At 72.3% G+C, this 54,677-nt stretch carries 54 protein-coding genes, 1 pseudogene and 1 riboswitch (1 of these 56 running past the window's edge); of the genes and pseudogenes, 25 read left to right on the plus strand and 30 right to left on the minus strand.

The window, feature by feature from the left end; translation table 11 throughout:
- Nucleotides 1-163 precede the first annotated feature (163 nt).
- The 3 genes and pseudogenes from dhaL to ABD269_RS30410 all read left to right on the plus strand — a co-directional run.
- A pseudogene (gene dhaL / locus ABD269_RS30400) lies at nt 164-784 on the plus strand (dihydroxyacetone kinase subunit DhaL); the annotation flags it as partial.
- 84 nt (nt 785-868) lie between these two features.
- A complete protein-coding gene (locus ABD269_RS30405) occupies nt 869-1,255 on the plus strand; it encodes a PTS-dependent dihydroxyacetone kinase phosphotransferase subunit DhaM (RefSeq protein WP_344123252.1) in 387 nt (128 codons plus the stop codon).
- A 126-nt stretch (nt 1,256-1,381) separates the two neighbouring features.
- On the plus strand, nt 1,382-2,536 hold the full coding sequence (locus tag ABD269_RS30410; RefSeq protein ID WP_344123132.1) for a PP2C family protein-serine/threonine phosphatase: 1,155 nt from the start codon (nt 1,382-1,384) through the stop codon (nt 2,534-2,536).
- On the opposite strand, the gene ABD269_RS30415 is transcribed toward ABD269_RS30410, so the two are convergent.
- Nucleotides 2,526-3,236: a PIG-L deacetylase family protein gene (locus ABD269_RS30415; protein ID WP_344123254.1), complete on the minus strand. Its 711-nt coding sequence runs from the start codon at nt 3,234-3,236 to the stop codon at nt 2,526-2,528. The two genes, ABD269_RS30410 and ABD269_RS30415, sit on opposite strands and share 11 nt — an antisense overlap.
- Nucleotides 3,237-3,409: 173 nt before the next feature.
- Between ABD269_RS30415 and ABD269_RS30420 the strand changes: the two genes are divergently transcribed.
- Genes ABD269_RS30420 through ABD269_RS30430 form a run of 3 tightly spaced genes read left to right on the plus strand, consistent with a single transcriptional unit; the run spans nt 3,410 to nt 6,332 of the window.
- Nucleotides 3,410-4,483, plus strand: a complete 1,074-nt coding sequence (locus tag ABD269_RS30420; protein WP_301889205.1) for an ABC transporter substrate-binding protein — start codon at nt 3,410-3,412, stop codon at nt 4,481-4,483.
- Nucleotides 4,484-5,557 (plus strand): FecCD family ABC transporter permease, encoded by a 1,074-nt coding sequence (locus ABD269_RS30425; RefSeq protein ID WP_344123134.1) that lies wholly within the window; start codon nt 4,484-4,486, stop codon nt 5,555-5,557.
- Between the two features lie 4 nt (nt 5,558-5,561).
- On the plus strand, nt 5,562-6,332 hold the full coding sequence (locus ABD269_RS30430; RefSeq protein ID WP_344123136.1) for an ABC transporter ATP-binding protein: 771 nt from the start codon (nt 5,562-5,564) through the stop codon (nt 6,330-6,332).
- 87 nt (nt 6,333-6,419) lie between these two features.
- Here the strand turns inward: ABD269_RS30430 and ABD269_RS30435 are convergent, their stop codons facing one another.
- Entirely contained in the window at nt 6,420-7,352 is a 933-nt protein-coding gene (locus ABD269_RS30435; RefSeq protein ID WP_344123138.1) for an L-tyrosine/L-tryptophan isonitrile synthase family protein, read from the minus strand.
- Nucleotides 7,353-7,359: 7 nt separating this feature from the next.
- Nucleotides 7,360-8,604 (minus strand): cytochrome P450 family protein, encoded by a 1,245-nt coding sequence (locus ABD269_RS30440; RefSeq protein WP_344123140.1) that lies wholly within the window; start codon nt 8,602-8,604, stop codon nt 7,360-7,362.
- A gap of 221 nt (nt 8,605-8,825) precedes the next feature.
- Here ABD269_RS30440 and ABD269_RS30445 point away from each other — a divergent pair, with 221 nt between their 5' ends.
- Genes ABD269_RS30445 through ABD269_RS30455 form a run of 3 tightly spaced genes read left to right on the plus strand, consistent with a single transcriptional unit; the run spans nt 8,826 to nt 11,949 of the window.
- Complete coding sequence (locus ABD269_RS30445; RefSeq protein WP_301889200.1) at nt 8,826-9,065, plus strand: hypothetical protein; 240 nt, start codon at nt 8,826-8,828, stop codon at nt 9,063-9,065.
- Nucleotides 9,062-11,446 carry a heavy metal translocating P-type ATPase gene (locus ABD269_RS30450; RefSeq protein ID WP_344123143.1) on the plus strand — a complete coding sequence of 795 codons (2,385 nt, stop codon included), beginning with the start codon at nt 9,062-9,064 and terminating at the stop codon, nt 11,444-11,446. Before ABD269_RS30445 ends, ABD269_RS30450 begins: the two co-directional genes overlap by 4 nt.
- The gene (locus ABD269_RS30455; RefSeq protein ID WP_344123145.1) at nt 11,443-11,949 is read left to right on the plus strand and encodes a copper chaperone PCu(A)C; all 507 of its coding nucleotides are present in this window, start codon (nt 11,443-11,445) and stop codon (nt 11,947-11,949) included. The genes ABD269_RS30450 and ABD269_RS30455 overlap by 4 nt, the downstream gene beginning before the upstream one ends.
- Nucleotides 11,950-12,022: 73 nt before the next feature.
- Here the strand turns inward: ABD269_RS30455 and ABD269_RS30460 are convergent, their stop codons facing one another.
- Nucleotides 12,023-12,598, minus strand: a complete 576-nt coding sequence (locus ABD269_RS30460; protein WP_301889196.1) for a sigma-70 family RNA polymerase sigma factor — start codon at nt 12,596-12,598, stop codon at nt 12,023-12,025.
- A 61-nt stretch (nt 12,599-12,659) separates the two neighbouring features.
- Here ABD269_RS30460 and ABD269_RS30465 point away from each other — a divergent pair, with 61 nt between their 5' ends.
- Nucleotides 12,660-12,845, plus strand: a complete 186-nt coding sequence (locus tag ABD269_RS30465) for a zf-HC2 domain-containing protein (RefSeq protein ID WP_344123146.1) — start codon at nt 12,660-12,662, stop codon at nt 12,843-12,845.
- A 164-nt stretch (nt 12,846-13,009) separates the two neighbouring features.
- Here the strand turns inward: ABD269_RS30465 and ABD269_RS30470 are convergent, their stop codons facing one another.
- The gene (locus ABD269_RS30470) at nt 13,010-13,777 is read right to left on the minus strand and encodes a hypothetical protein (protein WP_344123148.1); all 768 of its coding nucleotides are present in this window, start codon (nt 13,775-13,777) and stop codon (nt 13,010-13,012) included.
- Nucleotides 13,778-14,048: 271 nt separating this feature from the next.
- Nucleotides 14,049-14,330, minus strand: a complete 282-nt coding sequence (locus tag ABD269_RS30475; protein ID WP_301889192.1) for a holin — start codon at nt 14,328-14,330, stop codon at nt 14,049-14,051.
- A 229-nt stretch (nt 14,331-14,559) separates the two neighbouring features.
- Between ABD269_RS30475 and ABD269_RS30480 the strand changes: the two genes are divergently transcribed.
- From ABD269_RS30480 to ABD269_RS30490, 3 genes are all read left to right on the plus strand, one after another.
- Nucleotides 14,560-15,927 (plus strand): helix-turn-helix domain-containing protein, encoded by a 1,368-nt coding sequence (locus tag ABD269_RS30480; protein WP_344123151.1) that lies wholly within the window; start codon nt 14,560-14,562, stop codon nt 15,925-15,927.
- 75 nt (nt 15,928-16,002) lie between these two features.
- Nucleotides 16,003-17,526 carry an aldehyde dehydrogenase gene (gene adh, locus ABD269_RS30485; protein ID WP_344123153.1) on the plus strand — a complete coding sequence of 508 codons (1,524 nt, stop codon included), beginning with the start codon at nt 16,003-16,005 and terminating at the stop codon, nt 17,524-17,526.
- Nucleotides 17,527-17,776: 250 nt separating this feature from the next.
- Nucleotides 17,777-18,127 carry a hypothetical protein gene (locus ABD269_RS30490; RefSeq protein ID WP_301889189.1) on the plus strand — a complete coding sequence of 117 codons (351 nt, stop codon included), beginning with the start codon at nt 17,777-17,779 and terminating at the stop codon, nt 18,125-18,127.
- Nucleotides 18,128-18,206: 79 nt separating this feature from the next.
- Here ABD269_RS30490 and ABD269_RS30495 read toward each other — a convergent pair whose 3' ends face one another.
- A complete protein-coding gene (locus tag ABD269_RS30495; RefSeq protein WP_344123156.1) occupies nt 18,207-18,980 on the minus strand; it encodes a helix-turn-helix domain-containing protein in 774 nt (257 codons plus the stop codon).
- A 231-nt stretch (nt 18,981-19,211) separates the two neighbouring features.
- Here ABD269_RS30495 and ABD269_RS30500 point away from each other — a divergent pair, with 231 nt between their 5' ends.
- The 3 genes from ABD269_RS30500 to ABD269_RS30510 all read left to right on the plus strand — a co-directional run bounded on the left by ABD269_RS30500 (nt 19,212) and on the right by ABD269_RS30510 (nt 22,314).
- Nucleotides 19,212-19,733, plus strand: a complete 522-nt coding sequence (locus ABD269_RS30500; RefSeq protein WP_344123158.1) for a DUF4232 domain-containing protein — start codon at nt 19,212-19,214, stop codon at nt 19,731-19,733.
- 62 nt (nt 19,734-19,795) lie between these two features.
- Nucleotides 19,796-20,983 carry a GDSL-type esterase/lipase family protein gene (locus ABD269_RS30505; RefSeq protein ID WP_344123160.1) on the plus strand — a complete coding sequence of 396 codons (1,188 nt, stop codon included), beginning with the start codon at nt 19,796-19,798 and terminating at the stop codon, nt 20,981-20,983.
- A gap of 191 nt (nt 20,984-21,174) precedes the next feature.
- Nucleotides 21,175-22,314 (plus strand): serine hydrolase domain-containing protein, encoded by a 1,140-nt coding sequence (locus ABD269_RS30510; RefSeq protein ID WP_344123162.1) that lies wholly within the window; start codon nt 21,175-21,177, stop codon nt 22,312-22,314.
- A gap of 11 nt (nt 22,315-22,325) precedes the next feature.
- Here ABD269_RS30510 and ABD269_RS30515 read toward each other — a convergent pair whose 3' ends face one another.
- The 7 genes from ABD269_RS30515 to ABD269_RS30545 are packed head-to-tail and all read right to left on the minus strand — an operon-like array spanning nt 22,326 to nt 29,632.
- Nucleotides 22,326-23,063: an enoyl-CoA hydratase/isomerase family protein gene (locus ABD269_RS30515; RefSeq protein WP_344123164.1), complete on the minus strand. Its 738-nt coding sequence runs from the start codon at nt 23,061-23,063 to the stop codon at nt 22,326-22,328.
- An 11-nt stretch (nt 23,064-23,074) separates the two neighbouring features.
- A complete protein-coding gene (locus ABD269_RS30520; protein WP_344123166.1) occupies nt 23,075-23,518 on the minus strand; it encodes a PaaI family thioesterase in 444 nt (147 codons plus the stop codon).
- Between the two features lie 31 nt (nt 23,519-23,549).
- Entirely contained in the window at nt 23,550-24,797 is a 1,248-nt protein-coding gene (locus tag ABD269_RS30525) for a beta-ketoacyl-[acyl-carrier-protein] synthase family protein (protein ID WP_344123168.1), read from the minus strand.
- Nucleotides 24,798-24,831: 34 nt separating this feature from the next.
- Nucleotides 24,832-25,107, minus strand: coding sequence for an acyl carrier protein (locus ABD269_RS30530; RefSeq protein ID WP_301889178.1), 276 nt, complete (start codon nt 25,105-25,107; stop codon nt 24,832-24,834).
- A gap of 12 nt (nt 25,108-25,119) precedes the next feature.
- Nucleotides 25,120-26,820, minus strand: coding sequence for an AMP-binding protein (locus ABD269_RS30535; protein ID WP_344123171.1), 1,701 nt, complete (start codon nt 26,818-26,820; stop codon nt 25,120-25,122).
- Nucleotides 26,817-28,343, minus strand: coding sequence for a B12-binding domain-containing radical SAM protein (locus ABD269_RS30540; protein ID WP_344123173.1), 1,527 nt, complete (start codon nt 28,341-28,343; stop codon nt 26,817-26,819). Before ABD269_RS30540 ends, ABD269_RS30535 begins: the two co-directional genes overlap by 4 nt.
- On the minus strand, nt 28,340-29,632 hold the full coding sequence (locus ABD269_RS30545) for a B12-binding domain-containing radical SAM protein (protein ID WP_344123175.1): 1,293 nt from the start codon (nt 29,630-29,632) through the stop codon (nt 28,340-28,342). The genes ABD269_RS30540 and ABD269_RS30545 overlap by 4 nt, the downstream gene beginning before the upstream one ends.
- Before the next feature lie 169 nt (nt 29,633-29,801).
- On the opposite strand from ABD269_RS30545, the gene ABD269_RS30550 reads away from it, so the two are divergent.
- From ABD269_RS30550 to ABD269_RS30560, 3 genes are all read left to right on the plus strand, one after another.
- Nucleotides 29,802-30,068, plus strand: a complete 267-nt coding sequence (locus ABD269_RS30550; RefSeq protein ID WP_344123177.1) for a hypothetical protein — start codon at nt 29,802-29,804, stop codon at nt 30,066-30,068.
- 453 nt (nt 30,069-30,521) lie between these two features.
- On the plus strand, nt 30,522-30,722 hold the full coding sequence (locus ABD269_RS30555; RefSeq protein WP_116210676.1) for a hypothetical protein: 201 nt from the start codon (nt 30,522-30,524) through the stop codon (nt 30,720-30,722).
- Nucleotides 30,723-30,745: 23 nt separating this feature from the next.
- Entirely contained in the window at nt 30,746-31,528 is a 783-nt protein-coding gene (locus ABD269_RS30560; RefSeq protein WP_301889171.1) for a Crp/Fnr family transcriptional regulator, read from the plus strand.
- Nucleotides 31,529-31,585: 57 nt separating this feature from the next.
- Here ABD269_RS30560 and ABD269_RS30565 read toward each other — a convergent pair whose 3' ends face one another.
- Entirely contained in the window at nt 31,586-32,248 is a 663-nt protein-coding gene (locus ABD269_RS30565; protein WP_344123180.1) for a GGDEF domain-containing protein, read from the minus strand.
- A gap of 197 nt (nt 32,249-32,445) precedes the next feature.
- On the opposite strand from ABD269_RS30565, the gene ABD269_RS30570 reads away from it, so the two are divergent.
- On the plus strand, nt 32,446-32,832 hold the full coding sequence (locus ABD269_RS30570; protein WP_301889169.1) for a DUF779 domain-containing protein: 387 nt from the start codon (nt 32,446-32,448) through the stop codon (nt 32,830-32,832).
- A 65-nt stretch (nt 32,833-32,897) separates the two neighbouring features.
- On the opposite strand, the gene ABD269_RS30575 is transcribed toward ABD269_RS30570, so the two are convergent.
- From ABD269_RS30575 to ABD269_RS30590, 4 genes are all read right to left on the minus strand, one after another.
- Nucleotides 32,898-35,066, minus strand: a complete 2,169-nt coding sequence (locus ABD269_RS30575; protein WP_344123255.1) for a putative bifunctional diguanylate cyclase/phosphodiesterase — start codon at nt 35,064-35,066, stop codon at nt 32,898-32,900.
- Between the two features lie 404 nt (nt 35,067-35,470).
- Nucleotides 35,471-36,310 (minus strand): SAM-dependent methyltransferase, encoded by an 840-nt coding sequence (locus tag ABD269_RS30580; protein ID WP_301889168.1) that lies wholly within the window; start codon nt 36,308-36,310, stop codon nt 35,471-35,473.
- Between the two features lie 279 nt (nt 36,311-36,589).
- The gene (locus tag ABD269_RS30585) at nt 36,590-37,204 is read right to left on the minus strand and encodes a GNAT family N-acetyltransferase (RefSeq protein ID WP_344123257.1); all 615 of its coding nucleotides are present in this window, start codon (nt 37,202-37,204) and stop codon (nt 36,590-36,592) included.
- Between the two features lie 155 nt (nt 37,205-37,359).
- A complete protein-coding gene (locus tag ABD269_RS30590; RefSeq protein WP_344123184.1) occupies nt 37,360-38,700 on the minus strand; it encodes a peptidase C39 family protein in 1,341 nt (446 codons plus the stop codon).
- A 145-nt stretch (nt 38,701-38,845) separates the two neighbouring features.
- Between ABD269_RS30590 and ABD269_RS30595 the strand changes: the two genes are divergently transcribed.
- Together ABD269_RS30595 and ABD269_RS30600 are read left to right on the plus strand one after the other, a co-directional pair.
- Entirely contained in the window at nt 38,846-39,433 is a 588-nt protein-coding gene (locus tag ABD269_RS30595; RefSeq protein WP_344123186.1) for a uridine kinase family protein, read from the plus strand.
- 480 nt (nt 39,434-39,913) lie between these two features.
- The gene (locus ABD269_RS30600) at nt 39,914-41,833 is read left to right on the plus strand and encodes an AAA family ATPase (protein ID WP_344123188.1); all 1,920 of its coding nucleotides are present in this window, start codon (nt 39,914-39,916) and stop codon (nt 41,831-41,833) included.
- An 84-nt stretch (nt 41,834-41,917) separates the two neighbouring features.
- Here the strand turns inward: ABD269_RS30600 and ABD269_RS30605 are convergent, their stop codons facing one another.
- From ABD269_RS30605 to ribD, 10 genes are all read right to left on the minus strand, one after another.
- On the minus strand, nt 41,918-43,030 hold the full coding sequence (locus ABD269_RS30605; protein ID WP_301889162.1) for a hemolysin family protein: 1,113 nt from the start codon (nt 43,028-43,030) through the stop codon (nt 41,918-41,920).
- Entirely contained in the window at nt 43,027-44,364 is a 1,338-nt protein-coding gene (locus ABD269_RS30610) for a hemolysin family protein (RefSeq protein ID WP_344123191.1), read from the minus strand. The genes ABD269_RS30605 and ABD269_RS30610 overlap by 4 nt, the downstream gene beginning before the upstream one ends.
- Nucleotides 44,365-44,565: 201 nt before the next feature.
- Nucleotides 44,566-45,021 carry a PH domain-containing protein gene (locus ABD269_RS30615; protein WP_344123193.1) on the minus strand — a complete coding sequence of 152 codons (456 nt, stop codon included), beginning with the start codon at nt 45,019-45,021 and terminating at the stop codon, nt 44,566-44,568.
- Nucleotides 45,022-45,072: 51 nt separating this feature from the next.
- A complete protein-coding gene (hisG, locus tag ABD269_RS30620) occupies nt 45,073-45,921 on the minus strand; it encodes an ATP phosphoribosyltransferase (protein ID WP_301889158.1) in 849 nt (282 codons plus the stop codon).
- Between the two features lie 60 nt (nt 45,922-45,981).
- Nucleotides 45,982-46,254, minus strand: coding sequence for a phosphoribosyl-ATP diphosphatase (locus tag ABD269_RS30625; RefSeq protein ID WP_116210688.1), 273 nt, complete (start codon nt 46,252-46,254; stop codon nt 45,982-45,984).
- A gap of 33 nt (nt 46,255-46,287) precedes the next feature.
- Nucleotides 46,288-46,773, minus strand: coding sequence for a 6,7-dimethyl-8-ribityllumazine synthase (gene ribH, locus ABD269_RS30630; protein WP_301889156.1), 486 nt, complete (start codon nt 46,771-46,773; stop codon nt 46,288-46,290).
- A 55-nt stretch (nt 46,774-46,828) separates the two neighbouring features.
- On the minus strand, nt 46,829-48,109 hold the full coding sequence (locus ABD269_RS30635; protein ID WP_344123197.1) for a bifunctional 3,4-dihydroxy-2-butanone-4-phosphate synthase/GTP cyclohydrolase II: 1,281 nt from the start codon (nt 48,107-48,109) through the stop codon (nt 46,829-46,831).
- Nucleotides 48,110-48,126: 17 nt separating this feature from the next.
- Nucleotides 48,127-48,792, minus strand: a complete 666-nt coding sequence (locus ABD269_RS30640; RefSeq protein WP_344123199.1) for a nicotinamide mononucleotide transporter family protein — start codon at nt 48,790-48,792, stop codon at nt 48,127-48,129.
- 73 nt (nt 48,793-48,865) lie between these two features.
- Entirely contained in the window at nt 48,866-49,486 is a 621-nt protein-coding gene (locus tag ABD269_RS30645) for a riboflavin synthase (RefSeq protein ID WP_344123201.1), read from the minus strand.
- 2 nt (nt 49,487-49,488) lie between these two features.
- Nucleotides 49,489-50,565, minus strand: coding sequence for a bifunctional diaminohydroxyphosphoribosylaminopyrimidine deaminase/5-amino-6-(5-phosphoribosylamino)uracil reductase RibD (ribD, locus tag ABD269_RS30650; protein WP_344123259.1), 1,077 nt, complete (start codon nt 50,563-50,565; stop codon nt 49,489-49,491).
- A gap of 187 nt (nt 50,566-50,752) precedes the next feature.
- Nucleotides 50,753-50,883, minus strand: a riboswitch (FMN riboswitch).
- A 168-nt stretch (nt 50,884-51,051) separates the two neighbouring features.
- Between ribD and ABD269_RS30655 the strand changes: the two genes are divergently transcribed.
- Nucleotides 51,052-52,299: an MFS transporter gene (locus ABD269_RS30655; RefSeq protein ID WP_344123203.1), complete on the plus strand. Its 1,248-nt coding sequence runs from the start codon at nt 51,052-51,054 to the stop codon at nt 52,297-52,299.
- Nucleotides 52,300-52,370: 71 nt separating this feature from the next.
- On the opposite strand, the gene ABD269_RS30660 is transcribed toward ABD269_RS30655, so the two are convergent.
- Nucleotides 52,371-52,817, minus strand: coding sequence for a hypothetical protein (locus tag ABD269_RS30660; protein ID WP_344123205.1), 447 nt, complete (start codon nt 52,815-52,817; stop codon nt 52,371-52,373).
- 216 nt (nt 52,818-53,033) lie between these two features.
- On the opposite strand from ABD269_RS30660, the gene ABD269_RS30665 reads away from it, so the two are divergent.
- Both ABD269_RS30665 and ABD269_RS30670 read left to right on the plus strand, forming a co-directional pair.
- On the plus strand, nt 53,034-54,437 hold the full coding sequence (locus tag ABD269_RS30665; protein ID WP_344123207.1) for a uracil-xanthine permease family protein: 1,404 nt from the start codon (nt 53,034-53,036) through the stop codon (nt 54,435-54,437).
- A 72-nt stretch (nt 54,438-54,509) separates the two neighbouring features.
- Nucleotides 54,510-54,677 carry the 5' end (the start) of a DUF5995 family protein gene (locus ABD269_RS30670; protein ID WP_344123209.1) on the plus strand. It continues 516 nt past the right edge of the window, so 168 of the gene's 684 nt are visible here — the first part of the coding sequence; its start codon is at nt 54,510-54,512; the stop codon falls past the right edge of the window.

Here is a 54,677-nt window from a genome sequence, read left to right on the forward strand (position 1 = left end):
CCAGCCCGTCCGGCGTTTGAGGACACCGCGCGAAGCGCGGTCCGGGGTCCGGGGCGGAGCCCCGGTCGCCGCAGGCGGAAACGGACCCGCACCCGAAAAGGCCCGCACCGTACGCTGGGCCGAGCCCAGAGATCATGCCGCAGCGACGAGGAGAACCGCCCCCATGACAGCCCTCGACCTGGCCTTCTTCCGCCGGTTCCTCGACCGCGCCACGCGCGTGATCGTCGCGGAGGCCCCGTATCTGACCGACCTCGACGCCGCCATCGGCGACGCCGACCACGGCGCGAACCTCAAGCGCGGCTTCACCTCCGCCACGGACGCCCTCGCCGCCGAACCGCCCGCGACTCCGGGCGCCCTGCTCACCGCCGTCGGCGTGCACCTCACCAATACCGTCGGCGGCGCGTCCGGCCCGCTCTACGGAACGGTCCTGCGCCGGATGGGCAAGATCCTCGGCGACGAGCCCGTCGTCGAGCCGGAGGCTCTGGGGCGGGCGCTGGCCGCGGCCGTGGCGAGCGTGCGGCGGCTCGGTGACGCGGCGCCCGGTGACAAGACGATGGTCGACGCGTTGCAGCCGGCCGCGGACGCGTACGCCGAGGCCCTGGCGCGCGGCGGGGTGACGGCGGCGCTGGACGCGGCGGCGCGGGCGGCCCGCGCGGGTGCGGAGGCGACCATTCCGATGCGGGCGCGGCGCGGCCGGGCCAGCTATCTGGGCGACCGCAGCATCGGCCACCAGGACCCGGGCGCCACGTCGTCGGCGCTGCTTGTGACGGCGCTGTACGAGGCCACCGACCCGGAGCTGTGCGCGGCACCCGTCGAGGCCACGGAGGTCTCCGCGCCGGAGCCCGAGCGCGCCCCTGGCCGGGTCGGCATGGTGCTGGTCTCGCACAGCCGTGACGTGGCCGCCGCCACCGCCGCGCTCGCGCGGGCGCTGACCGGCACGGGCTCCCCCGCGCCGGTCGCGGCGGCGGGCGGCCTGCCGGACGGCTCCGTCGGCACCAGCGCGGAGCTGGTCCGCGCGGCGGTCGCGAAGGCCGACGAGGGCGCGGGCGTGGTGGTGCTGTGCGACATGGGCAGCGCGGTGCTGACGGTCAAGGCGCTGCTGGCGGACGGCTCGCTGGGCACCGCCGACACGCGCATCGCGGACGCCCCCTTCGTGGAGGGCGCGGTCACCGCCCTGGTGACGGCGTCGGCCGGTGGCGACCTGGCCGCGGTGCTCGCGGCGACGGACGACGCGCGGACCTACCGCAAACTCTGAGGCAACCCGAAGTCAAGATCGCACCGGGTGGCCGAGGCGCGGCGGCCATGGAAGGCTGGAACTGGCGAAATACCCTATGCAGCCCATTTCCGGCGTGGAGGTCCCGCCACGGTGTCGTCGCGCAGCATGCCTTTCGCGCTCGTCCTCGTCTATCTCATGGTCATCGTGGCCGTCGATCTGATGACCCCGTCCGAACTGCGACTGGATGTCTTCGCGGCGCTCGCGCCGATGACGGCGGCCGCGCTGTGCACCTACCGGCAGACGGTCTTCGTCGGCCTCCTCGACTTCTGTGTGATGGTGGCGCACCACGGGGTGCTGACGAGCGACGTGGCGGTCAACCGCGTCGGGTCCTTCGTGGGCAACGCCCTGATGGTGGGCGCGAGCATCGCGGTGGCCCGGCTGCGGCGCGACGGGGACGACCTGCTGGAGCGGGTGCGGGCCACCGGGGAGGCCGCGCAGCGGGCGCTGTTGCGGCCCCTGCCGCTGCGTACGCACAGCGTGGTCGTGGACGGCTTCTATGTGTCCTCGCAGCGGGAGGCGCTGATCGGCGGGGACCTCTACGAGGTCGTCGACACCCCGTACGGGACGCGGGTGCTGATCGGTGACGTGCGGGGCAAGGGCCTGGGCACGCTGGGCGCGGGGGCCGCGGTGCTGACGGCGTTCCGGGAGGCGGCGTACCACCGGCGCGACCTGGAGAGCGGGGTGGAGGCGATGGAGCAGGGGCTCTACCGCTACCACCGGTCGGCGGCGTACGAGGCGGCGGACGGCGGGCGGCCGGGGGCGGGCGTGGAGGACGTGGTGCTGCGCGCGTCGGAGGAGTTCGTGACGGCGCTGGTGTTCGGGACCGAGGAGAGCCCCGGGCAGGAGGGCCGGGAGGAAGGGGAGGGCGACGGCGCGGTGCCCGTGGTCTTCGTCGACTGCGGTCACCTGGCGCCGTTCTTGATCGGGCCGGAGGGCCGGGTGCGGGAGCTGGAGGCGCCGGACCCCGGGCTGCCGTTGGGGCTGGGCGATCTGTCCACGGCGACGCGCACCGCCCAGCGGGTCGAGCTGCCCGCGGGCAGCCGGGTGCTGGCCTGCACCGACGGGGTGACGGAGGCGCGCGCCCCGGACGGCGGCTTCTACCCGCTGGCCGAACGGCTGGACGCGTGGGCCACGCTGCCGACGCCCGAGCTGCTGGGGCGGCTGCGCGCGGACCTCGACGCCCACACGGGCGGGCGGCTGCAGGACGACGTGGCGGTGTTGGTGATGGAGCGCGCGGCCCCGGGGTCGGTCAGCGACTGAACAGCTCGAAGGCCACGCCCGGCCGCCCGCCGAACCGCTCCGCGACGGCCTTCATGTTGCCCTCCAGGAAGCCGCGGCTGTACGCCTCCGGGTCGTCCTTCGTCAGCGCCTCGATATAGGTGCGGTGACAGAGCAGGGACGCGACGGCCCGCTCGAACCCGGCGCTCGCGTCGACGGCGTGGGTGGGCTGCGGGGAGCCCGCGACGGCGACGTAGCGGACGCCGTCCCAGGGCAGCAGGCCCTCGTCGGCGAGCTCGGGGAAGATCCAGCGGTTGCCCGCGTCGCCGACGGCGTCGAGGACGGCCCGGCCGACGGCCCGGTGGTCGGGGGTGTTCCAGTAGACGCCGCCCCAGGTGTCGTGGTGGTTGAGGGTCAGGACGAGTTCGGGGCGGTGGCGGCGGATGGCGGCGGCGAAGTCGCGGCGCAGCCGGGGCCCGTACTCGATGACGCCGTCGCGGTGGCCGAGGAACTCCACGACCCCGACGCCCACGGCGGCCGCTGAGGCGCGCTGTTCGGCCTCCCGCAGCGGTCCGGCCTCGGCGGGCGCGAGCGTGTCGATGCCCGCCTCACCGGCACTGGCCAGCACATAGACGCACTCGCGGCCACCGTCGAGCCAGCTCGCGACGGCCGCGGAGGCGCCGTACTCCAGGTCGTCGGGATGGGCGACGACGGCCAGCGCGCGCCGCCAGTCGGTGGGCATCTCCTTGAGCCGGTCCGCCACAGCGGTCTCCTTCGCTCTTCGGCACGGTGTCCGGGCAGCGTACGTCGTGATTCTTCGCTACGCGCGGGAACCGGGCGGGCCGACGGTCCGACTACCTGATCCGGGCCCGCACGGGCGGGTCCGCGCGGATGTCGAGTTCTGGAGTGTTTGTGATGCGCCCTCGTGCGTGGTGCGGTGTGCTGGCCGCTGTGGCCCTGTCGGCGACGGCTTGCGGCGGTGGCGGCGGAGCGGCGAAGTCCGATGACGCGGGGGCGGCGCCCTCGGGGTCCTCGGCGCGCGCGGGCTTCCCGGTGACCGTCTCCGACTGCATGGGGGCGAAGACGACGTTCGAGTCGGCGCCGAAGAAGATCGTCACCAGCAACGCCGCGAGCCTGGAGCTGCTGATGTGGCTGGGCGCGGGCGACAAGCTGGCCGGCACGGGCTTCCCCCCGGGCAAGGGCGCGCTGCCGGGGCAGTTCGCCGACCGGGCGGCGCAGGTGCCGGTGCTGGGCAAGATGGGCATCCCCAAGGAGAAGCTGCTGAGCTCGGGCGCCGATCTGTACGTCGACGCGTTCTCCTCCATGAAGAACATGGGCAAGATGGGCGACGCCCCGACGGCCAAGGAGTTCGAGACCGCGGGCATCAAGCACGTCTTCCTGAAGTCGACGGCGTGCGCGGCGATGAGCAAGTCCCCGCGCACGGACCTCTCCGGTGTGGAGGCCGACATCCAAGAGCTGGGCAGGATCACCGGCACCTCGCAGCGCGCCGGTGAACTGGTCGACGGGATGCGCAAGAAGACGGACGCCGTCCGCGACGCGCTCAAGGGCGTGCCCGAGGCGAAGCGGCCGACGTATTTCTTCTTCGACTTCGACGCCGGCACCAAGCAGCCGATGGCGGTGTGCAACCGGCAGGTCGCCAACGCGGTGATCACCCAGGCCGGCGGCCGGAACGTCTTCGCCGACTGCGACGGCGACTTCAAGCCGGTGGGCTGGGAGGACGTCGTCGCCAAGAACCCGGACTGGATCCAGCTCGGCGTCCGCAACCGCGGCAGTGACGAGGCGAACAAGAAGGCGTTCGACGAGGCCGCCGACTTCCTGCGCTCCTTCCCCGCGACCAAGGACCTCACCGCGGTCAAGGAGGGCCACTTCGTGCGCATCGGCTCGGAGCGGACCACGATCGGCGGGGTGCGCAGCGCCGACACCGTGCAGGAGATCGCGCACACCCTCCACCCGGACCTGGTGAAGTAGATGGCGGCGCCCACCGCGGCCGCGGAAGCCGGGGCGGAGGCGGAGCGTGAGCCGGGCGCGCGGGCCGGGTGGGTCGGCGCGCTGCTGGGCGTGGCCCTGGTGGCCGCGCTGATCGCGTCCGTGTGCCTGGGCTCGTCCGACGTGCCGCTCGGCGAGGTGTGGTCCTCGGTGGCGCGCGGCATCAGCGGCGAGGAGCCGGTGCCGGGCACCCGGGACCTGATCGTGTGGCAGCTGCGGGTGCCGCGCGCGCTGCTGGCGGCCGTGGTGGGCGCGGGCCTGGGGCTGGTCGGCACGGCCGTCCAGGCGCTGGTCCGCAACCCGCTCGCGGACCCCTATCTGCTGGGCATCTCCAGCGGGGCGTCGCTGGGCGCGGTCGCGGCGATCGTGCTGGGCGCGGGTGCGGGCGGGGTGCTCGGACTCGGGCTGTCCTCGGCGGCGTTCGTCGGGGCCCTGGCGTCCTTCACGCTGGTGTGGGCGATGGCGCGGCGCGGCGGCGGGTTCTCGCCGCTGCGCCTGGTGCTCTCGGGGGTGGGCATCGGGCAGTTCCTGTCGGGGTTCACCCACTATCTGGTGTTGCAGGCCGGGGACGACCAGCAGACGCACGGGGTGCTGTTCTGGCTGATGGGCTCGCTCGGCGGGGCCCAGTGGTCCACGCTGGCGCTGCCCGTGGTGGCGGTGCTGCTGGGCCTGGTGGTGCTGCTGGCCAGGGCCCGGGCGCTCGACGCGATGCTGATGGGCGACGAGACGGCGGCCGGGCTGGGCGTGGACGTGGTCCGGCTGCGGCGTGAGCTGTTCGTGGTCACGAGCGTGCTCACCGGTGTGCTGGTGTCGGTGTCCGGGGCGATCGGCTTCGTGGGGCTGATGGTGCCGCACGTCTGCCGGATGGTGGTGGGCGGCGCCCACCGCCGGCTGCTGCCGGTGGCCGGGCTGTTCGGCGCCGTGCTCCTGGTGGTGGTCGACCTCGTGGCGCGTACGGCCCTGCCGGACCAGGAGCTGCCGGTGGGCGTGGTCACCGCGCTCATCGGCGCGCCGACGCTGCTGTATCTGCTGGACCGACGGCTGGAGAGGGGGTAGCGGCATGCGTGTCGCCATCGAGGGACTCGAAGTGGCCCTGTCCGGGCGGACGGTGGTCTCCAGGGTGGACCTGCTCGCCGAGGACGGCGAGATCGCCGGGCTGATCGGCCCGAACGGCAGCGGCAAGTCGACCCTGCTGCGGACCGTCTACCGCTATCTGCGGCCGCACGCCGGGCAGGTGCTGCTCGGCGGTACGGACATCCGGTCGCTGACCTCTGCGGAGTCCGCCCGGCTGGTGGCCGCCCTGCCGCAGGAGCGCGGCAGCGACTTCGAACTGTCGGTCCGCGCGGTCGTGGCGATGGGCCGCACCCCGTACAAGCGGGCGTTCGCGGGCGAGGACCGCGCCGACGCGGACCTGGTCGCGGCGGCCCTGGAGCAGGTGGGCATGGCCGGTGCGGGCGGCCGCCGCTTCTCGGCCCTGTCCGGGGGCGAGCGCCAGCGGGTGCTGCTGGCACGGGCGCTCGCGCAGGACCCGAAGGTGCTCGTCCTCGACGAGCCGACCAACCACCTCGACGTGCAGCACCAGGTGGAACTGCTGGCCCTGCTGCGCGCGCAGCGCCGTACGACGCTGCTGTCCCTGCACGATCTCAATGCGGCGGCGTCTTTGTGCGACCGGTTGCATGTGCTGCACGAGGGGATGCTGGTGGCGTCGGGGGCACCGCGCGAGGTCCTGACACCGGAGTTGCTGGCGGAGGTGTTCGGCGTACGGGCTGCGGTGGTCGACCACCCGCTGACGGGCGACCCGCTGATCGCCTTCGACCACCGGTCCATGTGACGAGCGGCTGCGCCGCATGTCCTCAAACGCCGGACGGGCTGGATATTCCAGCCCGTCCGGCGTTTGAGGACACCCCACCCCGCCCGATCAGGCCGCCACTTCGAAGTGACTCGGCCGACCGTCCCGCAACACCAGCCGCCCCAACCGCTCCGCATCCGCCCGATGCATCAGCCGAGCCTCCCCGCCCACCCCCCGAAGCACCGCCGTATGCCACGGCGTGGCCCACGCGTCCGCGGAGTCGAGCAGCCGGATGCCGAACTTCTCCGCGCCCGCGGGCCGCGGGTGGATGGACAGCCGCACCGCCCGCGGATGGCAGTCGGCGACGAGGTCGCCCCACGCCCGGCTCCGCGCGATGACCCCGTACGCCCGCCGCTTGCACTCGCGCTGGAGCGCGGAGTTGGTGCCGGCGAAGTCCGGCGTGTCCTCGAAGAGGAAGCGGGTGATGCCGCGGTAGAGGCGGACGGTCTCCTCGTCGCCGGCCCGGATCTGCGCGCGCAGCTCGTCGGGCGAGGGGGCGTAGGCGGTGGTGACCAGCTCGCGCTTGGTGTCGTGGTCCAGGTCCCCGTGCACGTCGCGGAGGTCGAAGGTGTCGAGGTGGCGCAGCCGCTCCCGGCCGATCAGGGCGCGCAGTTCGTCGCTGTAGGCGTCGATGTGGGGGTCGGGGACCTTGATGAGGTCGCCGAAGATGTGGCCGTCGGAGCAGATGACGATGCGGGCCCCGGGCGCGTATATCTCACCGATGCGGGCGCACAGCCGGTCGAGGAAGCGCAGTGAGAGCCGCTCGCCCTCGTCGGGGAGGTGGCCGAGGACCTTGGCCGGGTTCGGGGACTTGCAGGGGAAGCCGGGGAGGGTGAAGACGATCGGTTCGCCCGCATCCGTGAACTGCCGTATCTGTCCGAGCTGTTCCGGGTGGTCATCGGGTTCCGACGGGGCCGCCCGCGTGGTGCGGTGGTGCGGCAGGAGGAGGCTCAGCACGCGGGCCTCAATGGAAGTCTGCGTCAGGGTCGCTGCGTAGGACATGCGTCGGTCATCCACGATAGGGGCAGGCGGGCCGGTCGAAGGCGACGGGCAGTTCGCCCACGCCCCGGCCGAGGACGGCGGGGATCCAGGGGAGCTCCTCGTCGGGGACGGCGAGGCGCAGGCCCGGCAGGCGGGCGGTCAAGGTGCCGAGGGCTACCTGGAGTTCGATGCGGGCCAGGGTCGCGCCGGGGCAGAAGTGGCTGCCGTGTCCGAAGGCCATGTGCGAGCCCTGTGCCCGGTCGAGGTCGAGGGTGTCGGGGTCGGGGAAGCGCTCGGGGTCGCGGTTGGCGGCGCAGAGGGAGACGATGACGGAGTCACCGGCCGGTACGCGCGTGCCGTGCAGGTCGGCGTCCTCGGCGAGGAAGCGCCAGGTCGTCAGCTCGAAGGCGCTGTCGAGGCGCAGGAGTTCCTCCACGGCGGCGGGCAGCAGCGCGGGCTCGGCGCGCAGCCGTTCCAGTGCCTCGGGCTGCCGCAGCAGTGCCACGACGGCGGTGGTGATCTGGTTGGTGACGGGCTCCTGGCCGGCCACCAGCAGCTGGAAGATCATGGAGTCCAGCTCCTCCTGGGTCAGCTCGCCCGCGTCGCGGGCGGTGACCAGGCGGGAGAGCAGCCCGTCGCCGGGTGCGGCGCGCCGGTCGGCGACCACCTCGGCGATGTAGCCCTGGAGTTCGTGCAGCCGTGTCTCGTAGGCGGGGCGGCCCGGGTCGGTGGGGCCGACGGGGGCGACGACCTTGCCCCAGTCGCGCCGGAAGCGGTCGGCGAGGTGCGGCGGCAGGCCGATGACCTCGGCGAGCACCTGGAAGGGGAACCGCGCGGCGAAGCAGCGGACGAGGTCCACCGACCCCGCGTCGGCGGGCATCGCGTCGACGAGCGCGTCGGCCATCTCCTGGAAGCGGGGGCGCAGCTCCTCGACGCGGCGCGGTGCGAAGGCGTCGGTGATCAGGCGGCGCATCGCGGTGTGTTTGGGCGCGTCCTGGTGGAGGAGGTGCACCTGGAGCTGGGAGTGCTGCGGCTCGGGCATGATCGAGGCGTTTTCGCGCCAGCGGTCGTTGCCGAGCGCGTGGTTCTTGCCGAGCCGGGGATCGGCGAGGGTCCGCTGGGCGGCGGCGTGGCCGGTGACCAGCCAGGCGGTGACCCCGCTGGGGAAGCTCACCCGGTGGATGGGCCCGGCCGCGCGCATGCGCTCGTACAGCGGGTACGGGTCCCGCTTGTATCCGGGGCCGTAGAGGCGAATCGGGTCGGGCAGCGACACGGTGGAGGTCTCCTCGCGAAGTCGTGGACCCCAAGGAAGTCGGACGGGCCGCGCGGTGAGTTCCCGTCCGTTCGAAGGCGGCCGGCGGACCGTGGCGGGCGATTCCTGGGTAGTCGGCCGGGAAGGCCCGCTGGTTCCCGTTCGCGAAAGGGACAATCCTCACGCGCCGTGAGCCCGTCGCGGGCGGCCGAACGCGGCGCGCGGCGTGCCACGATGCGGCGATGACCGCTCGTCGACTTCTCAGTCCGTACGGATCCCTGACCGGCTTCGTCCTGCTGCTGGCCGCCCTCTTCGGTGTCGCGTACGCCGTCGGATCGGCCGCCGGACCCGCGGCCCCCGGCATACACCGCACCGGCGGTGGCTCCGGCGGCGGCTCGGGTTCCGGCGGCGGTGGCGGCATGGGCGGGATGGACGGCATGCACAACATGGGTGCCCCTGTGGGCCCGGTGGTGGTCCGATGAGCGCCGCGGACACCACGAGCGCCGCGACCGCCGAGGCCGCCACGGAGATCGTCGTCGGCGGGATGACCTGCGCGGCGTGCGTGGCGCGGGTGGAGAAGAAGCTCGGGCGGCTCGACGGCGTGAGTGCCACCGTCAATCTGGCCACCGGCCGGGCCCGGGTCAGCCACCCCGCCGCGGTGACCGCGGCGGAGCTGATGGCCGTGGTGGAGGGCGCGGGCTTCACGGCGTCGCTGCCGGAGCCCGAGCTCCCCGAGAAGCCCGCCGCCGACGGCGCGGCCGCGGCTTCCGCGATGACCCGGCTGGTCGTCACGGCCCTGCTGTCCGTGCCCGTCCTGGTGCTGTCCATGGCCCCTGGGCTGCAGTTCCGCAACTGGCAGTGGCTGTGCTTCGCGCTGGCGACCCCGGTCGCCGTGTGGGGCGCGTGGCCGTTCCACGAGAAGGCGCTGCGCGGCCTGCGGCACGCCACCGCGACCATGGACACCCTCGTCTCGCTCGGCGTGCTGGCCTCCTATTCCTGGTCGGCGTACGCGCTGTTCCTCGGCGGCGCGGGCGATCCGGACATGCGGATGCCGTTCACGCTGGTGCCGTCCATGGGCGGTGGCACGGCGGACGTCTATCTCGAAGCGGTCGTCGGCGTACCGCTGTTCGTGCTGGTCGGCCGACTGCTGGAGGCGCGGGCCCGGCACGGCACGGGGTCGGCGCTGCGGGCGCTGGCCTCGCTCGCGGCGAAGGACGTCGTCGTGCGCGCCGCCGACGGCTCCGAGCTCCGGGTGCCGATCGAGGAGCTGCGGGTCGGCGACCACTTCGTCGTACGCCCCGGTGAGCGCGTGGCCACCGACGGCGTGGTCGTCGCGGGCAGCTCCGCGCTGGACCTGTCGCTGGTGACGGGCGAGAGCGCCCCGGTCGAGGCCGGTCCGGGCACGGCCGTGGTCGGCGGCGCCGTCAACTCCGGCGGCCTGCTGGAGGTGCGGGCCGGGGCGGTCGGCGCGGACACCCAACTGGCCCGGATCTCCCGCCTGGTGGAGGACGCGCAGGCGGGCAAGGCCCGGGTGCAGCGCGTCGCCGACGCGGTGGCGGGTGTCTTCGTCCCGGCGGTGCTGGCCGTCGCCGTCACCGTGCTCGGCTTCTGGCTGGGCGCGGGCGCGCCGCCGCAGTCGGCGGTCACGGCCGCCGTCGCGGTGCTCGTGGTGGCCTGCCCGTGTGCGCTCGGCCTGGCCACTCCGACGGCCCTGCTGGCCGCCACGGGCCGGGGCGCGGGTCTCGGCATCCTGGTGGCGGGGCCGCAGGCGCTGGAGGGGCTGCGCCGGGTGGACACCGTCGTGCTCGACAAGACGGGCACGCTGACGACCGGTTCGATGACGGTGACCGGGGTGACGGCCCGTGCGGACGGGCTCGGCGCGGACGAGGCGCTGCGGCTGGCCGCGGCGGTCGAGCGGGGCTCGGAGCACCCGGTGGGCCGGGCGGTGTGCGCGTACGTGACGGACGCCGCTCCCCTGCCGGACGTCACGGAGTTCACCGCGACGCCGGGCCGGGGCGTCTCGGGGCGGGTCGGGGGCCGGCTCGTGGAGGTCGTGCGCCCGGAGGACGGTGCCCCGCCGCGGAAGGGGCAGAAGCCGCGCAAGGGCGGGCTGCCGGAGTCGCTGGCCACGGCCGTGCGCGCGGCGGAGCGGGACGGCCGGACCGTGGTGCTGGTGCGGGTGGACGGCACGCCCGAGGCGGTCGTCGCCCTCGGCGACTCCGTGCGCTCCGGTTCGTACCGCGCGGTCGACCACCTCAAGCGGCTCGGCCTGCGGCCGGTGCTGGCCACGGGGGACAGCGAGGGCGCCGCGCGGGCGGTCGCCGAGGAGCTCGGCATCACCGAGGTCCACGCGCGCGCCACGCCCGAGGACAAGGCCGAGCTCGTCCGCGAACTGCGCGCCCAGGGGCGCCGGGTCGCGGTCATCGGTGACGGCGTCAACGACACCGCGGCGCTGGCCGGCGCGGACCTGGGCATCGCGATGGGCAGCGGTACGGACGCGGCGATCGGCGCGGCGGACGTGACGCTGGTCCGCGAGGACATGGGCGTGCTGGCGGACGCGGTCCGCCTGGCCCGCCGCACCTCCGCGACGGTCCGCGCGAACCTCGCCTGGGCGTTCGGCTACAACCTGGTCACCGTCCCGCTCGCCGCGGTCGGCCTGCTGAGCCCGATGTTCGCGGCGGCGGCGATGTCGGTCAGCTCGGTGCTGGTGGTGGCGAACAGCCTCCGCCTGCGCGGCTGGCAGCCGGTGCCCGCGCGGGCGGCGGGCCGGAACCGTACGCACTCCCCCGTCCCGCGACACCACCGGGCCCCGGCCCGTCCGGCGACCGGGAACAACACCGTCGAGACACGAGGTGACGCGTGAAGACGCAGCTTCCCGGCCGGGCCGCCAGGCCGGTCGTTGCCACAGCCCGTGCGGCTCTCGTGCCCGTGCTCGCCTGCGCGGTGGCGCTCGGCGGGCTGTGCGCGTGGACCGCCTCCGGCGCCGCGGGCCGACCCGCGGCCATCGAGGTCGAGGACCCCCGCGTCCTGCTCCCCTTCGGCACGGACGACACCGCCGCGTTCTTCCGGCTCCGCAACGACGGCGACGTCGACGACGAACTCGTCGGGGTCGAGGCCCCGACCGCGGGCCGCGCGATGCTCAGCCGCACCGTGGTCGAGAACGGGGCGGGCTCCATGCGGATGGTCCCGTCCGCGCCCGTCCCCGCGGGCGGCACCCTGGAGATGTCGCCGCACGGCCTGGACGTCATGGTGTCGTCCCCGCCCCGGCTGCGCCTCGGCGACCGGCTCCCCCTCACCCTCCACTTCCGCGAGAGCGGCCCGGTGAAGGTCGAGGCCGTCGTGGTCCGCCCGGGAAGCCGACCGTAGGGCCATAAAGAAAGGGCCCTGTTCCTCCCGCACCCTCGGGCGCGGGAGGAACAGGGCCCGTCGTGTTGTCCGGCTATGCCGCGACCGGTACCCGTACGGCTTCCCGCTCGGCCGTCTCCAGCTGGCAGATCAGCGCTTCACGGGCGCGCGCCACGCGGGAGCGCACCGTGCCGACCGGGCAGCCCGCGACGACCGCGGCCTCGGCGTACGGCAGACCCAGCAGCTGGGTCAGGACGAACGCCTCGCGCCGCTCGTAGGGCAGGCGGTCGAGGAGCTGCGAGAGGGCGACGCCCTCGTCGAAGCCGGGCAGCTCCGCGCACTGGGTCCGCTCGGCGGCCGACTGCCAGTCGTCCGTGTCCGACAGCCGGGGCCGGGCCGCGTTGAAGCGGAGCCGGTCCACGACCGTGCGGCGGGCGATGGTCAGCAGCCAGGTGCGCGCCGAGGAGCGCCCCTCGAAGCGCGGCAGCGAGCGCAGGGCCCGCAGATACGTCTCCTGGACGAGGTCGTCCGCGCCCTGCGGGTCGTTGCTGAGCCGCGCGACGTACCGCCGTACGTCGCTCTGGGTGGCGCGGATGAAGCGCTCCACGGCGTCGGCGTCGCCGCCGCGGGCCGCGAGCGCCCAGGTGGTCACCGCCTGGTCGTCACGCACGGCGGCCCCCCGCGCGGGGGGTGGTGCGCGGGGCTCCGGCGGCGCCGGGGACGATGGCGGGGTGCACTGCGTCGACTTCCGTACCGCCATGTCCGCCCGCGTCGACGGCGAGGAGCTGCCACCGGAGGTCTCCGGCCCGGCGCTCGACGCGCATCTGCGGGAGTGTGCCGGGTGCCGGCACTGGGGTGAGCGGGCCCGCCTGCTGAAGCTTCTCTCGGCGGGCCTCGGGAACGGGACCGGAATCTGACGCGCTACGGACGGCCGTGCGGCGTGCGCCGGCGGCAGGGGGGACGTGCTGTCGCGGCACGCCCCATGTACGGGCAGGGGTCATCGCCCTGGGTCCTTCCTGGAATCCGGGCGCCCGTGAGTGCGGGACCGCCCGGTGACGTGGTTCGGCGCGAGGTGTCGCCGTCAGCCGAAGGCGACGGCGACGCGGGCCGGTGGACCACGTGTGGCCAGGACATGGGCGTAGAGCAGCTGCCGCAGCCGCTGCGCGGCGCGCGTCCGGTCGGCGCGGATGCGCGGCGGGACGAAGGGCGTGGGCGCGTCCCGGAAGAGGACGAGCAGCGGGGCGAAGAGCCGGGTGCGCAGGGTGCGGGCGAGCCGGAAGGCGGCCTGTTCGCCGCCGGAGAGCCAGATCCCGCAGACGACCGCGACCAGGACGTGCGCGGACCACATGCCGAGGGCGCCGTGACCGGCGTGCATGGCCATGGAGTGACCGGACATGGCATCCATGCCGCCACCCATGCCGGTCATGTCATGGCCCATGGGCACACCACCCATGCCGGCCATGCCGCCCATGTCGCTCATGGATCCGGCCATGTCGTGCCCCATGGGCATGCCGGGGTCCGTCCCCGGCATGCCCGTCGGCAGACCGGCGCGTGCGGCCGCGGCCGCACGGGCCGCGTTGACCACGACGTTCTGGGAGAGGGCGAAGAAGAAGTGCAGTCCGGTCTGCGCCCCGACGGTGGCGAGCGTGATCAGCAGCGGTCCGCGTTCGCGCCCCGCCATGAACCAGGCGCCGCTGCCCGTCGTGCACAGCGCGACGGCGACGGCCCACCACGGGACGGTCGTCCCGGACATGACCGCGTGTCCCAGGGCAGCGAGCAGCACACAGACCGCTGCGAACACCGCGGCTCGCAGCGCTCGCGGTCCCTGGTGCGCCTGCCCTGCTCTCATGACGTGCACATCGTTGCACCCGCACCGCGCGGCCCGACGGCGGGGGGCGCCTTGACGCCCGCACGACCCCCCGCTCGGGTGCATGGGTCCGCCCCGCACCGTCCGCCCGGCGGTGCGAGGCGGTGGGCCGTCGACTCGGGGGAAGGGCCGACGGCCCGGGTCCCGTCGCTCCAGTGGGACTCGCGACTTCGAGTCAACCGTGCGGCGGCGGCGCCGGGAACCGTGTGCGGGGGCCGGGCACGGGTGCGCCGCGCACACCCCGTGTGAATCGTCAGCCTCCGCTCGGCTGCCGCCCCGCGGGCGAGGCGTCCTTGCCCCCGCCGCCCCGGCCGGGCAGCCAGGCGGCGCTGGAGGAGTCCCCGAAGCGGCTGCCTATCGCCCCCTTGATCACGGAGAGCGCGGCGGGCAGGGCGGCGATGGCGGCCGCCTTGAGCGCGGAGACGCTGGTGAGATCGAAGCCGTCGGCGATGAGGAGACCGAGGAAGGTGGTGACGTAGGCGGCGAGGGTGCGCTCGAGGATGTCGATGAGGACTTTTTTGGACAGGGCAGTCATGGCCTTCTCGTGTCTCTTCCGTTCGCGTCGGATGGCTCGGGAAGCAGCGTGGTGGGTGGGCGGCCCGTACCGCAAGGCCTGACGGTCCGTGAGGCGCCGACGGGGGTGTATGTACGGAACGTCCCCCGGGACGGGCCTCGGAACGCGGCCTGCGGAGCCCTGTCCGGGCGCCGCCCCCTGTGGGATGCTGCCCACTTTGCGGGGGCGCCAAGGGCTTGGGAGGGTCCGCATGGTCAACCCATGGCTGGCACTGGTGTCCGGCGACGACCCCGTGGAGCGGTGCCGCACGGTCCGCGGCGCCCACGCGGCCTTCGTGGCCGGGGGCCCGGCCGGTCCCCACGTACGCGCCGTGGTCGCCGACTCCTGGCGGCGCTCGGCGACGGCCCTGCCCGCGCCCGAGTTCCTCGCGCCGGTCGAGCTGGCCGGCGCCGAGCTGGAGGACCACCGCCGGACGCACCCGCTGGCCGCCGCGCTCCCCCTCTTCCGCGAGCTGCTCGGCTCCGTCGCCGCCGACGGCGCGCACCTGTTCTCGGTCTGCGACGCGGCGGGCCGGCTGCTGTGGGTGGAGGGCCACGCGGGCGTACGGCGCGGGGCGGAGCGCATGAACTTCGTCCCCGGCGCCCGCTGGGACGAGAGCCACGCGGGCACCAACGCGCCCGGCACCGCCCTGGCCCTGGACCACGCCGTCCAGATCTTCGCCACCGAGCACTACAACCGCCTGGTCCAGCCGTGGAGCTGCGCCGCCGCCCCCGTCCACGACCCGCGCACCGGGCGGCTGCTGGGCGCGGTGGACATCACCGGCGGCGACCAGCTGGCGACGCCCCAGAGCCTGGCGCTGGTCCAGGCGACGGCGCGCGCGGCCGAGGCGCAGCTGGCCGCGCCGGAGCCCGCGCCCGGCTGCGTTCTGTCGGTGCTCGGCCGGGACGAGGCGCTGCTGGTCGTGGACGGGCGGCGGTTACGCCTGGGCCGGCGGCACAGCGAGATCCTCGCCCTGCTGGCCGGCCACCCCGACGGGCTGACGGGCGAGCAGCTCGCGACGGCGCTGTACGGCGACCGCCCGGTGCCGTCCGTGACCCTGCGCGCCGAGCTGTCCCGGCTGCGGCGGCTGGTCGGCCCGCTGCTCGCGTCGCGCCCGTACCGGCTGCGCGGAGGCGTCGAGACGGACTTCGGCCGCCTGGAACAGGAACTGGCCGCGGGCGGTCTGCGGGCCGCCCTCCGCGCCTACGACGGTCCCCTGCTCCCGATGTCGGAGGCGCCCGGCGTGTGCCGGATGCGACGCCTCCTGGAGACGCGGCTGCGCAGAGCGGTGCTGAGCGGCGGCGACAGCGCGGCGCTCCAGCTGTGGGCCGACACCCCGTGGGGCGAGGAGGACCTGGAGGTGTGGGAGCGGCTGCTGGCCGCGCTGCCGATGAGCGCGCCGCAGCGGCGGTCGGTGGCGGCCGAGGCGCGGAGGCTGCGCGAGGCGTACGCGCCGACTGGCGGGGCGGCGGGCGCGGGGGCTGGTGTGACGGCTGGTGTGGCGTCGTACGGGGCGCGGGGCGGGGCGGCTCGCCGGGCGCCGCGCGGGGCAACGTTCGCGCAACCTGCGCGGGACTAGCTTCCTCCCGGCCGCACGGCACCCCGCCGTACCGCCCCAGCCGCACCTCCGCACTCCCGACGGAAGGCCGTCCCCATGACCCGCTACGCCGACCCCGGCTCCCCCGACGCGATCGTCTCCTACCGCCCGCGGTACGACCACTGGATAGGCGGCGAGTACGTACCGCCCAAGCAGGGCCTGTACTTCGAGAACCCCACCCCCGTGAACGGCCGGCCCTTCACCGAGATCGCCCGCGGCACCGCCGAAGACGTCGAGCGCGCGCTGGACGCCGCCCACGCCGCCGCCCCGGCCTGGGGCCGCACCTCGCCGGCCGACCGCGCGCTGGTACTCCACCGCATCGCCGACCGCATGGAGCAGCACCTGGAGGAGCTCGCGGTCGCCGAGTCCTGGGAGAACGGCAAGCCCGTCCGCGAGACCCTGGCCGCCGACATCCCGCTCGCCATCGACCACTTCCGCTATTTCGCGGGCGCGATCCGGGCGCAGGAGGGCGGTCTCTCCGAGATCGACGACGACACCGTCGCCTACCACTTCCACGAGCCCCTCGGCGTGGTCGCCCAGATCATCCCCTGGAACTTCCCCATCCTCATGGCCACGTGGAAGCTCGCCCCGGCGCTGGCGGCGGGCAACACGGTCGTCCTCAAACCGGCCGAGCAGACCCCCGCGTCGATCCATGTCTGGCTGGACCTCGTCGCCGACCTGCTGCCGCCCGGCGTCGTCAACATCGTCAACGGCTTCGGTGTGGAGGCCGGCAAGCCACTGGCGTCCAGCCCGCGCGTCGCGAAGATCGCCTTCACCGGCGAGACGACGACGGGCCGCCTGATCATGCAGTACGCCTCCGAGAACCTGAAGCCGGTGACCCTCGAACTCGGCGGCAAGAGCCCGAATATCTTCTTCGACGACGTCTCCGCGGCCGACGACGACTTCCTCGACAAGGCGCTCGAAGGCTTCACGATGTTCGCCCTCAACCAGGGCGAGGTCTGCACCTGTCCCTCCCGCGCCCTGATCCAGCGGGGCCATTACGCCGCCTTCATGGAGGCGGCCGTCGCCCGCACCGAACGCATCGTGGCGGGCCACCCGCTGGACACCACCACCATGATCGGCGCCCAGGCGTCCAACGACCAGCTGGAGAAGATCCTCTCCTACCTCGACATCGGCCGCCAGGAGGGCGCCCGCATCCTCACCGGCGGCACCCGCGCCGAACTCGGCGGCGAACTCGAAGGCGGCTACTACGTCCGCCCCACCATCTTCGAGGGCGACAACCGCATGCGCGTCTTCCAGGAGGAGATCTTCGGCCCGGTCGTGGCGGTGACGTCCTTCACCGACTTCGACGACGCGATGACGCTCGCCAACGACACCCTCTACGGCCTCGGCGCGGGCGTCTGGACCCGCAACGGCACCACGGCCTACCGCGCGGGCCGCACGATCCAGGCGGGCCGCGTCTGGACCAACTGCTACCACGCCTACCCGGCCCACGCCGCCTTCGGCGGCTACAAGCAGTCGGGAATCGGCAGGGAGACGCACAGGATGATGCTGGATCACTATCAGCAGACGAAGAACTTGTTGGTGAGCTACTCGCCGAAGAAGCTGGGCTTCTTCTAGGGGCTTCCGGCAGCCTTCCCGCCGACCGGTCCCGACGATCCGCGTCCGGACCGGTCTTTCCGGGGACACGTCTTTCCATGGACGCGCAAATTTCACCAAAGGGCGGATATGACAGAGCGGCGCTTCTCTGAATTGGCGTCAACAGCCCCTGCTCCACTAGGATTTGCGCACGTACCGGCAGAAAGAAAGGGCGTCGTCCATGGGCACCAAATTCATTGAGGTAGACGAATCCCACAAGGGTCAGCCCGGCGTGGAAGAAGGGGTAAAGACGATCGAGGTCGGCGGTCAGACGATCACGACGTCGATTTTCGTGCAGCGGATCGACTTCGACGACCTCGCCCCCGAGGTGACCGATAATCTCATCACGGTCAAGTTCGCCGTGACGGTGGCCGAGGAGATGGAGGACCTCACGGGGGAGGTGGACGAGGACGGTTCCCCGGTGACGGAGATCAAGGAGATCCAGGTGCCCAAGTGGCTCGAGGTCGACCTGGGGCCCGAATCCCTGAAGCAGTACGAGGAAGTGATGGTGCCCTTCCTCGCCGCCGCCCGCGAGACCGAGGCACCGACCGTGCCCGCGCCCCGCAAGCGCCGGAAGAAGTGATCTCGCGCCCCTCTCCTGTCGCCGGGAGAGGGGCTCCGTTGTCCGCGGCCACGCGTGTGTCGTGCCGCGTCAGCCGCTCTCACGCAAGCGCGCAGCCCTCAAGTCTGCGCAGCGCGTCAGAGGACGGCGACCCCTCGGCCGCGGTGTAGGCGACGATCTTCTCCTCGGGGGAGTCCGTGAGTTGGAGCAGCTCCCAGGCGAGGTGGAGGGTGGTTCCGAGCGCGGGGCAGGCCAGCCTGGACGGGGTCTGGGTACCGGCGAAGGCGAATTGCTCGGTCCACAGGCGCCGGAAGTCGGGGCTGTCGGCCATCAGTTGACGCAGGTACGCCGAGAGCTCGGCATCGTGCGGGCGTCTGGCGTTTTCCGTGCGCAGGTAGGCCACGATTTCACGTGTCAGGCCGTCCCAGTTGAGAAACAGCGAGCGGGCGCCCGGATGTGTGAAGACCAGCCGGCCGAGGGACCGGTCGCGCGGGGGAATCCGGGCGAAGTCGAAGAAGACGAGTGTGGCGAGCCGATTCCACGCCAGGATGGCACCGTTGCGGCCGACGAGGTAGGCGGGGGTGCCGTGCAGGGAATCGAGGATGCGCTGCACGCTGTCGCGTACGCCCTGCCCGGCGGCCTGCGACCGCTTGCGGCCGGCGGCGTCGCGGCGTGCGAGGGCGCGCAGGTAGCTCCGCTCGCCGGGGGTGAGGCGCAGGGCGTCCGCGACCGCGTCGAGTACGGCGTCGGATATCAGGGAAACGTGGCCCCGTTCGAGGCGGATGTACTGGTCGACACTGACGGAGGCGAGCGCGGCCACCTCGTCCCGGCGGAGGCCGGGGACCCGGCGGGGACCGTGGACAGGCAGTCCCACGTCTTCGGGCCTCAGTCGCGAACGGCAAAAGAGCAGGAAGTCACGTAGCGCGATCTTGGAGTCCACCCGGGAATTCTGGCATTCGGCCGAGGCGGGTCAAAACCACTATGCAAGCGACGGTGGGCTCGGCGGAACAGGGCAGGGTCTGCACTCCCTCCGGATCTTCCCCCGGCTGATTCTTGACTGGCCGTACCGCATGGCAGTGATCTCGTCAGGCCACAGGGAGCAATCGTGAAGAAGAACATCGGCACAGCCCTCGCGGCCGGCGCGCTGACGGCCGCGGCACTGGCCGGCAGCGCCGTCCAGGCCCAGGCGGCTCCGGCCGGGGACTCAACTGCCATTGCGGCCTGCTCGTTCCAGGACACCGAGGCCACGATGCAGGATCTGCCGACGCCCATCAACCACCACCTGTTGACGCTCACCAACACCGGCGACAGTCGCTGCATCGCCTACGGCGCTCCGTGGACGACGTTCGGCGCCCGTCAGGACCCGGCCGGGGTCGTCGAGGACTCCCAGCCGCAGTCCACTGTCGTCCTCGACCCCGGGCAGTCCGCGTACGCCGGGATTCTGCTGTCCTCCGCCGAAGGCTCCGGCGGGCACCGCGCCGCGAACATCCGGGTGGCGCTGTCGGACAGGGACGGCGGGGAGCAGCGGGGCGGCCACGTCCTGTCTGCCCTGCCCGACACCTGGGTCGACAACACGGTCCGGGTGACCTACTGGCAGTCCGGTGTCGCCGACGCCGTCCGCTACTGACAAGCGCGCCGAAGCCCTGCCTCTGCCTCTGCCCCCGCCTCTCCGATCAACAGGCTGAAACGATGCACACCGACAAGCCCGACTGGTTCACCACGCCCATCACCGCGGACATCCTGCGCGGCGCCCTCGAGCTGGAACACACCGCGCGGGGGCTGCTGCCGCACCGGCTGCCCGCCCGGGCCCGCGCCCAGTGCGCCGACGGGCAGCTCGCCATGGCGGAATCCCAACCCTCCGGCGTACGGCTGGTCTTCCGGACCCGGGCCACCGCCGTCGAGCTGGACACTCTGCCCACCAAGCGCGTCTACGTCGGCGCGCCGCCCCGCCCGGACGGCGTGTACGAGCTGCTCGTCGACGGCCACCCGGTCGGCCGGGCCGGCGTGACCGGCGGCAATACCCTGACCGTCGACATGGCCACCGGGACCGCCGAGCACCGGCCCGGCCCGGTCGGCACCCTCCGCTTCACCGGCCTGCCCGACGGCGTCAAGAACGTCGAGATCTGGCTTCCGCACAACGAGACCACCGAACTCGTCGCCCTGCGCACCGACGCCCCCGTCGAGCCCGCGCCGGACCGGGGCCGCAAGGTGTGGCTGCACCACGGCAGTTCGATCAGCCAGGGCTCCGACGCCGCGAGCCCCACCACCACCTGGCCCGCGCTCGCCGCCTCCCTCGGCGGCGTGGAACTGATCAACCTGGGCCTGGGCGGCAGCGCCCTGCTCGACCCGTTCACCGCCCGCGCCCTGCGGGACACCCCCGCCGACCTGATCAGCATCAAGATCGGCATCAACCTGGTCAACGCCGATCTGATGCGCCTGCGCGCCTTCACCCCCGCCGTCCACGGCTTCCTCGACACCGTCCGTGAAGGCCACCCCGCCACACCGCTGCTGGTCGTCTCGCCCATCCTGTGCCCCATCCACGAGGACACACCCGGCCCCAGCGCCGTGGACCTCGGCGCTCTCGGCACCGGACAACTGCGGTTCCGGGCCACGGGCGATCCGGCGGAGCGCGCGAGCGGGAAGCTGACCCTGGGTGTCATCCGGGACGAGCTGGCCCGGATCGTGGAGCAGCGGGCGGCCGAGGACCCGTATCTGCACTACCTCGACGGCCGTGACCTCTACGGCCACGCCGACGCCACGGAGCTGCCGCTGCCCGACCGGCTCCACCCCGACGCCGCCACCCACCGGCTCATCGGCGAGCGCTTCGCCGAGCGTGCCTTCACCGCCGACGGCCCCTTCACGGACCGCACGGCCTGATCCGAGCGGGCCGGGGAAGGGCCCCTCCGGGTTTGTGACGGGAAACGTTATGGACCTTCTGATCCGATCACGCCATTCTTCGGGGGCAACGCGGTCGTCAGGAGGTCCGTCCGGCTCGCGGCGGGTCCGGCGCGGCAGGGCGGATCGCCCTGCCGACGGCATCGGATCGTACGCGAGAGTCAGGACACGGGATGAAGATGCAATGGCGCAGGACGAAGCTGCCGTTCGTCGTCGGCACGGTGTGTGCGGCGGTGCTGGCGCTGGCGGCCCCGGCGCAGGCCGGGACGGCCGACGGCGATCACGCCGGGACGCTGGCGGCGCTGAAGGCGTTCCAGTCGGCCGGGGGTCCGGGGGCGGGCATCCACGCCGGTGACAGAGCGGGTTCCTGGACGCTCTCCACCGGCACGGGCACCATCAACACGAATACGCCTCTTCGGTCGACCGACCACTACCGCATAGGCAGCCAGACCAAGAGCTTCACCGCGGCCGTGGTGCTCCAGCTCGTCGACGAGGGCAAGGTGGCGCTCGACGCGCCGATCGAGCGCTATCTGCCCGGTGTCGTCGACGGCAACGGCTACGACGGCAACACCATCACCGTGCGGCAGCTCCTCCAGCACACCAGCGGAGTCGCCACGTACGAGCCGCTGTTCACCTCTGCGCCCGCCAACCCGGACGGCTCGTACCCGATCGAGGCACTGGTGCGGGAAGCGCTGAAGAAGGCTCCGGTCTCCGCGCCCGGCGGCCCCTTCACGTACTCCAACGCCAACTATCTGATCCTCGGCATGCTCGTCGAGAAGACGACCGGAATGCCGGTGTACAAGGCCGTCACAAGCCGGATCATCGCGCCGCTCGGCCTGACCGGGACCACCTTCCCGCGTCCGGGCGACCGCTCCCTGCCGGCCCCGGCCGTGCGCGGATACCACGGCGTACGGGTCGGCCCGTTGTTCTTCTGGACCGACGTGATCAGCTATGACCCGTCCGTCTTCAACAGCGCCGGAGCGGTCATCTCGACCCAGGAGGACCTCACTTCCTTCTACCAGGCGCTGGCAGCAGGCAAGGTCGTCTCGCAGGCGACCCTGGGCGAGATGGAGAAGACCGTCCCCGTCGGCGGCCCCCTCGCCTACGGCCTCGGTCTCATCCGGTACGACCTGTCCTGCGGCGGCGTGGCCTGGGGGCACGACGGCGCGATTCCGGGCTACTACACGGAGACGCTGGTGACCGCGGACGGACGCCACGCGGCCGTGGTGACCAACGCCCATCTCACGACCAACCCGCCCACCGCGCAGATGTACAAACTGCTGGACAGCGCGCTCTGTGAGAACCGGTCCTAGCCGACCCCTCCTCAGTCCCCGCGCAGGGACGCGAGGTAGTCGCGCAGGATCCGGGCGGTGCGCCCGGCACTCCAGAGTTCGAGCACCTGGGGGTCCTCCGACGGCCGGGCGGCGGCGATGTGCTCGCGGGCGGGCCGGTGGAGCTGGTGCTTGGAGAAGGCGTAGACGTCCGGCGGAGCGGCGCAGAGCCCGTCCGCCCGGCGCAGCGCAGCGGTGAACAGGGCATCGGGCTCGACGATCTCGTGCACCAGGCCGATGGACGCGGCCTGGTGCGGCGAGAGCCGGCCGGCCCCGAGCACCATCGCGTCCAGCACCGGGCCGACGGCGTGGCGCATGATCTCCAGGGGCACCGTGGGGAACGGCACGCCCGCGGCGAGCTCGGCGAGCCCGATGGTGCCGTGCGACATGAGCCGGATGTCGCACGCGGCCGCCAGCACGCATCCGCCGGCCAGGGCGTGCCCGTTCACCGCTGCGACGACCGGCTTCGGATGCCCGAACAGGCCGAGCATCGCGAGGCTCAGCGCCGGGAGGAACTTCTCGACGTACGGCGGGCCGCCGTCGACGATCCGCTTCAGATCCACACCCGCCGAGAAGGACCGCCCGCTGCCGGTCAGCACGACGGCGCGGGCGTCGGCGACGGCGGCCAAGGTGTCGGGAACGGCGGTGAGCAGCTCCAGATCCAGTGCGTTCACCGGTCCGTGGTTCAGGGTCAGGACGGCGATGCCGTCGTGGTCGGCCGTCTCGATCATCCGGCAGTCCTTCAGTCGTCGTAGCCGTCGAGGTCGGTGAGCAGGATCTTCGACACCGTGTACGTGCCCTGCCCGGCCGCCACGAGTTTGCCGCTGTCGGAGTAGATGTCACTGCGCGCGACGTACACGGTCCTCCCCGCGGAGACCACCTCGCCGATGGCGTGAATTCCCTCTTTCCGCACCGGTCGGATCAGGTTGATGTGGTAGTCGACCGTGAGGACGCTGTAGGTCTCCTCCATCGAGTTGGCCGCCATGAACCCGGCGGTGTCCCCGACCTCGAAGAGCACGGCGGCGTGCAGGAAGTCCGAGTTCTGCGTGAGATCGCCGTGGAACGGAATGGCCACGCGGGCGACTCCGGCCTTCTCGATCGTGATCGTCTTGTTCAGGAATCGGGAGATCTTGCAGTTCATGCAACAGCGGGTGAGCTTCTCGAAATGCGTCGACGAAGAACCCATGGCGGTGCTCCTTGTGAAGGCGATGGCATGACTACGCGCGCGACACGACCAGGCCGGCGTTGATCCCGCCGAAGCCGGACGCGTTGACCAGGCAGCGGCGCACCTCGGTCGCGTGGGCTTCGCGGGCGATGTCCATGTCGGCGAACGCGGGATCGGGGTTTTCGAGCTTCAGGGTAGGGGGCACGGTCTGGTGGCGCAGCGCCATGAGCGCGCCGACGAGGTTCATCGGGCCGCTCGCGGCGAACGTATGCCCCGTATGCCCCTTGATCGAGGTGACGATCGGCTTCCGGCGGGCCTCCGCCGTCACGGACCGCAGTGCCTCGAGCTCGGCGGCATCGCCCTGGACCATGCCGGAGGCGTGCGCGAAGACGCAGTCGATCGCGTCCGGGGAGACCGCGGCGTCGGCGAGGGCGCCGGTCATGCAACGCGCGACGTGGCGGGGCGAGATGGCGGTGATGCCGTCGCAACCACCGTTCGTGGCGAAGCCGGTCAGTTCGCCATGGACCACGGCGCCGCGCGCTTCGGCGTGGGCGCGGTCCTCCAGCACGAAGACGGCGGCCGCCTCGCCGACGACCATGCCGTCCCGCTCGCGGTCGAACGGGCGGGGTGTGCTCGCCGGATCGTCGCGCCGGCTGAGGGCCTTCATCGCCTCGAAGCCGGAGTAGGTGATCGGGGTGGTCACCGCCTCGACCCCGCCGGCGAGTGCCCATGTGCGGGCGCCGGACCGGATCGCGCGCATCGCCTGGCCCAGTGCCTGGGCGCCGCTCGCGCAGGCGCCGGCGATCGTCATCTGCTCCTCCTCGATCCCGTGGCGCAGCGCGATCGCGCTCGCCGCCATGTTCGGGATGAGGGAGGGGATCAGAAAGGGGCTGGTCTTCCGCACGCCCTGCTGCTCCTGCTTGAGCACGCCGGCCTCGATGCTGGGCAGGCCGCCCATCGCCACGCCGAGGAAGACGGCCCCACCTGGCGGACAACTCGGCCGCGCCTCCTCGGCGTTGCGGTCGCCGTCCGCCGCCGGAGGGAAGGCGCTGTCCTCCAGTGCCCGGTCCGCGGCGAACAGCGCGTAGCGCACGAAGGCGCTCATGCGCTTGATCTCGAACTGGAACGGGCCCGGCGGGAACGTCACGACGGCGTCGTCGATCTGGCCCGCACACCGGCTGCGGAAACGGCCGGGGTCGAAGCGCGTCAGCGGGACGATCCCCGAGCGCCCGCCGAGGAGGCCCTGCCACAGGTCGTCGACCGTCGGGCCGAGCGGGCAGACCACCCCGATCCCGGTCACCACTACGCTGCGTCGCGGCACTGTCGGGACCGCGTCACGCCAGCTGCTGGGGAGTGTCCTGCAGATCCCGTATGTAGGTCACGAGATCCTGCATCGTCCCGAACTTGTCCATGACGGACCCGTCGAATTCCAACCCGAAACAGTCCTCCATATAGAGGAGAAGCTCCACCATCTTGAGCGAGCTCATCCCCTCGATGGACGTGGCGAGATGCGAATCCGGAGCGAGATGGGAGACATCGGCTTCCACGAACTCGCCGATGTGCCCGACGATCTTCTCGAACAGCTCCTGATCCCTCTTCTCGTCCTGCATCGCATCTACCTCTCAATCGCTCGTGCTCGCGGTGGACCGTTCTTCGATCATCTTTCGGCACAGATGGCGCTGGATCTTGCCGCTGGTGGTGCGAGGGAGCGCGGCCCGGCTGACCCAGTGGAAGGTGACGCCGCCGATGCCGAACGCCTCCGCGAGCGCGTCGCTCACCCGGCCGGTGATGTCCCGTCGGTCGCGGCCGTCGGCGAGTCGCTCGTCGAGCAGGAGGTGGAGCTGCTCGGTCCGCAGCGCCGGGTCGGGGACGCCGACCGCGACGACCGCCGGGGTCCGCGGGCTCTCCGTGACGGCCTCCACGAACATCTCCAGCTGGTCGGGGATGTAGTTGCGGCCCGCGATGATCACGATGTCCTTGCGGCGGCCGGTGACATACAGCTCTCCGTCGACCTGATAGCCGAGGTCGCCCGTGCGCAGGCAGCCGTCCGTCCGCTCGAGCCGGTCACCGGACGCGCCCGCCTCCGCGCCGTCCGGAGCCGCGAGGCAGCCGTCGATCACGCTGGGTCCTGACACCTCTATCTCGCCGATCTCACGGTCGGGCAGGGGCGCCCCGGCCGCGTCGATCACCCGCAGGCGGTGGCCGGGCAGCACCCGGCCCACGCACACCATGCTCGTGGTGTGCGGATCGGCGGCCGAGCGGGGCTCGGCACGTCCCCTCGCCGCGATCGCCTCCGTGTCGACGCGGTCGACCGAGTACGGCCGGCCGACGTCGGAAATGGTGACCGCGAGCGTCGCCTCCGCGAGCCCGTACACGGGCCTGAGCGTCGTTTCGGGCAGGCCGAAATGGCCGAATGTCGTCTGGAAATCCCGCATCGTGTTCTCGTGCACCGGCTCCGCGCCGCACAGTGCGACACGCCAGGACGACAGATCGAGATCGTCCGGCGGGCGTCGCTTCGCGACTCGCGCGCAGATGTGGAAGGCGGAGCTCGGCGCGGGCGACAGAGTGCCCCGGTAGCGGCTGATCCATTGCAGCCACGAGAGCGGATTCCGCAGGAAGTTGACGGGGTCCGCCAGCACCATCGGAATATGGGAGTGGAGCGCGTAGGAAATCCCGATGAGTCCCATGTCGTGGAACAGGGGCAGCCAACTCACCAGCAGATCGTCGGGATTTCCCCGGATCGCCTCGGCGATCGCACGGACGTTGGCGGCGATGTTGCCGTGCCGGATCACGGCCAGCTTCGGCGTGCCGGTCGAGCCGGAGGTCGCCTGAAGGTGGGCGAGCGACGTCGGCGTCGCGCGCGGCGGACCCATGTCGAGGGGTGATCCGCGGAGGGCGTCCGGCGTCACGACCGGGATCGGCAGCAACGGCGCGAGCGCGCTCTCCCACTCCGGGGACGCGACGACCCGCCTGGCCCGCGCGTGCTCGGCCAGCCCCCGGAGGTTCGCCGCGTAGTGCGCGATGCGGCCGTCCATCGGCTCCGCCACGACGATCGGCACGACCCCGGCGTACAGACAGCCGAGATAGACGGAGAGGAAGTCGCGCGAGGTGGGAAGGACGATGACGACGCGGTCCGCTTCCTCGATCCCGTGCTTCTCGAGTCCGGCCACGGCCTGTCCGACGAGGCGGTGCACGTCCGCACAGCCCAGCGCGAACTCCTCCCCGGACCTCTCGATCACACGGAACGCCAACCGGTCCGGAGTCCGGCGGGCGCTGTCGAGCAACGCGTCGATCACGGTCTCCGGTCGATGACCTCCCGTCATCGGGCGTACCCCTTCACGAACTGCAGATCGGTGCGCTTGGAGGACCGCTCCAGCCAGGTACGGAGCTCGCCGTGCCGCGAGTCGAAGTCGGCCTTCAGCAAGTCCTCCTTCAGCGTCCCGGACGCCGTGTAGTACGGCTTCTCGAGCTCCTCCAGGAAGCGGATGTGCTGCTCCATACCGGCGCGGCCGCGCTCGACACTGAGCGAGTACGACTTGAGGCGAGCCCGCCGCTGCGGTCGCTTCTCGATTTCGAATGCCCGCTTGAAGAAGATCCCGTAGCTGTCGAGAATGCCGCGCTGCAGTTCGCTGGGCCGCATATGGCGCGGGAAGATGCCGACGAACGAGTAATGCTGGTAGGTGGGCACCTCCATGATGATCCGGTGGTCCTCGATGTCCTGACGGGCCCCGTACAGCAGGCCCTGGAAGGGGTATTCGGCGAGGCATACGAAGACCGGGTGCATGATCCGCGCCTCGGCGCACCAATACGCGGTGGCCTCCATCGCCCGGCGGTCCTGGACCTCCAGTCCGAAGATGATCGCGGAGTGAATGGCTATGTCGTTCTCGGCGAAGCGCAACAGGCGCCGGGTCTGTTCCGAGGGATCGACACGCTTGTTGAACGCCTGGAGGACACTGGGGTCCTCCGACTCCACCCCGAGGCAGTATTCCTCGAATCCCGACCGCTTGAGGTCGAGGACCAGCTCCATGTCGTCGGCGTGGTTGACCCGGCTCATCGCGATGAACTTGTAGTCGCGGTCGCGGAACGTCTCGGCGATCTCACGGCAATAGCCCTTGCGGGTCGTGAAGTTCAGATCCGTGACATAGAACCGGTTGCAGCCGGTCTGCCGGTGGATGGCGTCCAGCTCGCTGCGCACGTCCTCCGCGGTCTTCGTGCGGAACCGGCGCCCGAGCAGCCGGATCGCGTAGCAGAACGAGCAGTCGAACGGGCAGCCGCGCGACATCGAGACCGTGGCCCAGTGGAGCTTCGGCGCCCGCGCCAGGAACTTCGGATTGATGGCGTTGGCGATATTGCCGTAGCGGGCGATCTTGTTCAGCGTCAGCTCGCCGTCGGCACCGATGTAGGCGAGGTTGTCGACGTCGGTGACGGGTTCGCCGGCCTCCAGGGCCTTGATCAGCTGGACGGACGGGATCTCCCCCTCGGCGATCACGGCGTAGTCGGCGTAGCGCAGGGCTTCGTACGGCGCGAACGCGGCGTGGGGCCCGCCCATGATCACCACGCAGCCCGGACGGCTGTCGCGCCGGATCAGCTCCAGCGTCTCGATGTTGGACCAGAAGTGTGTCGCGAGCGCCGAGATCAGGATGTAGTCGTAGCTCGCGAGGGGAAAGTCCTGGGGTTTCTCGCCCCAGAACATCTGGCACATCTCGACCCGCGCGTCCGGATACTCCTGCTGGATGAACGAGGCGACGTAGTAGATGCCGTCGTTGTAGGTGGTCGCCAGCGTCGACGCGTCGGGGTAGGCGTCGTGGAACCCGAGCTGGACGCAGAGAATGTTGAGGCTCTTCATGAGCGGACCTGCGCGTCGTGGTGCCGGTCCGCGAGCTGCTTGCGCACCTTCTCCTTCATCTCCTGCTTGAGCTTGGCTGCGATGCGGGTCGGATCGTTGACCCGGCGCTGGGCCCAGGCGAGCAGATCGCGCGCCTCGCTGCGGTTCATCTTCGGGTGCTTCCACACCAGGTTGTACAGATCGTGCTTGCTGAGATCCGGCTCGTCGACCAGATGCTCCATCTGCCGGTAGAGACGGGTGCCGTGGAAGGGGGTCAGCAGTGTCAACTGGCAGGCGAACAGCCCTTCCTGGTTGAGCTGCTCGATGTCGAACTGCATGTCCTCGATGCTGTCCTCGGCGAACCCGACCATGAACGTGCCCAGCGCCCGGCGGCCGTTGTCGATCAGCTCCTGCACCGTCTGCCTGACGTTGTAGACATCGTCGCGCTTCTTCACGTCGGCGACGTTCTTGTCGCGGTAGGACTCGATGCCGACGATCGCGCCGTCCATGTACCGGTCGGTGAGTTCGGGGATCCGGCCCCGGATCAGATCGGCGCGGGTCAGACAGATCCATGGCAGCTCGCGCTCCGCCAGGGCGTCCACGACCTGCTCCGCCAGGTGATTGGTGAGGAAGAAGCTCTCGTCGTAGATGATGACGTGCGCGACCTTCGCGTCCCTGTACGCGTCGAGCGCCGCGTACGTGTCCTCCATGAAGATGGCTTCTTCTTTGGGATTGAAGATCGGCGTCGAACAGAACGTGCAACCGATGTTGCAGCCGCGTTTGGAGTAGAGATATCCGACCGGCGAGCTGATGCCCCGGAAGCCGCTCTGTCCCAGCATCGCCGGATGCCGCACCCGTTCCAGCGGCTTTCCGTAGACGTACTGATGGAGCGGCGACTCCCCCGCGCCTTTCACCAGCCTGGTGAAGTGACGGTCGATGCCGGGCGTGAGGATGCCGTAGTTTCCGCCCCAGATCTCCGGCACGCCGGCCTCGCGCGCGGCTTCCGCCATCTCGATCGCGACCGGCGTGGACCAGGTGTAGAAGCTGATGCCCACCATGTCCCACGTCTCGGAATTCAGCGCGGTGAGATACTCCTGCCAGGTCGGGTACTCGAGGATCTCGACGTCCGGCACATTGTGCTTGAGGAAGCGGAGACCGGTCGGCGGGCATGTCACGGACAGCCGGTCCTCGAGGTCCACCGCACACGTCCAGGCCATATACGTGTCGGTCCGGTCGTACCAGTTCCCGCCGATCCCGTTCGGCTCGACCAAGGCCTCCATGGGAGCAGTTGTCAGGAGCACTTTCTTCATCGCCGTCCCCCTCCGCATCGCCGGTCCCGATCCGCGAACACCCGTCCCGCGCGGCCGCACGGTTCCCGCACTGGTGAGCGCTTCGGTCCTGGAAGGGTCCCATCGTTCGGCCCCTGCGGCCCCTCATCTTTTGCGTCAACCCGCCGTCCCGCCGGTGAGGCGGCGGGTCATGAGGCCCGTCATCGAACGTAAAGGGGCCTTCGACCTGCGCGCGGTCGAGGTGAGCGCGCTCGCGCGGGAGGTGGGGCAGGGGTGGCATGTGCCGTTCGAGGCCGGTGAGTTGACCGTGCGCGGGGCCGCCGCCTGGGTGACCGTGCCGCACGCCTGGCTCAAGAGGGCGGTCCCCCGGGGCACCACCCCCGGGGGACCGCCCGTGCTGCGCTGGACCTGCCAGGGTCAACGACAGCGCTCTGCCCAGCCAGTGGCCGGTGACTAGCTAACGCGATACTTGCGCACAGGATTCCCTACCCTCAGGGACCTTAACTCGAACTGGCGGCGTTTTCCCTGATGTCAGGGAATTAGGCGCGGGGATACGGGCACACGCCGCCGAGGGCGTCGATATTCCCTGTGCACAGGGAAGTCGGGGCGCGGATCCTAGCACACGAATTCAGCGCCCACCTCGCCAATCCGCTTGGCGGTACCGGGATTTCCACCGTGGTCCGGGCTGCCAAGAGTGGGTCCCTACGTGCAGGGACGAAGCGCGCGGGTACCCGCTCTGTCGGATACGCTTCTGGGCTACCCGAGTTCGCTCGTTCGGGGCGCCCGCTCACCACGGGCGCCGGTCCGGACCAACGGGCAAGGATGAACTGGACCTGCCAAGCCAAGTCACTTCACGCGGAAGTGGAGATCAACGGTGGAGAGCGGAAACGCCGCATTTCTTGTCGCAGCGGTGACGATCTTTGCGATCATTGCGTTCGTCGTGGTCTACGCGATCAAACGCCTGGCCGGACAACCGATGCGAATAGCGGCGACGATCGTCGCGCTGGCCACCCTGGTCGGTGCGATGGTGCCGCTGGTCGACGAGCTCCACACGATGCCCTCGGCGCCGCCGCCGAGGCCGGTGTCCCCGGCGTCAGGGGTGGGTCGTTGAGCCGTCGACTTCCTCCGGACTGGATGGCGACGCTGAACGAGCGGGTGATACGGCAGGCCGAACGGGCGCGCTCGGTCCGCTTCTTCACCTCCCTGCCCGGACACGTGCGGGACGCTCTCGGCGACCACCTGGTCAGCAGGCAGTACGGAAGGGGGGACCGGCTGCGCGGAGCCGCCCCGGGGGCGGGCGAGGTGCATTTCGTCCTGTCCGGCTGCGTGGCGGAGCGGGCCACGTCCGCGGGGTCCGCCACCCTGCGCTTCCGCGGGGCCGACTCCCTGCTCGGGGACGTGGAGATCGTCAACGAGGCGGCGAATCCTTCGGCGGCCGAATGCCTGACCACCACCTGGACGCTGTCCTGCGCGATGTCCCGGATGCGCATGCTCGCCGAGAGCGACATCTCCATCATGAAAGGCGTGGCCGCGAGCATCGCCGAACGCCTGGAGACGAACGACCGGGTGTACGCCAACTCCCGGCACTCGCCCATTCAGCGCGTCTGCACCCTGCTGCTGGAACTGCACCGGACGTCCGGTGTGAGTTCCCGGCTGCTGCCCGATTCCTCGGTCGAGGTATCGGGACCGACCCAGGCGGAACTCGGTGAGGCCCTGATGCTCGGCCGGGCGACCATCGAGAACGTCATGGCGGAAATGCGCATGATGGGAATTCTGACGACCGGGCACCGCCATTACGCGGTCAAACACGTCGACATGCTGAGATCCCTCGCCGAGGGAAAGCTGACGTCGAAGGCCAAAGCGGGAAAGGGCCCGCCACCACCGCCGTCCCCCTTGCCCGAACTGCCGGAGCTGTAGGCCGTCCCGGCCGACGGGAAACGGGAGCGGGCCCCGCGCGAGGCCGCCCGTGCGGGGCTACGAGGCCCTCCTCCGGGTGGTGGGGAGCAGGGTCAGATGCGTGCCCGGGCGGCCCGCGCGGCGGCCGTTGGCGGTGGGGTAGACGTCGACCGGGCCGGCCGGCCGCCAGTGCAGGCCGAGGCGCTTCGCGGTGTACATCGCCTCGTCCGCGCCGCGCAGCAGGTCCGACAGCCCGGCACCGGGCCGACGGCCGACGCGGCACAGGCCGATCGACGCGCGGGGCGAGAGGGTGACGGCACCGGTGTCGAGCGGTGCGGAGAGCCGGGCCGAGAGGCCGTACGTCAGCTCGCCGTCCAGGTCGGCGTCCGGTGCGAGGCGGATCACGGCGGTGTACTCGTCGCCGCCCAGCCGCGCCGCGAACCCGCCGTGCTCCCGGCACCACGCGTCGAGGCGCCGCCCGACCGCAGCGATGACCCGGTCCCCCACGGCGTGGCCGTGGGTGTCGTTGATCTGCTTGAAGCCGTTGAGGTCGAGGAGCAGCACGGCGGCGTCCGGGTGCCTGACGGCCCGCCGCGCCCGGGTGGTGAACTCATCGCGGCACATGAGGCCGGTGAGGGGGTCGGTGCGGGCGGTGCGCAGGCGACGGACGAGGACGATCGCGTGCGCTGCCCAGCCGACGGTCGGGGCCGCTATGGGCAGGGCCTGGACGAGGAGGTTCATCGAGCACCTTCCGAACAGAGAGCTGGCCCGCCACGGCTTCGCGGACTCGGCGCGTGCGGGCCGGTGAGTGGTCCGGTCATGCTGGAGATCCCCCCTTTCCGCTCGATCGGTGCCAACTCCGCTCCCTCACGGGGACGTTCGCATGCGGGAGCCACCGCGTCTGGCGGGCGGCGCCCGTTCCGGTGCAGGCTGTCCGAATGGACAAGGACCTCTCCCGCGTAGCGCTCACCCCCGCCGCCGCCCGGCTGATCCGCCGGCTCCGGGAGGCACACGGGCCGCTGATGTTCCATCAGTCCGGCGGCTGTTGCGACGGCAGTTCACCGATGTGCTATCCGTACGGCGAGTTCCGTACGGGTGCCTCCGATGTGCTGCTGGCCTCGCTCGCGGTGGAGGGGGTGCCGGAGCCGATCGGGTTCTGGATGTCGGCAGACCAGTTCGAGCGGTGGCGGCACACGCATCTGACGGTGGACGTGGTGGCGGGGCGGGGCAGCGGGTTCTCGCTGGAGGCGCCGGAGGGCGTGCGGTTCCTGGTGCGGTCGCGGCTGTTGACGGACGCGGAGGCGGGCGCGTTCGAGCGGGGCTGAAGGCGGCCGGACCGGGCCACGGAGTGCCGTCCGCCGGGCCCGCCCGGCGGACGGCGGCACCGCCCCTAGGACGCCGCGTCCACCAGCGACAGCATGCGCAAGCGCTCCGGCGGGCCGGGCCTCGCGTAGTACCAGCCCTGCGCGGTGTCGCAGCCCAGGATCCGCAGGTGTTCGGCCTGGGTGCCGGTCTCGACGCCCTCGACCGTGACCGACAGGTCGAGCGTGTGGGCGAGGGAGACGATTCCCTCGACGATCTTCACGTCGACCGGGTCGGCAGGGGCGCGCTGCATGCCGCGGGTGAAGGAGCGGTCCAGCTTGAGCGTGCTGACGGGCAGCCGGCGCAGGTAGGAGAGGTTGGAGTAGCCGGTGCCGAAGTCGTCGAGCGCGATGTCCACACCCATGTCGGCGAGTTCGCGCAGCGGGCGCAGCTCTTCCTCGTCGGCGCCGATCAGGGCGTTCTCGGTGACCTCCAGGCAGAGCGCGGAGGGGGCGAGGCCCGCGTTCTCCAGGACGGCGACGGTGTCGGCGACCAGGGAGGGGTAACGCAGCTGGGAGGGCGAGAGGTTGACGTTGACGCGCATGGGCGCCTGGCCCGAGCCCTCCTGCCACCAGGCCCGCGCCTGCCGGAGGGACTCCTCCAGGACCCAGCGGCCGAGCGGCACGATCAGGCCGGTGCTCTCCGCGAGCGGGATGAACTGGTCGGGGCCGAGCACGCCGTGGACGGGGTGCAACCAGCGCACGAGCGCCTCCGCGCCGCGCACCGCACCGTCGGCGAGGCCGACGAGCGGCTGGTACTCGATGAAGAACTCGCTGTTGTCGAGCGCCGCGGGCAGCCGGTTGGTGAGGCTGTGCCGGGCGATGACCCGGGCGTCGGAGTCCGCGTCGGCCAGTTCGTAGCGGTTGCCGCCCGCGGCCTTGGCGCGGTACATCGTGATGTCGGCGCTGCGCAGCACCTCCGCGGCGCCCAGCTCGCCGGCGGCCCCGTCGACGATGCCGATGCTGGCCCGTACGGACAGGTCGCGGCCGTCGAGCCGGATCGGGCGGGAGAGCGCGGTCAGCATGCGGCGGGCCAGGGCGATGGCGTCGGCCTGCGCGGACGGGCCGGTGAGGAGGGCCACGAACTCGTCGCCGCCGAGCCGGGCGACGAGTTCGGCGGGGCCGGTGGCGCAGGCGCGCAGGCGCTCGGCGACGTCGACGAGGAGCTCGTCGCCGACGGCGTGGCCGAGGCTGTCGTTGACGGCCTTGAAGCCGTCGAGGTCGAGGTAGCACAGGCCGAAGCGGGCGGGCGTGCCGTCGTCCCCGGCCGTGCTGAGCGCGCGGTCGATGCTCTCGAAGAACAGGGTGCGGTTGGGCAGGCCGGTGAGGGCGTCGTGGGTGGCCTCGTAGCGCAGCCGCTCGTGGAGGAGCCTGCGCTCGGTGATGTCCTCCATGAGCGCGAGCTGGTACTGGGGCCGGCCGTGGGCGTCGCGCAGGAGGGCCACGGACAGGTCGGTCCACAGCACGCTGCCGTCGCCACGGTAGTACGGCTTCTCGACGCGGTAGTAGTCGCGTTCGCCGCTGATCAGCTCTTTGTAGAGGCCCCAGACGTCGGGCGAGTCGTCGGGGTGGACCATCTCGCCGACGTTGCGGCCGGTCACGTCGTGGGCCATGCCGCCGAACATCCGGGTGAGGGCGTCGTTGACGTCCATGATGCGGCCCTCTACGTCCGCGATGCCGACGCCGATGGCGGCGCCCTCGAACACCGCGCGGAACCGGGCCTCGCTGGTGTGCAGGGCCTTCTCCGTCTCGGCCTGCGCGGCCAGCGCGGCGCGGGAGAGGGCTTCCTGCTCGGCCAGGGTGCGCTCGCGCAGGGCACCGGCGAAGCCGGCGGCGAGGGAGTGCTGGAGGCGGGCGCACCGGGCGCGGGCCTCGGTGTCGGAGAGGGTGCCGCCGGGCGGGCAGTAGACGAGGAGGTAGGAGTCGATGGCGCCGAGGATCAGCGGCAGGGCCTCGGGGTCGGTGCAGTGGGCGCCCACGAGCGCGGCGCCGACCTCGGCGGCGGGTGCGGGATCGAACGGGCGGGTGCGCAGGGCGGCGCCGAGCCGTCCGGCGAGGGGGACGAGGTGGTCCTCGAACTCGGCGCGGGTCAGGTGGGTGGCCGTCGCCGGATAGACCGTACGGCTCCAGATCGCGGCGAAGCGCCTGAGGCTGTCGTCACGGGCGGGGCCGCCGTCGCGTACGAGGCCGCCGAGGATCCCGAGGGCCCGGCCGTCGGGGCCCTGGACGCCGATGCCCCGGGGGCCGCCGGCCCGGCCGTCCGGTGCGCGCTCCGGTTCCGCGGCCGGGTCCGTGTCCGGTTCCGGATGCCGCTCGCGGTACGCATGGGTGTTGCGTCCCCTGGCATGGAAGCCGAACGGCTCCCCCGGCTCCGTGAGGCCCTCCTCGCAGCAGGGGTCCTCGGCCCCCGTCCGGTCGCCTTCCGTTCGTCCGGCCCCCAAGTGGCCGTCCTGCGGGGGGCGGTCCGGTGCCCGGCCGTCGCGTACGCAGAACCCGGCGGCCCGGCCGGCCGCGGCGTCCAGGGCCGTCGCCCCGCTCCCGGCAGCCGCCCCGGCCCCGGTTCTGCTTCCGATTCCGCTTATGGTTCCGCTCGCTGTTTCGGTCACGGCTTGCGCCCCACCCCGGCGAAGCCCACGTACATCGCCGGATCGTCGTCCGTGCCCCCCATGGCGCCGCCGGGGCCCGTCGACGGGGCCTCGGGCCGCCACATCGGCATGGCCACCAGGCCGGGCTCGACCATCTCGAACCCGTCGAAGAAGCGGGCCACCTCGGCGTGCGAACGCATCAGCAGCGGCGAACCGACCCCGCGGTAGACGCCCTCCACCCGCTCGCCCTCCTCCGGCTTGATCGGGCCGCTGTCGGTGGTGGCGTGGGTGAGGATCAGCAGGCTGCCGGGGGCCAGCGCGTCGCGCAGCTCCGCGACGGCGCCCCACGGGTCCTCGCGGTCCTCCATGAAGTGCAGGACGGCCACCAGCAGCAGCGCGACCGGCCGCCGCAGGTCGAGGAGCCTGCCGACCTCCTCGCCCTCCAGGATGTCCCGCGGCGCCCGCAGGTCCGCGGCCGCGATAGCGGCGCGCGCGTTGCCCGCGAGGACGGCCCGGCTGTGCGCGACGGCGACCGGGTCGTGGTCGACGTAGACGACGTGCGCCGCGGGGTCCGCGTCCTGGGCGATCTCGTGGACGTTGCCGAAGGTCGGGATGCCGGAGCCGATGTCGAGGAACTGCGTCACGCCCCGGCCGACGGCGTACCGCACGGCGCGCCGCATGAAGGCCCGGTTGGCCTGCATGACCTTCGGCAGGCCCGGGAAGGCGTCGATGGCCCGGCGCCCGGCCTCCCGGTCGACCTCGAAGTTGTGCGAGCCGCCCAGGTAGTAGTCGTAGATGCGGGACACGCTCGGCACGGAAAGGTCGATGCCTTGGGGGGCCCAGGTGGGACGCTCCATCAGTCTGTCTCTCCAGCTCATCGAACGGACGTGTGAGCAGAGGCTACTGATCGCCCGTTCGAATGGAAGAAGCAAGCGGAAAACAACGATCCGCATTTAACTGCGGTTCGCCCCTGCCCCTTGCGGGTGCTCCCCCCGAAGTACCCCAAAACCACATTCGCACGTGAGATCCATCTCTCTCACTTCCCCCATCACATACCTCTACGGCCACAGCAGGCACGTGCACAACCCTTTATACGGTCCCACATCGATTTGATCATGCAACGAACGGCCGTCCACTCAGGGCCGGGGCTCCCGCCACATCGGCCACATCCGGGGGCCGTCGGGCAGGTCGACGACCGTGCCCGTGGAGACGAAGCCGAGGCGCTCGTACAGCGCCTTGCTGCGCTCGTTGCTCGCCTCCAGATAGGCGGGCATGCCCTCCCGGTCGCAGCGGTCCAGGACGGGCGTCAGCAGCGCCCGCCCGCGGCCCTGGCTGCGGCGGCCGGGGGCCGCGACGATGACCGGCAGGTAGTAGTGCGAGCGGTCCATGGGGTGCGCGAGGCCCGTCAGCTCGCCGACGACCCGGGCGCGGTCGTTGCCCGGCGCGGCCCCGGCGAGCCGCCCGCCCAGCTCGTCGTCCTCCTCCGGGCCGCCGTCGGCGGCCCGGACCGGCAGCCACAGCGCGGCCGCCGAGAGGTCGTCGGTCACGTCGACCCAGCCGTCGCGCAGCGCCGCGTCGAGATACACGCCGAAGAAGACCGGGTGGACCGCGCGCCGGTACTCCTCGTCCGGGAAGACCCAGCCGCTGACCGGGTCGGCCATGAACGCCTCCCCGATCAGCAGGCTGATCTCGTCCCGCTCCGCCTTCACCGCCCGGCGTATTCCCGTTGTGCCGGCGGCTTCCTGATGCATGGTCACGGTCGCTTCCCCTGCGTACGAATTGACGTGGCGTTCACGTTCCCGTCGATCGTACGGACCGGTCGAGCGCGCTCGGCCCGAATGCGCCACCGCCCGGCGACCGCTGACGAATGCCGGTGAATGCGGCGGCATTCACCGGGGCGGGAGCGTCAGCGGACGCCGACGGCGGCCAGTGCCCGGCGCTGCGCGCCCGACGGCTCGGCCGGGAAGTAGAGATAGCAGACCCCTCCCGTACCGCTCTTGACCTGCCCCTGCGCATTGTGGCGCTTCGTGCGCAGCCAGATGTTCTCGAACTGACGGCGTTTGTATACGCGTCGGACCGCGGCGTCCGACGGGCTCGCCGGGTCGTTGGCCACCACATCGCCGTCCCGGGTGAAGCCGACGACGCACATCAGGTGGCCCGCGGTGCCGTAGCCCGCGCCGTCGAGTTCGGAGGCGAGGAAGGACTGCGAGGTGATCACGGGGATCCTCGCGTGGATCAGTCTCTCCACGTCGTTCAGGGAGCGCAGCCGGGTGATCACGGCCTGCATGTCGTGGTACGTCGCGGCATAGGCGGCGTTGAACGGCCAGTTGCCGCAGCCCTGGTACTGGTAGTCGTACGTGTAGCGGGCGGCATGGCAGACCTGCGGATCGGCGTAGGACCGGTCCACCCACGCGAGGTCCGCGGCGGACGGCACCCGGCCCCAGTACGCGAGGACCATCTGCGAGGAGGTCGGGCTGCACCACGCCTCGCCGCCGTTGTCGTACTGCGGGTACTGCCCCTTGTGGATCTCCTGCGAATAGTGCGGCACCTTCAGCTCGCACGCCTCCCCCGGCGCCGAGGCCGGCACGGTGAAGCGGTCGGGGATGTCGGAGCCCATGGCGCCGAGCCGCCACACCATGGGGGTGAGGCCGCTGCCGGGCCTGCGGCAGAGGGTGAGGCGCAGCTCGTACGAGACGAACCGGAGGCCCGTCGCCGTGCTGTCGACGGCGAGGGTGTCGGTGGAGACGTTGCTCTTGCCGTCCTTCTGCCCGTCGACGGAGGTGCGCCGGATGTCACCGGGCGCGTCGCCGGCGGTCCAGCGGCCCATCACGTACCAGGGGGTGTGCCCGCCGTCGGTGTAGGCGCCGCGGAGCTCCACCTGGAGCCAGGTGCCGGCGGGCGCGTGGGCGTTCCATGAGGCGACGATCTCGCTCGCGGGGGCGGGCATCCGGTGGACCGGGCCGGTCCAGGTGGCGTACTCCCAGGTGGCCGTGGTGCCGGTGTGCGGGTCGGGATAGTCGAGGGTGCCCACGGCGCGGTCGATGACCAGACCCGTGCGGTGGCCGGTGCGGGGACACGTGCCGCGGGCGGTGCCGTGCCGCCAGTCGGCGGGGGTGAGCCAGGCGCGGTAGTCGATGCGTCCTCCTCCGGAAGGGGCCGCGACGGCGGGCCCGGGGGTGATGACCGCGGCGGCGGCCGCTCCGAGGGCGGCGGCCAGGACGGTGCGGCGGGGTGTGGGTCTGCTCATGATCGGGCCTCGTGGTCGGGGACGGGTCGGGGGCGAAGCGATTGTCCCCACCCCGCCGCTTCCCGAACCGGGGCGCCGCCCCGGACCCCGGTCCGGGAACGGGCGGGGTGGGGAAGAACCGCCGGTCGGGGCCTACCGTGGTGCGGTGAACGAACCCTCAGTCGAGGCCCTCGCCCAGAGGCTGCGCGCCCTGCCCCCGTCCATCGGCCGCACCCGCCTGGTCGCCGTCGACGGCCACGCCGGCTCCGGCAAGACCACCTTCGCCGCCCGCCTCGCGGCCGCCCTCGGCGGCGCCCCGGTCCTCCATCTGGACGATCTCGCCACCCACGAGGAGCTCTTCGCGTGGACCGGACGGCTGCGCTCCTGGGTCCTCGAACCGCTGGCCCGGGGCGAGACCGCCCGCTACCGCGCCTACGACTGGGTGGCGCGGCGGTTCGCGGAGGAGCGCGAGCTGCCGGCCGCGCCGGTCGTGCTCGTGGAGGGCGTGGGAGCCGGCCGCCGGGAGCTGTCGCCCCATCTGGCATGCCTGCTGTGGATGGAGTTGACCCATGAGAGCTCGTGGGAAAGGGGTCAACTCCGTGACGGTCCCGAACTGACCGATTTCTGGGACGGCTGGAAGCGAGCGGAGCAGCGCCACTTCGCGACGGACCCGACGCGCCCGCGCGCACAACTCCTGATTCGCCAGTGCCAGGAGGGGTACGAGGTGCTGCCGGGACCCCACGAGAGCCCGTGAACCGCCCCCGTCGTCACGCTCGGTGAGCAACCGGGGCCGGTCCGCCCGCCGTCGCCGACCGATCCCCGCCGAGTGCGCCAACTCCGCTTGACCGAGGGGGCGTACAGGACTTACGTTCTCATTAGGCAGCTGACACAAGCAGCCCCAGGACGCGAAGCCCCCGGTTGTTCCCCCGTGATCGGGGGCTTCGTACTCTCCGCGGAACGCCCTTTTGAGCACTTTGCTCCGCCGTCCCCTTCACACTGGGTGACCATCTTCCGGAGCGCTTTCCGGCCCCTCGGGATCGCCCCCGCGCCGTGAACAGCGGTGCGGCACCCTTCGGCCCATGCCGACCACGCAGGTACGATGCCAGTCGGCACACCTATCGGCTGGCGTGTCGGCACACTGGTCAACTCCCGTCCACAGCACAGCGGTTCGGCAAAGGCGCGCCGGGCAATCGCCCGGCAGCACGCTACGGGGGCAGGGTTTGTGGGGGACGTGATGGACATCGGCATGCAGGGCCCACCCGCCCCGGCCGATCTCGCCTGGCTGCGCGCCGTCGACGCGTACACCATGGGCGCGTACGCACAGGCCGAGGAGGAGTTCCGGGCCGCGGTCCGGGCGGACCCCGGCATGGCCGACGCCTGGCTCGGGCTGCACGCCCTGCGCGCCGAGACGACCACCGCACTGCTGCGCATGTACCGCCACCGCGAGCGGTTCGGAGAGCAGCGCACCCGCCACCGGCGCACCCTCAACTCCTGGTACTGGCTGGGCTGGTGGGTCCAGCCAGTACTGGAGAGCGGCCGCGACCTGCTCCTCGCCCACGCGTCGCACTGGCTCGACGGCCGCCATGTGCCCGAGCTGGACCGGGCCCTGGCCGACTGCCCGCCCGTCGACACCGACCTCCAGGCCCGCTTCCTGCACGCGTGCCGCGCCTACCTCGTCAAGGACTGGGAGCAGCTCGTCCGGCACACCGAGCCGCTGCTCGACGACCCGCTGCTGGGCATCGAGGCCGGGCTGTTCGGCGGCATGGCCCGGGTGCGCCTGGAGATGTACGGCCAGGCCGAACCGCTGCTGGCCGCCGCCCTGATGCGCTGCCGCAGCGAGCAGCCGCAGCGCAAGGAACTGCGCTACTGGCTGGCCCGCGCCCACGAGGGCACCGGCCGCAGCGCCGCCGCCCTCCCCCTCTACCGCGCCGTGCACCGCGTCGACCCGTCGTTCATGGACACCTCCGCCCGGCTCACCGCCATCGCCGACGGGGACGGCCTGGACGAGCACCTGGACCTGGCGTCGGTGCCGTCGGGCGGGCCGCCCGGCCAGGACCCCGGGGGTCCCGCCGACCCGGCGGGCGAGCCGGACCTGCTGTCCGCGCCGGACCTCCCCGGCGGCCGCGACCTGCTGACGGGCACCGGCCCCGAGCCCTCGGGGACGGCGCAGGCCGGCCCCGACGGCATGCGCCGGATGTCCCGCATCCCGGTGCCAGGACAGCCCGCGCCCCAGCCGGTGCCGGGCCCCTCCGACCCGGTGCTCCTGGCGAAGGCCCTCTCCGAGCTGGAGCGGATGGTGGGCCTGGAGCCCGTCAAACGTCAGGTGCGGGCGCTGTCCGCCCAGCTGCACATGGCGCGGCTGCGGGCCGGGCAGGGGCTGCCCGTGCAGCCGCCCAAGCGGCACTTCGTCTTCTCCGGCCCCTCGGGCACCGGCAAGACCACGGTGGCCCGCATCCTGGGCCGGGTCTTCTACGCCCTGGGGCTACTCGGCGGCGACCATCTGGTGGAGGCCCAGCGCGCCGACCTGGTCGGCGAGTTCCTCGGGCAGACGGCGGTCAAGGCCAATGAGCTGATCGACTCGGCGCTCGGCGGGGTGCTCTTCGTCGACGAGGCGTACAGCCTCTCCAACTCCGGCTACACCAAGGGCGACGCCTACGGCGACGAGGCCCTCCAGGTGCTGCTCAAGCGCGCCGAGGACAATCGCGACCGCCTGGTCGTCATCCTCGCCGGCTACCCCGAGGGCATGGACCGGCTGCTCGCCACCAACCCCGGCCTGGGCTCCCGCTTCACCACCCGGGTGGACTTCCCCAGCTACCGCCCCCGCGAACTCACCAGCATCGGGGAGGTGCTGGCCGCGGAGAACGGCGACCAGTGGGACGAGGAGGCGCTGGACGAGCTGCGCAGCATCAGCGCCCACGTCGTCGAGCAGGGATGGATCGACGAGCTCGGCAACGGCCGCTTCCTGCGCACGCTCTACGAGAAGAGCTGCGCGTACCGCGATCTGCGCCTGTCGGGGTACGCGGGCACCCCCACTCGCGACGACCTCGCCACGCTCCGCCTGGCGGACCTGATGCAGGCATACGGCGAGGTCCTGTCGGGCCCGGGCTGGTCGTCCCCCCGCCGGGAGTCCCGCGACCCGCAGGATCCTCCGTAAACGTCGGACGGGCTGAATATTCAGCCCGTCCGACGTTTGAGGACAAGCGGCGAGGGGGCGAGGCTGGGGAAAGACCCCCGGCCCTCAGGCCGTCATCACACCCCGCTCCTGCGGCAGCAGCAACGGCTCCAGCCGCGGATCGCTCACCCGCACAGGAGCCGGCGGGGCCATCCGATGCGAAGGATCGCGCACCTCACCCACCAGCATCTCCAGCACGTCCTCCAGCGCCACAAGCCCGAGCACCCTCCCCGACGCATCGGCGACAGCCGCCAAGTGCGCCGCCGCCCGCCGCATCACGGTGAGCGCGTCGTCCAGCGGGAGCTCCGCGCGCAGGGTCTCGACGCGCCGCCAGACGTGCTGCGGCACGGCCCGTTCGCGGTCCTCCAGGTCCAGGACGTCCTTCACGTGCAGGTAGCCCATGAAGGCGCCGCCGGGCCCGGCCACCGGGAAGCGGGAGAAGCCGGTGCGCACGGTCAGCTCCTCGATCTGCCGGGGGGTGACGGACGGGGCGACCGTGACCAGCGCCGCCGGGTCGAGGAGGACGTCGGTGACCGGGCGGCTGCCCAGCTCCAGCGCGTCCTCCAGCCGCTCCTGCTCCGCCGGTTCGAGGAGACCGGCCTGGCGGGAGTCCTCCACCAGGCGGTTGAGCTGCTCGCTGGTGAACACCGCCTCGACCTCGTCCTTGGGCTCGACCCGGAACAGCCTCAGCACCGCGTGCGCGCAGGCGCCGAGGAGGGCCGTGACCGGCCGGCACAGCCGGGCGAAGGCGACGAGCCCCGGGCCGAGCCACAGCGCGGCGCGGTCGGGCGCCGACATCGCGAGGTTCTTCGGCACCATCTCGCCGATGACGAGGTGGAGGAAGACCACGAGGGCCAGGGCGATCACATAGCCCAGCGGATGGACCAGCCCGTCGGGCAGCCCCACCGCATGGAAGAGGGGCTCCAGCAGGTGCGCGACCGTCGGCTCGGCGACCGCGCCGAGGGTCAGCGAGCAGATGGTGATGCCGAACTGCGCGGCCGCCATCATCTGCGGCAGGTTCTCGAGACCGGTCAGCACCGTGCGGGCGCGCGCCGAGCCCTCGGCGGCCTTCGGCTCGATCTGGCTGCGGCGCACGGACACGAGCGCGAACTCGGCGCCCACGAAGAAGCCGTTGGCGAGCACCAGCAGCACGGCGAAGAGGAGTTGCAGCACGCTCATCGCTGCTCCCCCTTGGCACCGGTGGTGCGCACGAGGCGCACCCGTTCGGCGCGGTGGTGCGCCACCTGCCGCACGGACAGCCGCCAGCCGGGCAGCTCCGCGGTGTCGCCGGGGGCGGGGATCCGGCCGAGCAGACCGGCGACCAGACCGGCCACGGTCTCGTAGGGGCCGTCGGGCGCCTCCAGGCCGACGCGGCGCAGGGTGTCGACCCGGCAGCCGCCGTCGGCGTCCCACGCCGAGCGGCCGTCCTCGCAGGCGACGGGGGCCAGTTCGGGCCGGTGGGCGTCCTCGTGGTCGTGCTCGTCGCGCACGTCTCCGACGAGCTCCTCGACGATGTCCTCCAGGGTCACCACGCCGGCCGTGCCGCCGTACTCGTCGACGACGACGGCTATCGGCTGCTCGCTGCGCAGCTGCTCCAGCAGCGGCTGCACGGGTAGGGTCTCCGGTACGAGCATGGGCGCGACCGCGATCCGGCCGACCGGGGTGCGCAGCCGGTCGTGGCCGGGGACCGCGAGGGCGTCCTTGAGGTGGACCATGCCGACGACCTCGTCCAGGCGCTCCCGGTAGACCGGGAAGCGGGAGAGGCCGGTGGCGCGGGTGAGGTTGAGGACGTCCTCGGCGGTCGCGGTGGACTGGAGGGCGCTGACCTTCACCCGGGGGGTCATCACGTGCTGGGCGGTGAGCTCGCCGAGCGAGAGGGTGCGTACGAACAGGTCGGCGGTGTCCTGCTCCAGGGTGCCGGCGCGGGCCGAGTGGCGGGCGAGGGAGACGAGTTCGCCGGGGGTGCGGGCGGAGGCCAGCTCCTCGGCGGGCTCGACGCCCAGGGCCCGTACGAGCCGGTTGGCGACGGTGTTGAGCAGGGTGATCACGGGCCGGAAGAAGTGCGCGAAGGCGTGCTGCGGGCCGGCGACGAACCGGGCGACCTGGAGGGGCCGGGAGACGGCCCAGTTCTTGGGCACCAGTTCGCCGATGACCATCTGGACGGCGGACGCGATCAGCATGCCGGTCACGACGGCGACCCCGGGGGCGGCGCCGCCGGGCAGTCCGGCGAGGGTGAGCGGTCCGGTGAGCAGTCCGCCGAGTGCGGGCTCCGCGAGCATGCCGACCACCAAGGAGGTGATGGTGATGCCGAGTTGGGTGCCCGAGAGCTGGAAGGACAGCTCGCGCAGGGAGGCGACGACGGTGCGGGCGCGGCGGTCGCCGTCGGCGGCGGCCCGTTCGGCCTCCGGCTTCTCGACGGTCACCAGGCCGAACTCGGCGGCGACGAAGAAGCCGTTCGCGAGGATGAGGAGCAGTGCTGCCGCCAGGAGCAGCAGGGACACGGTGACACTCATGCCGCCGCCTCGTCACGGTGGGCGGCGGCGCAGGTACTACAGGACGATCCGTCCATTGCCGGAGGGAGTCACTCCTCGGTTCGCAGGTGCCCCGCTGGGCCGTGGGGACCACGGCGGGTTCGCGCGGTGCGGGGCGGGGCAAGGTGTGCCCGTGGCACCAGAGTAATCAAGGACTCGCGATCTCGGGGCGGTCGGCCGCGGTCAGGTCGCGGACCGTGCGGTGCCGTGCGCCTCGGCGAGGGCCCGCAGCGCGCGGGCGTGGGCGACGGCCTGGTGCTTGGCGATGCCCGGCTGGATGCCCATGGCGGGCAGGGTGGTGCCGTCGGAGAGGTCGAGGCGGACCCAGGGGTCGCCGGCGCGCAGATTGACGCGGACGATCTGGGCCCAGGCCAGCCGACGGGTCGTCGCCAGATTGACGACGGTGACGCCGTCCTCGGTGGCGACGACCTTGGGGCGGGCGAGCAGCGCGAGGATCCCGAAGACGAAGAGTCCGGCGGCCGTGAAGGTGGCCCGGTCCCCCGCCGTGAAGCTGCCGGTCAGCCAGGCACCCGCCGTGAGCACGGCGAACAGCGCGGCACCGAGGCCGAGCAGTACGGCCCGGGTGACGGTCGGGCGGAAGGTGACCGGAAGCTCCGGCAGCGGTGCGGGGGTGGACACGTCGTTACGTTCTCTCGGCGTCGGGGCTCGCGTGCGGGGTGGGACGGGCCGTCAGAGGCGGCAGGCGTGGATGCCGGTGGTGAGGATGGCGCGCGCGCCCAGGTCGTAGAGCTCGTCCATGATCCGCTGGGCGTCCTTGGCCGGGACCATGGAGCGGACCGCGACCCAGCCCTCGTGGTGCAGCGGGGAGACGGTGGGCGACTCCAGTCCGGGGGTGAGGGCGACGGCGCGCTCGACGTGCTCGACCCGGATGTCGTAGTCCATCATCACGTAGCGGCGGGCGACGAGGACGCCCTGCATGCGGCGGAGGAACTGCTGGACCTTGGGGTCGTCGGCCGGGGCGCCGGAGCGGCGGATGACGATCGCCTCGGACTCCAGGATCGGCTCGCCGATGATCTCCAGTCCGGCGTTGCGCAGGGTGGTGCCGGTCTCGACGACATCCGCGATGATCTCGGCGACGCCGAGCTGGATGGCGGTCTCGACGGCGCCGTCGAGGTGGACGACGGAGGCGTCCACGCCGTTGTCGGCGAGGTGCTTGGTGACCAGGCCGGAGAAGGACGTGGCGACGGTCATCCCGCCGAACTCGCTCACATCCTTCGCGGTGCCCGGGCGGGTCGCGTAGCGGAAGGTGGACCCGGCGAAGCCGAGCTGCATGATCTCCTCGGCCCGCGAGCCGGAGTCCAGCAGGAGGTCCCGGCCGGTGATGCCGATGTCGAGCTTGCCGGAGCCCACGTAGACCGCGATGTCGCGGGGGCGCAGGAAGAAGAACTCGACGTCGTTGGCGGCGTCGACCAGGACCAGTTCCCTGCGGTCCTTGCGCTGCCGGTATCCGGCCTCATGGAGCATCGCCGACGCAGGCTCGGAGAGAGAACCCTTGTTGGGGACGGCGATGCGCAGCATGAGGTCGTTTTCCTTTGTGCGTGGGGATGCTGGGGGGGATGTTGCCGGGGTGGTGCTGAATCAGAGGTGAGCGTATACGTCGTCGAGGGAGATTCCCCGGGCGACCATCATCACCTGAACGTGGTAGAGGAGCTGGGAGATCTCCTCGGCCGTGGCGTCGGCGCCCTCGTACTCGGCGGCCATCCATACCTCGGCGGCCTCCTCGACCACCTTCTTGCCGATGGCATGGACGCCCTTGCCCACGAGCTCGGCGGTGCGGGAGGTGGCGGGGTCGCCGGTGGCGGCCTTCTGCTGGAGCTCGGTGAAGAGCTCCTCGAACGTCTTCTTGGACATGGTGGTCCTACCCTACGCCGGTCCCCGCCGGCTTCAGTGCCAGGGCTCGGACACCGAGCGGAGGATCGCCGCGGTGGCGACGGCCGCGGTGACGGCCTCGTGTCCCTTGTCCTCGTGCGAGCCCTCGATGCCCGCCCGGTCCAGGGCCTGCGCCTCGTCGTCGCAGGTGAGGACGCCGAAGCCGATGGGGACCCCGGTGTCGGCGGAGACCTGGGCGAGGCCCTGGGTGACGCCCTGGCACACGTAGTCGAAGTGGGGGGTGCCGCCGCGGATCACGACGCCGAGGGCGACGATCGCGTCGTAGCCGCGGCCCGCCATCACCTTGGCGACGACGGGGAGTTCCCAGCTGCCGGGCACGCGCAGCAGGGTCGGCTCGTCGATGCCGAGGTCGTGCAGGGCGCGCAGGGCGCCGTCGACGAGTCCGTCCATCACCTTCTCGTGCCACTGCGCGGCGATCACGGCCACGCGCAGGTCCTGGCAGTTCCGCACACTCAGCTCGGGGGCGCCCTTGCCGCTCACGTTTCTCCTCGGGGTTTCTGAATCGGGTGACGGTCGGGTGGATCGGTCGGGTGGATTACTGGTTGCCGCAGGCGGAGACCGGGTCGGGGTCGAGCCAGGGCAGGTCGTGCCCCATCCGGTCCCGCTTGGTCCGCAGGTAGCGGAGGTTGTGCTCGCCCGCCTTGACGGGCATCGGCTCGCGCCCGGTGACCTCCAGGCCGTGCCGGACGAGGGCCGCGGTCTTGTCGGGGTTGTTGGTCATCAGCCGCAGCGAGCGCACCCCGAGGTCGGCGAGGATCCGCGCGCCGGCCGCGTAGTCGCGGCCGTCGGCGGGCAGGCCGAGCTCCAGGTTGGCGTCCAGCGTGTCGCGCCCGTCCTCCTGGAGCTCGTAGGCGCGCAGCTTGGGCAGCAGGCCGATGCCGCGCCCCTCGTGGCCGCGGAGGTAGAGGACCACGCCCCGGCCCTCGGCGGTGATCCGTTCGAGCGAGGCGTGCAGCTGCGGGCCGCAGTCGCAGCGCAGCGAGCCGAAGACGTCGCCGGTGAGGCACTCGGAGTGGACGCGTACGAGGACGTCCTCGCCGTCGCCGACCTCGCCCGCGACGAGGGCGATGTGCTCGACGCCGTCGACGGTCGAGCGGTAGCCGACGGCCCGGAAGTCGCCGAAGGCGGTGGGCAGCCGGGTCTCGGCCTCGCGCCGGACGGTGGGCTCGGCGGACCGGCGGTAGGCGATCAGGTCCTCGATGGAGATGACCGCGAGGCCGTGCTTGCGGGCGAAGGGGATCAGCTCGGGCAGCCGCAGCATCGCGCCGTCCTCGCCCGCGATCTCCACGATCGCGGCGGCGGGGCGCAGCCCGGCGAGGCGGGCGAGGTCCACGCCCGCCTCGGTGTGGCCGTTGCGGACGAGGACGCCGCCGGGCCTGGCGCGCAGCGGGAAGACGTGGCCGGGGCGGACGAAGTCGCCGGGGGCGGCCGTGGGGTCGGCGAGCAGCCGGATGGTGGCGGCGCGGTCCGCGGCGGAGATCCCGGTGGAGGTGCCGTGGGCGGGGGCGGCGTCGACGGAGACGGTGAAAGCGGTGCGCATCGACTCGGTGTTGGCCTCGACCATCTGCGGCAGGTCGAGCCGGGCGATGTCCGGCTCCTCCAGCGGCACGCAGATCAGACCGCGGCACTCGCTCATCATGAACGCGACGATCTCGGTGGTGACCTTCTCGGCGGCGACGACGAGGTCGCCCTCGTTCTCGCGGTTCTCGTCGTCCACGACGACGACGGGCCGCCCGGCCGCGATGTCGGCGATGGCGCGCTCGACCGGGTCGAGGGCGAAATCCTCGGTCTCGGACCGGTTCTGCACGACGGTCATGATTCCTCTTCCTTCGGTCATGACAGTGCCCCTTCCAGTGCGGTCTGTTCCGCGGCGCTCGTACGGGCGCGGGAGCGCAGCCACCAGTCGCGCATGCCCCACAGGACGAGGGCGAGGTAGACGACGTAGACGAGGCCGGAGAAGGCGAGCCCGCTGCTGAAGGCGAGCGGGACGCCGACGACGTCCACGAGCAGCCAGGCGAACCAGAATTCGATGAATCCGCGGGCCTGGCAGACCATCGCGGCGAGCGTGCCGACGAAGATGTACGCGTCCGGCCAGGGGTTCCAGGACAGTTCGGGCACGGCGGTGAAGAGGGCGCCGACGGCGAGCGTGCCGAGCGCGGTGCCCGCCAGCAACAGGCCCCGCTCGCGCCAGGTCGCGAAGCGGACGGCGATCGAGCCGTCCTGGGCGTCGCGCCTGCCGCGCTGCCACTGCCGCCAGCCCCACAGCGCGACGCCGATGACCAGGAGCTGCTTGCCGATGCCGCCGCTGAGGTGGGCGGAGGCGTAGGCGGCGACGAGGATCACGCCGGAGAGGAACTGGGCGGGCCAGGTCCATATGGAGCGCCGCCAGCCGAGGGCGAGCGCGACGAGGCCCACGGTGTTGCCGATCATGTCGGACCAGATGACGTGCTGTCCGAGGACGGCGAACGCCTCGCCGTTGAGCCACTGCACGGCGCTCATGCGCGTCCCTCGCTTCGCTCGGGCCCGCCTTCGCGCGGCACGCACCTTTCAATGATTCGCTCGCTGCGCTCGCTCATGCCACCCGCTCCCCGGTGCCGGGGACCGCGCCGTCGGCCAGGAGCCGCTCGACGTACTTGGCGAGCACGTCCACCTCCAGGTTGACGGGGTCGCCGGGCTGCTTGATGCCCAGGGTGGTCAGCTGGAGCGTGGTGGGGATGAGGCTGACGGTGAAGAAGTCCTCGCCCGCCTCGACCACGGTCAGGCTGACGCCGTCGACGGTGATGGAGCCCTTGTCGACAACATAGCGGCGCAGCCCGGCCGGGAGGGCGATCCTGACGATCTCCCAGTGCTCGCCGGGGGTGCGCGCCACGACGGTGCCGGTGCCGTCGACGTGGCCCTGCACGATGTGGCCGCCGAGACGGCCGCCGAGTGCCATGGGCCGTTCGAGGTTCACCCGGGAGCCGGGGGCGAGGGCGCCGAGGCTGGAGCGCTTGAGGGACTCGGCCATCACATCGGCGGTGAACTCGCCGTCGGCGGTGTCCACGACGGTGAGGCAGACGCCGTTGACGGCGATCGAGTCGCCGTGCTTGGCGCCTTCGGTGACGACGGGGCCGCGCAGCCGGAAGACCGAGGAGTCACCGCGGTTCTCGACGGCGACGACCTCGCCCAGTTCTTCGACGATTCCGGTGAACACGTTCAGTTCTCCTCAGGGGCGGAAGCGGTGGGGGTGGCGGTGATCCGCAGGTCGGGGCCGAGGCGGGCGACGTCGGTCACCGCCAGGCGCAGCGTCTGCGCGACGGTGGTGATGCCCGCGTCGCCGAGGGCGGTGGGCCCGGCGCCGAGCAGGGCGGGCGCGAGGTAGCCGACAATGCGGTCGACGGCCCCGGCGGCGACGAAGGAGCCGGCGAGCGAGGGCCCGCCCTCCAGCAGGACGGAGCGGACGCCGCGCCCGTGGAGCTCGGCGAGCAGGGCGTGGACGTCCAGGCCCTGCTCGCCGTACGGCAGCCGGACGGTGTCGGTGCCGGGCAGGTGCCGGGTGTCGGCGTCCTCGCCGACGGCGATCAGGGTGGGTGCCGCGTCGTCCAGGACCCGGGCGCCGGGCTTGATCGTGGCGTGGGTGTCGACGACGACGCGCAGGGGCTGGGTGACTCCGTCCAGGCCGCGGACGGCCAGGTGCGGGTCGTCGGCGCGCAGGGTGCCGGAGCCGACGACGACGGCGTCGGCCTCGGCGCGCAGCCGGTGGACGTCGGCGCGGGAGGCGGCGGAGGTGATCCAGCGGCTGGTGCCGTCGGCGGCGGCGCTGCGGCCGTCGAGTGTCGCCGCGTACTTCCACAGCACGAAGGGGCGGTCGCGGAGCACCGAGGTGAGCCAGGCGGCGTTGCCCGCGGCGGCCTCGTCGGCGAGCAGTCCGCCCTCGGTGTCGACCCCGGCGGCGGCCAGGGTGGCGGCGCCTCCGGTGGCCGTGGGATTGGGGTCGGCGACGGCGTAGACGACGCGGGCCACTCCGGCGGCGAGCAGGGCCTGTGCGCAGGGGCCCGTGCGTCCGGTGTGGTTGCAGGGTTCGAGGGTGACGACGGCGGTGCCGCCGCGGACGTCGTGGCCGGCGTCCGCGGCGTCGCGCAGGGCGGCGACCTCGGCGTGCGGGCCTCCGGCGCGCCGGTGCCAGCCCTCGCCCGCGGTGCGGCCCCGGGCGTCGAGCAGGACGCAGCCGACGACGGGGTTGGGGCTGGTGGAGCCGAGGGCGCGCGCGGCGAGTGCGATGGCCCGACGCATCGCGTCGGCTTCGGCCTGGGTGGCCACCGGGTCCTCCTGCCTCTTCGGGCACGGACTCCGGGGCTGTCGCACGGGACGACGAAGAGAGCGGGGACGCGGACCGGGGGTGCGCCGAGGCCGAAAAAGAAGGGTCCGCCCCTGAAGAGGGCCGGATCACCTGACGCCGGTGTGCCGGTATGCGTGCCCGCCGCGCACTGCCTCCCATCCGGACTTTAACCGTCGGTCCAGGAATTTCACCTGGTCAACCGGCCGCTGGATGCGGACGGGTCGCGGACTGTAACCGCCGGTTCGGACTTTCACCGACCCCGGAGTGCGCTGCGTAACTAGTTGTCTTTTGATGCTACATGGAGTCTGACCTGCACGTTCCTTGAACACTGCCGGTCCGACGCCTTTGAGCGTACGCCGAGGGGCGGCGCGGTGTCCACGGTGATGTAGATCGCCGAGGGGGGTCGACCGGCCCGGCCGGGTCCGGGAGGATGCGCGTCCATGGGTGCCGGCGAGCGGGGTGACAAGAGGGGTACGGACGGCCGGTTACGCCGGGCGCGCTGTGCCGTGGCCGTGGTGTTCGCCGTGCACGGCGCGGTGACCGGCAGTTTCGCGACCCGCGTCCCGTGGATCCAGGCGCACACGGACGTCGGCGCGGGCCGGCTGGGGCTGGCGCTCGCGTTCCCGGCGATCGGGGCATCGCTGGCCATGCCGCTCGCGGGGTGGGTGGGTCACCGGCTGGGTTCGCGCGCCGCGCTGCGCGTACTGCTGTCCCTGTGGTGCGCGTCCCTGGCGCTGCCCGCCCTCTCCCCCGGCCTGCTCGCGCTGTGCGCGGCGCTGGCCTGCTACGGCGCGGCGGCGGGGATGGCGGACGTGGCGATGAACGCGCTGGGCGTGGAGACCGAGAACCGGATCGGCCGCTCGATCATGTCGGGGCTGCACGGGATGTGGAGCGTGGGCGTGCTCGCCGGTTCGGGGGCGGGCGCGGTCGCCGCGCACGCCGGTACGGACGCCCGGGTCCACCTGGGGATCGCGGCGACCGCGCTCCTGCTGCTCGGCGCGCTCGCCTGCCGGTGGGTGCTCGACCTGCGGACCGCGCCCGAGGAGCACCCGCCGCCGCGTTTCTCGCTGCCGCCGCGCGCGGCGCTGGCCATCGGCGCGGTGGGGTTCTGCGCGGTGTTCGCGGAGGGCGCGAGCCTGGACTGGTCGGCGGTCTATCTCCGCGACGTCATCGGATCCGATCCGGGCGTCGCGGCCGCCTGCACCACGGCGTTCTCCTGCACGATGGCGGCGGCCCGGTTCGCGGGGGACGCGGCGGTACGCCGGTTCGGCCCAGTGCGGACCGTACGGGCCGGGGGCGCGCTGGCCACGGCGGGCGGGGTGCTGGTGGTGTCCGCGGCCGGGGCACCGGCGGCGATCGCGGGCTTCGCGCTGATCGGCCTGGGCATCGCGGTGGTGGTGCCGCTGGCGTTCGCGGCGGCGGGGCGCAGCGGCCCGGCGCCGAGCCAGGCCATCGCCGGGGTCGCGACGATCACCTACACGTCGGGGCTGATCGCGCCGGCCGCCATCGGCCAGGTCGCGGGCGCCAGTTCGCTGGTGATGTCGTTCGCCCTGGTCACCGTGTTGACGACGGGGGTGGCGGTGGGGGCGGGGGTGCTGCGTACGCCCGCGCGTGGGGCGGTGGGCGTGGTGCGGGCCGTACCGGAGCGCTCGGACTCCGCGGCGGAGTCACCGGGTCCGGAACAGTGATGGGCCGTACGGCGGACCCTCAAGGGGTCCCCCGTACGGCCCGGAACCAGCCGACGGCGAGCCGTGGGTGGTTAGAGGATGCCGAACAGACCGCCGAGACCGCCGAAGCCACGGTGGCCGAACTCCCAGCCCTCGCGACCCTCGTGACGGCCACAGCCGCCCCAGCGGCCCTCTTCCCAGCGACCGCCACGACCGCCCCAGCCCCAGTCGTCGCAGTCCTCACGGTCGTGGCGGTGGCCCCAGCGGCCGTCGCCCCAGCCACGGTCGCCCCAGCCACGGTCGCAGTCGTCGTGGCCCCAGCGGCCGTGGTCACGGCCGTGGTCCCAGCGGCCGTGGTCGTGGTCGCGGCCGTGGTCACGGTCGCGGTCACCACGGTCACCGTCGTGGTCGTGGTCGTGGTGCCACGTCTGGACCGTGGCGGTCGTGGCCGGAGCGGCCTGGGCCACGCCGGCGATCGGAACGATGGCAGCCGCTGCGAGAACGGTGGCGGCCGCGGTGCGGCCGACGAGGTTACGCATGAATGTCTCCTGGATTGCAGGAATCGGACACAGAGACCCATACCTCGCATGAAGCAAGAAACAGCACCGGTTCACGGTCATACAGTCGTACGGACCATTGATTGCCCCGATTGCAGCAGCTCAGCGAGCGCCCGGCCCGGCGGCGACGGCCGTGAGCAGCGTCCTGCGCCACTTAACATGGTCCGGATTCCCCCACCCCGAACACTTGGAGCACTCATGGGCCTCGGCGTGCGCTGGACTCTGCACGGGGACGGGCGCACCCCGGCACCCGGGGCCGTCGTGCGGCCGGACGAGCGGCTCTCCTGGCCCCGGACCGCGGGGCTCGGCGCGCAGCACGTGGTCGCCATGTTCGGGGCGTCTTTTGTGGCCCCGGTCCTCATGGGTCTCGACCCCAACCTCGCGATCATGATGTCGGGCGTCGCGACCATCCTGTTCCTGCTCGCCACGCGCGGCCGGGTGCCCAGCTATCTGGGGTGCAGCCTCTCCTTCGTGGGCGTCGCCGCGATCATCCGGGCACAGGGCGGCGGCACCGCGGCCGTCACCGGCGCGATCTTCGTGGTGGGCGCGGCGCTGTTCCTGAGCGGCCTGGCCGTACGGAAGTTCGGCGCGCGGATCATCCACGCGGCGATGCCGCCGGTGGTCACCGGCGCCGTGGTCATGCTGATCGGCTTCAACCTCGCGCCGGTCACCGCGCGGACGTACTGGCCGCAGGACCAGTGGACGGCGCTGCTGACGATGCTCGTCACCGGGCTCGCCGTGGTCTGCCTGCGGGGGTTCTGGTCCCGCGTCGCGATCTTCCTGGGCCTGCTCTTCGGCTATGCGATCTCCTGGGTGTTCGACCGGGTCTTCGGGAAGATCCACTCGGTGAACGGCGGCCCGGAGGCCGTCGACCACTGGCGGCTCGACCTCTCCGGCGTCTCCAAGGCCGACTGGATCGGCCTGCCCTCGCTGCACGGGCCGACGTTCAGCTGGTCCGCCATCCTGGTGGCCCTGCCCGTCGTCATCGCACTGATCGCCGAGAACGCCGGACACGTCAAGGCCGTCGGCGAGATGACCGGCGACCCGCTGGACGACCAGCTCGGCACCGCGATCTCCGCGGACGGCGCGGCCACGATGCTCTCCACCGCGGTCGGCGGCCCGGCCAACACCACCTACTCCGAGAACATCGGCGTCATGGCGGCCACTCGCGTCTACTCCACCGCCGCCTACTGGGCGGCGGCCGGCTTCGCCCTGCTCTTCGGCGTCTGCCCCAAGTTCGGCGCCGTCGTCGCGGCCGTGCCCGGCGGGGTGCTTGGCGGCATCACCGTCATCCTCTACGGCATGATCGGCCTGCTCGGCGCGCAGATCTGGGTCCACAACAAGGTCGACCTGCGCAATCCGCTGAACCTGGTGCCCATCGCCGCGGGCATCATCATCGGCATCGGCGGCGTCAGCCTGAAGGTCAGCAGCAACTTCGAGCTCAGCGGCATCGCTCTCGGCACCATCGTGGTCCTCTCCGGCTACCACGTCCTGCGCGCCCTGGCCCCGGCCCACCTCAGGGAGCAGGAGCCGCTGCTGGACGCGGGGACGAGCGGTTACGACGCGGCCGCCGAGGAGGACGCGGGCCGCGACGAGCGCTGACCCCGTCATCCGTTCCGGTCATCCACGGGCGCCGGGCGCCTACGGTGCGTGCGCACATGTCACTGTGTGCGCATGACGACGGCAGGGGTACGGGCGGCACCGGCCGGCATCGAGGGCGTCGTGGCGCGGATGCGCCGACTGGCGCAGGCCCTGCCGCCGCGGGACGGGGTGGCGGTCTTCAACCGCGTCTACCTCACCGTCACCGAGGAGATCGGACAGCGGGTCGCCGCGGGCGCGTTC

Origin of the sequence: Streptomyces blastmyceticus, assembly GCF_039521185.1 — a bacterium.
In the GTDB taxonomy this organism is placed as follows: Bacteria; Actinomycetota; Actinomycetes; order Streptomycetales; family Streptomycetaceae; genus Streptomyces; species Streptomyces blastmyceticus.

What these genes read in the sequence shown, in the direction of transcription:
- ABD269_RS30405 (WP_344123252.1), top strand. Translation starts at nt 869, where the DNA reads ATGGTGCTGGTCTCGCACAGCCGTGACGTGGCCGCCGCCACCGCCGCG.
- ABD269_RS30410 (WP_344123132.1), top strand. Translation starts at nt 1,382, where the DNA reads ATGCCTTTCGCGCTCGTCCTCGTCTATCTCATGGTCATCGTGGCCGTC.
- ABD269_RS30415 (WP_344123254.1), bottom strand. Translation starts at nt 3,236, where the DNA reads ATGCCCACCGACTGGCGGCGCGCGCTGGCCGTCGTCGCCCATCCCGAC.
- ABD269_RS30420 (WP_301889205.1), top strand. Translation starts at nt 3,410, where the DNA reads ATGCGCCCTCGTGCGTGGTGCGGTGTGCTGGCCGCTGTGGCCCTGTCG.
- ABD269_RS30425 (WP_344123134.1), top strand. Translation starts at nt 4,484, where the DNA reads ATGGCGGCGCCCACCGCGGCCGCGGAAGCCGGGGCGGAGGCGGAGCGT.
- ABD269_RS30430 (WP_344123136.1), top strand. Translation starts at nt 5,562, where the DNA reads ATGCGTGTCGCCATCGAGGGACTCGAAGTGGCCCTGTCCGGGCGGACG.
- ABD269_RS30435 (WP_344123138.1), bottom strand. Translation starts at nt 7,352, where the DNA reads ATGTCCTACGCAGCGACCCTGACGCAGACTTCCATTGAGGCCCGCGTG.
- ABD269_RS30445 (WP_301889200.1), top strand. Translation starts at nt 8,826, where the DNA reads ATGACCGCTCGTCGACTTCTCAGTCCGTACGGATCCCTGACCGGCTTC.
- ABD269_RS30450 (WP_344123143.1), top strand. Translation starts at nt 9,062, where the DNA reads ATGAGCGCCGCGGACACCACGAGCGCCGCGACCGCCGAGGCCGCCACG.
- ABD269_RS30470 (WP_344123148.1), bottom strand. Translation starts at nt 13,777, where the DNA reads ATGAGAGCAGGGCAGGCGCACCAGGGACCGCGAGCGCTGCGAGCCGCG.
- ABD269_RS30475 (WP_301889192.1), bottom strand. Translation starts at nt 14,330, where the DNA reads ATGACTGCCCTGTCCAAAAAAGTCCTCATCGACATCCTCGAGCGCACC.
- ABD269_RS30480 (WP_344123151.1), top strand. Translation starts at nt 14,560, where the DNA reads ATGGTCAACCCATGGCTGGCACTGGTGTCCGGCGACGACCCCGTGGAG.
- adh (WP_344123153.1), top strand. Translation starts at nt 16,003, where the DNA reads ATGACCCGCTACGCCGACCCCGGCTCCCCCGACGCGATCGTCTCCTAC.
- ABD269_RS30505 (WP_344123160.1), top strand. Translation starts at nt 19,796, where the DNA reads ATGCACACCGACAAGCCCGACTGGTTCACCACGCCCATCACCGCGGAC.
- ABD269_RS30510 (WP_344123162.1), top strand. Translation starts at nt 21,175, where the DNA reads ATGAAGATGCAATGGCGCAGGACGAAGCTGCCGTTCGTCGTCGGCACG.
- ABD269_RS30515 (WP_344123164.1), bottom strand. Translation starts at nt 23,063, where the DNA reads ATGATCGAGACGGCCGACCACGACGGCATCGCCGTCCTGACCCTGAAC.
- ABD269_RS30520 (WP_344123166.1), bottom strand. Translation starts at nt 23,518, where the DNA reads ATGGGTTCTTCGTCGACGCATTTCGAGAAGCTCACCCGCTGTTGCATG.
- ABD269_RS30530 (WP_301889178.1), bottom strand. Translation starts at nt 25,107, where the DNA reads ATGCAGGACGAGAAGAGGGATCAGGAGCTGTTCGAGAAGATCGTCGGG.
- ABD269_RS30535 (WP_344123171.1), bottom strand. Translation starts at nt 26,820, where the DNA reads ATGACGGGAGGTCATCGACCGGAGACCGTGATCGACGCGTTGCTCGAC.
- ABD269_RS30540 (WP_344123173.1), bottom strand. Translation starts at nt 28,343, where the DNA reads ATGAAGAGCCTCAACATTCTCTGCGTCCAGCTCGGGTTCCACGACGCC.
- ABD269_RS30545 (WP_344123175.1), bottom strand. Translation starts at nt 29,632, where the DNA reads ATGAAGAAAGTGCTCCTGACAACTGCTCCCATGGAGGCCTTGGTCGAG.
- ABD269_RS30550 (WP_344123177.1), top strand. Translation starts at nt 29,802, where the DNA reads ATGAGGCCCGTCATCGAACGTAAAGGGGCCTTCGACCTGCGCGCGGTC.
- ABD269_RS30560 (WP_301889171.1), top strand. Translation starts at nt 30,746, where the DNA reads ATGGCGACGCTGAACGAGCGGGTGATACGGCAGGCCGAACGGGCGCGC.
- ABD269_RS30565 (WP_344123180.1), bottom strand. Translation starts at nt 32,248, where the DNA reads ATGAACCTCCTCGTCCAGGCCCTGCCCATAGCGGCCCCGACCGTCGGC.
- ABD269_RS30570 (WP_301889169.1), top strand. Translation starts at nt 32,446, where the DNA reads ATGGACAAGGACCTCTCCCGCGTAGCGCTCACCCCCGCCGCCGCCCGG.
- ABD269_RS30580 (WP_301889168.1), bottom strand. Translation starts at nt 36,310, where the DNA reads ATGGAGCGTCCCACCTGGGCCCCCCAAGGCATCGACCTTTCCGTGCCG.
- ABD269_RS30585 (WP_344123257.1), bottom strand. Translation starts at nt 37,204, where the DNA reads ATGCATCAGGAAGCCGCCGGCACAACGGGAATACGCCGGGCGGTGAAG.
- ABD269_RS30590 (WP_344123184.1), bottom strand. Translation starts at nt 38,700, where the DNA reads ATGAGCAGACCCACACCCCGCCGCACCGTCCTGGCCGCCGCCCTCGGA.
- ABD269_RS30600 (WP_344123188.1), top strand. Translation starts at nt 39,914, where the DNA reads ATGGACATCGGCATGCAGGGCCCACCCGCCCCGGCCGATCTCGCCTGG.
- ABD269_RS30605 (WP_301889162.1), bottom strand. Translation starts at nt 43,030, where the DNA reads ATGAGCGTGCTGCAACTCCTCTTCGCCGTGCTGCTGGTGCTCGCCAAC.
- ABD269_RS30610 (WP_344123191.1), bottom strand. Translation starts at nt 44,364, where the DNA reads ATGAGTGTCACCGTGTCCCTGCTGCTCCTGGCGGCAGCACTGCTCCTC.
- hisG (WP_301889158.1), bottom strand. Translation starts at nt 45,921, where the DNA reads ATGCTGCGCATCGCCGTCCCCAACAAGGGTTCTCTCTCCGAGCCTGCG.
- ABD269_RS30625 (WP_116210688.1), bottom strand. Translation starts at nt 46,254, where the DNA reads ATGTCCAAGAAGACGTTCGAGGAGCTCTTCACCGAGCTCCAGCAGAAG.
- ABD269_RS30635 (WP_344123197.1), bottom strand. Translation starts at nt 48,109, where the DNA reads ATGACCGTCGTGCAGAACCGGTCCGAGACCGAGGATTTCGCCCTCGAC.
- ABD269_RS30640 (WP_344123199.1), bottom strand. Translation starts at nt 48,792, where the DNA reads ATGAGCGCCGTGCAGTGGCTCAACGGCGAGGCGTTCGCCGTCCTCGGA.
- ribD (WP_344123259.1), bottom strand. Translation starts at nt 50,565, where the DNA reads ATGCGTCGGGCCATCGCACTCGCCGCGCGCGCCCTCGGCTCCACCAGC.
- ABD269_RS30655 (WP_344123203.1), top strand. Translation starts at nt 51,052, where the DNA reads ATGGGTGCCGGCGAGCGGGGTGACAAGAGGGGTACGGACGGCCGGTTA.
- ABD269_RS30660 (WP_344123205.1), bottom strand. Translation starts at nt 52,817, where the DNA reads ATGCGTAACCTCGTCGGCCGCACCGCGGCCGCCACCGTTCTCGCAGCG.
- ABD269_RS30665 (WP_344123207.1), top strand. Translation starts at nt 53,034, where the DNA reads ATGGGCCTCGGCGTGCGCTGGACTCTGCACGGGGACGGGCGCACCCCG.